This window comes from Brevibacterium aurantiacum (assembly GCF_900169065.1).
Lineage (GTDB): Bacteria > Actinomycetota > Actinomycetes > Actinomycetales > Brevibacteriaceae > Brevibacterium > Brevibacterium aurantiacum.
Genome location: NZ_FXZB01000019.1, coordinates 56,842 through 108,581 on the forward strand (window position 1 = coordinate 56,842; position 51,740 = coordinate 108,581).

Here is a 51,740-nt window from a genome sequence, read left to right on the forward strand (position 1 = left end):
GGCTCGGACTCCCACGCGGGCTCCAGGCTGCCGGGCTTGACCTGGTCGGATTCCTCGAGCGTCTTGAGCATGGTGTCGTGGGCGAAGGCCGCATCGCATTCGCCGGAGTCCAGGGACAGCAGCGAGGCGTCATGACCGCCGGTCAGGACCTGTTCCATGTCCTTCTCCATGTCGAGACCTTCATCCATGATCCCCTTCATCGGCACGAGGTAGCCCGAGGTGGAGGCCTTGTCGACGAAGCAGACCTTCTTGCCCTTGAGATCGCTCAGGCCCTTGATGTCCGAGCCCTTCTTGACGTAGGCAAGCGAGGTGTAGGCCGGATCCTTCTTCGGATCGCTCGTCGGAGCAGCCGCGGGCTCCATGTCGATGCCGGAGTCCTTGGCGATGACATAGGCGAACGGACCGAACGAGGCGGCATCGATCTGGCCGGCCCGCATTCCTTCGATCACCGCTGCATAATCGGAGGCATTCTGGAACTCGACCGTCTTGCCGGTCTCCTCCTCGAGCAGTGCGGTGACGTTTTCGAAGGTCGATTCCAACGTGGACGATGACTCGGCGGGGACTGCGGCAAAGGTGATGGTGTCGCCGTCGTCGCCGGAGGAACCGCAAGCGGCGAGCAGCGGGAGTGCGAGCGCTGCGGCCGTGAGTGAGCGGACGGTGCGGGAGCGGAAGCGTGGGAACAGGGCCATGGGCGGCCTGCCTTTCGAGTGGTCGGGGTGATCGCTTGGTTTCATTCTTCGACATCTCGAAACAACATGTCTATACAATTCGATCCTGTTCACTGATCGGACATGACAACTTCATCGGCGGTTGGGGCGAGTGGCTGCGGGTGTGGTGCCCGTCTCAGGCGGAGAGTCGTGCGTCGGTCTCAGTCGGGGAGCCGCCGAGGATGCGGTCCGCGATCCCAAACGACAGAGTCATCCCGATCCCCGAGGTGACCACGGCGACCGTCGTTCGCGCGTCAGGGCGCTCGAGGATCAGGTTCGTCTCGGTGCTGTCGGCATACTGGCCCAGCCACCGTTGGCGAACCACGGGTTCATCGATGCCGAGAATGCTGGTCGCGCGATTAAGCAGCAGATCCCCGACGCGTGCGTCGATGAATGGTTCGGGGCTGAGGTCATAGGCGTGAGAGTCGCCGATAAGCAGTCCGCCGGGGATATCGGTGACCATGAGGTTGGCGATGACGTCGACGAGCTCCGGCTCCCGCTCCGTCAGATCCTCACGCAGTGCCGATGCTCCCGGCATGGCGGCGAACCCGTCGTAGCGGGCCAGCGAGGTGCCCGTGAGCATGGCGAACCCGCTCGGGATCCGTTGCGGTCGCTCGATTAGGGACATTGCCAGGGTGCAGATTCGCACCCCGTGCGCCTCGGCGATCTCCGGGAACAGGGAGGTGAGCTGGTAGCCGGGGCAGACGACGACCTGCTCACCGTGGACATCGCCGCGGTTGGTGGACACGGTGCCGTCGCCCACCTCGGTGACGGTAGTGTTCCACGTGAATTCGACACCCTCTCCAGCCAGCCACTCAGCGAGGGCTGGGGCGGCCTCGCGTGGGTCGACGCGCATATCCAGGGGCAGGTGAGCTCCGCCGATGGCGCCCAGGCTCGGGTTCCCGATGGCCGCCGCCACCTCCTCGGCGCTGAGTATCGTTGCTTGATCCGGACCCCGGTGATCGGCGAACTCCTGGAGGACGCGCAGTTCCGGTTCGGTCATGGCAGGGATGAAGGACCCGGTCTCTGCCGCCCAGATCCCGGTGGCTGCCGCGGCCTCCAGCCAGCCGGCTCGAGATGCCGTCGCCAGATCCTGAGTGTCATCGGCCTGCCCAGTGAAGCAGGCGTGCCCGTAGTTCTGGATCGATGAGCCCACAGGGCGGGCGGAGCGGTCGATGACACGGACGCTGCGGCCCTGACGGTGTGCGCGGAATGCGGTGGCCAGGCCCAGAATTCCGGAACCTACGATGATGAGATCAGTTTTCGACATTCCCCCATCTTGGTCGCTTGTTGTCGTACGATGAACACATGTATGTACAAGTTTGGCGATTGTTCACCTGAACGTGACGTTGCGCTTCTCGGTCGACACTCCCGGTTCATTCGCCCCGAATAGGAAGGAAGAGACGCCGCCGATCGGAGAACACGACGACCTCGAGCAGCGCGGCAGCACGGCAAGCACAGCACCACGGCAGCACAGTTGGAAGCACGTGTCCCCATCCCCGACCCCGACGAGGCCAGCACACATGACTCAGCAGCGCACGCGACAGCAGTACGACGAGATTGCCCACTATCTGCGAACAGCGATTCGCGAGGGGTATTTCCAGCCTGGCGACGAACTGCCCTCGGAAGCGGAACTGACCCGGAAGTTCACCAGCTCCCGCGGCCCGGTTCGACAGGCGATGTCGACACTGCGGACCGAGGGCCTGATCTCTTCGGGACGCGGGCGCCGGACGGTCGTATTGGACAATGTGCCCACACAGTCCTTCGACGACATCATCTCCTTCTCCCAGTGGTGCCACAATGCCGACATCGTCCCAGGCCAGCGCACCCAATGGGTGACCCGCAGGCCCGCCGAGAAGTCGCTGGCCGCAAGTCTGCGGATCCCAGACGGTGACCCGGTCGTCTCCGTCTTCCGGCTCCGCCTCATGGACGATGTGCCCACCATGGTCGAGCGCCTGAACTACCCCCTGGAGTTCGGGCGCCACGTTCTCGCCTTCGACACCGACTCCGGGTCGATCTACCAGGAACTCATCGACCAGGGCGTCGACATCAGCCGAACCTCGCGAACCATCGATGCGATCGGTGCCAACGAGGACGACGCCACACTGCTCGAAGTTCCCGTCGGCACACCCCTGCTGCGAGTCCGACGCCGCGCATTCACCGGCGCGGGCGCGCTGATCGAGTCCTCTGACGACCGCTACCTTCCGTGGAAGGCCAGCTTTACGATGAACTCCACCCGGGGAAACCCCAGCTCGATGGCATTGACGTCGACCAACCTCGGCGACATCTGAGGTTCACCGCTCCGGAGTAGGCTCACAACCAACGCATCGTCAACCAACGCATCGTCTGCTGGTAGGCTCACAACCAACGCATCGTCAACCAACGCATCGTCTGCTGGAAGGAACCGATCATGGCCGAGAACAACCACGACGCCGATTCGCACGAGCACGTGGACCTCCTCGTCATCGGGTGGGGCAAGGGCGGAAAGACCCTGGCCGGGACCATGGCCAGAGCCGGCAAGCGCGTCGCCGTCGTCGAGCAGTCGGATGCCATGATCGGCGGATCCTGCATCAACATCGCCTGCATCCCCACGAAGATCTTGGTCCACGACGCGGAGAACAAACGCGATGACGACGACACTGACGAGTACTTCGCGAAGGCCGTGAAGCGCCGCGACACGTTGACCGGGGCGATGCGGAAGAAGAACTTCTCCATGCTCGACGACCTCGACTCGGTTCTCCTGGTCTCCGGTCGCGCCGAGTTCACCGGCGAACGCGAAGTCCTCGTCACCGGCGGTGACGACACCATGCAGATCACCGCGGACACCGTCGTCGTCAACACCGGCTCGCTCGCGAACATCCCACCGATCGACGGAGCGACGCTCGGCGGTCGCATCTACGACTCGGAGGCCCTGCAGCACGTCTCCCCGTTCCCCAAACGCCTGGTCGTCGTCGGCGGTGGATACATCGGACTCGAGTTCGCATCGATGTTCACTCACTTCGGCTCCCAGGTCACCGTCCTCGACCGCGGCGAGCGTCCGCTGGCCAATGAGGATGCCGACGTCGCCGAGGTGGTCGCTCAGGCTCTGGCCGATGACGGAGTCACGATCATCAACGAAGCATCCGTGACCGCTGTTGCCGATGGAACCGATCAGGCCACCGTGACCTACGAGGTCGGTGGCGAAGAGAAGCAGGTCGACGCCGAGGCTGTCCTCCTGGCCGTTGGCCGTGCGCCAACAACCGAGGGCCTGGGCCTGGGCAAGGCCGGGATCGAGACCGACAAGCGCGGCTTCATCACGGTCGACGAGCACCTGCGCACCTCGGCCGAGGGCGTCTTTGCCGTCGGCGACGTCAATGGCGGACCGATGTTCACCTACATCTCTCTCGACGACAATCGGATCCTCGCCGATCAGCTGCTCGGCGACGGCAAGCGGACGACCGCGGACCGCAGCGCAGTGCCGTACACGATGTTCCTCACCCCGCCCGTGGCACGCGTGGGGCTGAGCGAGGCCGCCGCCCGCGAGCAGGGCTATGACGTCAAGGTCGGAGCGAAGGCGATGGCCGACATCGCTGCAGCACCCAGGGCGAAGATCGAAGGTGACCCGCGCGGCATCGTGAAGTTCGTCGTCGACGGGGCAACGGACCACATCCTCGGCGCCGCACTCGTCCACGTGCACTCGCAGGAGGTCATCAACACCGTGGCCCTGGCGATGCGCCACAACGTCACCGCCACCGAGCTGCGCGACACGATCTACACCCACCCCTCGGCGACGGAGGCACTCAATGAGGTGCTCGGGGTTGTGAAGTAGGGGCGCTGCAACCAGTGGAATACTCCGCTCAGTATCAAGGTTGCTGAATAATGGCACATGCCGCAGATTCCGCCCCGTAGAGAGATTGATAGATGAGCACTTTAGTGATTGTGGGAGCAGGACCAGGGCTCGGCCTCAGCCTTGCTGAGAAGTTCGGCAAGAAGGACTTCAATGTGGCTTTGATCGCCAGGAACCAAGATCGTCTCGACACTCTCCAGGCTTCGTTGACTGACATGAATATCAAGAGCGCGGGCTTTTCTGCTGACGTGACGAACGAACAGCAGATCGCGGATGCGTTCACTCAGGTGCGGGAGACATTCGGCCAGATCGATGTGCTCGTCTACAACGCCGGGGTGATCGCGCCGGTATCTGCCGCGGAGACAACGGCCGATATCGCGAACCAGCACATGCAGGTGAATATCATCGGCGGAATCTCCAGCGCGCAGCAGGTGATTCCCGAGATGATCGAACGGAAGCAGGGAACCATCTTCTTCACCGGTGGTGGAGCTTCAGAGCTGACGGTGACCCCCATCCTGACCACTTTGAGCATCGGCAAGTCCGGACTGCGCAGTTACGCTCATTGCCTTCATGATGAGCTGCAGGATCAGGGCGTCTACGTGGGCATGCTGTCGATTGCCGGAGTGATTGAGGAAGGCACCTATTTCTCAGCCGACAACATCGCGGACGAATACCTTGATATGTACGAGAAGCAGGATGTCGCAGAGCGCTTCTACGTCGATGAATCGGAGGATTCAGACGCAGTCCTCAAAGACACGTACACCAGTGAGGGCCAAGCTTGAGCACTCGGCTCTGCTTCGTCCCTAGCTTGTGACCGTGACCGCTAATAAAGTGGGTTCATGGCGCATCCGCAGACGTTCGATGACGACGACCCGCAGCTGGCCCGCCTGCGTAAGACCGCGCTGAGCCTTCCCGAGGCGCAGGAGAAGGTCTCGCATGGGCGGCCCGCGTTCTTCACGAAGAAGATCTTCGCGCACTTCGGAGGCACGCGGAAGCTCGTCACCGGTGGAATGGAGCAGCATCCGCAAGCCCTGCTCATCTTGCCCGATCCGATGGACGCCGAGGTGCTGATGGAGCGACCCGATGCCTTCGTTCCCATGTACCTGGGTCCCACCGGTTGGATCGGCTTGGAACTCGAGACCCTCGACGAGAATGACCTCAGTGATCTGCTCACCGATTCCTACCGAAATACCGCACCTGCCGGTGTCGTCCGCAAATTGTCCGCGAAGGACTGAAATGCCCGCGAAGGACTAGGCAACCCCTCGTCCGCCAGCTGGGTACTGTGACGCAGCCGGCGAGAGGCCGGATATTCTCGGACACATGAACAACCGCATCGTCATCACCACCGACTACCTCCGCCCGGGCGACACCGTCGACACGATGCTGCGAGATCGCGGCCTCGAACCGGTCTACTCGCCGGCGGGCGGAACTCGCACGGACGAAGAGAAGCTGGCTCTGTTCGAAGGAGCCGTCGGTGCAATCGCTGCGAGTGAACCGGTCGCGCGTGACATGCTCGCGACCTCCCCAATGCTGAAGGTCATCGCCCGGGCAGGGGTGGGCTATGACAACGTCGACATCGATGCGGCGGCCGAGCTCGGCATCCGCGTGTGCAACACACCAGGGGTCAACCACCACGCCGTCGCCGAGCTGGCGCTCGCACTCATGCTCGCCTGCGCTCGCCGACTCAACACCGTGCTGGCTGGAGTGGACGACGGCGGATGGCCACGCGAGGCCGGAACCGAACTGCGGGGCAAGAGTCTCGGCGTCATCGGATACGGACCCAGCGGCAAAGCGATCGCTGCCCTCGGTGTTGCGCTGGGAATGCGAGTCCTCGTCTCCACAGCCCACCCCGACTCCGAGCAGTCATCGGGCATCGAATTCGCCGATTTCGACACGACAATCAAAGCCGCCGACTACCTGTCTCTCCACAGCAGAGCGGGCAAGGGTGACCCGATCATCGACGCCGCGAGCCTCTCTGCGATGAAGAACTCGGCGATCCTCATCAACACTGCACGCGGCTCCCTCGTCGACGAAGCTGCTCTCGTCGAAGCGCTCAAGACAGGCGAGATCGCCGGCGCCGGACTCGACGTTCTGCAACGCGAACCCATGGTCGAGGACAACCCGCTGCGAACGATGAGCAACGTCGTCATCACCTCCCACCTCGCCGGGCAGACGCTGGAGGCACGCGAACGCGCCGGGGTCGCGGCGGCTCAAGCCATCATCGATATCCTCGACGGAAAAACTCCACAGGGCACAGCCGTCTGACTAAGCTCTGGCCGGAACCACCTCGGCGGTCATAGGGTTGGGGCATGTCCCCTTCAGAGCACAGCTCAGCGATTCCGACCCTCGAACTCAACGACGGGGCCAGCATCCCGCAGAGCGGCCTCGGCACCTACGCCATGCACGACGCAGAGGGCGTCGGAGCGATCATCGCCGGCATCGACAACGGCTATCGACTCCTCGATACCGCGGTCAACTATAAGAATGAGCGCGAAGTCGGCCAGGCCGTCATCGACTCCAAGGTGGGCCGGGACGAACTCTTCATCACCAGCAAGGTCCCGGGCCGTCACCACGGCTTCGACGAAACGATCGCCAGCACCGAGGAATCCCTGGCCAGGCTCCAACTCGAGCGCCTCGACCTCCACCTCATCCACTGGCCCAACCCGAGCGTCGGCAAGTACGTCGACACCTGGCGCGGCCTCATCGAACTGCGCGAACGCGGACTGGTGACCTCGATCGGAGTCTCGAACTTCACCGAGGCGATGCTCCAGGAACTCATCGACGAAACCGGCGTGACCCCGGCGGTCAACCAGATCGAACTCCACCCCTACTTCCCGCAGAGCAAGCTCATCGAATTCCACAGATCGATCGGCGTCCAGACCGAATCCTGGTCACCGCTGTACCGCGACCAGGGTCTGTTCGACGAAGCCCCCATCGCCGAGGCTGCGGCTGCCCACGGAGTTCAGCCGGCTCAGGTGGTCCTGCGCTGGCACCTCGAGGTCGGCAGCCTGCCGATCCCGAAGTCGGCGAATCCTGAGAGGCAGCGGCTCAACGCCGATATCTTCGGCTTCAGCCTCACCTCCGCCGAGGTGGATGCCATCTCCGGTCTTGAGCGCGGTCGGATGAAGGGCCGGGACCCCCTGACCCACGAAGAGATGTGACCGGTGCTGCCGCTAGTGCGACTGTGCCGCTGAGAACACTTCGTTGAGTCCCATTCGGCTCGGGGTCGGTAGTGACCTGGCGGTCGGGGAATCCTGTGTCTCGAATGACTGGAGCAGGTAGGCGATGAGTCGTCGCGAGAGGTCGCGTGCATGCTCGGGTGGAGCCTCGCTGACGCCGCCGTTGGCGAGGAAGATCAGCATGAGGTCGCTGGGGTCGAAGTCGGGTCGGAGTTTGCCTGACTTCTGAGCACGTTCCACCAGGTCTGCGAAGACGGCTTCCGCATGCATGCGCTTCTCATCGATTCCTTGGCCCTCAGCAAATGCCGAGAGGAACGCCTCGGTGAACCCACGGTCCTCGATTTGCATCCGGCCGAGAGCTTCGACGAACGAGCAGAATCCGCGCCACGGGTCAGGGTCGGCCGCAGCCTTGGCGAAGACCGCTTCGCAATGAGTGAGTTGGGTGGCGAACACCTCGGTGATCAGGGACCGGCGGTCAGGGAAGCGTCGGAACAGGGTTGCCGCGCCCACTCCTGCTCGGCGGGCAATCGCCGTCATGGGCACATCGATACCGCGTTCGGCGAAGAGCTCCCGCGCCACCGTGAGAATGCGCGCCCTGTTGTCCGCGGCATCCGCACGCAGCTTCTGCGCGGGCACTTGAGTTTCGATCTGAGTCGTCTCGGCCATTTCTTCTCTCACTTCCGGAAAAACGGAATGCGGCGATGGGATCACTGCTTAATCTACATGTAAGTGGAAACCACCTTCCATATATTGTGGAGAGTTGACGAGCGCCGAACGGCGCAGAGAAGAGACGCAGACATGAAGATTCTGATGTTCGGCCGCGGAGTCATTTCGACACTGTACGGATGGGCCCTGGAGAAGGCAGGGAACGAGGTCGACTTCTATGTCCGCCCCGGACGTGCCGCCGACTTCGGCTCCTCGGTCGACGTGGACATCAGGGACGGCCGTGCCTCTAGTAAAGGGAAGCCGGTTCAGGAGAATTGGCCCATCACGCTGCGAGAGGACCTCGAACCGGACCACGACTACGACCTCATCATCGTCAGCGTCAACCACGACCAGCTGGACAGCGCAGTCGACTTCCTCCAACCCCGAGTTGGCGGGGCCACAATCCTCATCTTCAACAACGTCTGGGCCGACCCTGCCGCTGCCATCTCGCGGCTGCCCCGTGAGCAGGTCACGTGGGGATTCCCTGGTGGCGGAGGTGGCTTTGACGTCAGCACCCTGCACGGTGGAATCGTCAGAAGCATCTTCCTCGGCGATATCGACGGGTCGAGCCGCACCGACCGGCACCGCGTCGTCCGTGAACTCTTCACGGACGCCGAATTCTCAATCTCCGACATCGCAGACTTCCGCAGCTGGCTCTGGTTCCACTTCATCCTCGACGCCGGAATCATGGTCGGATGGCTGCGGATGGGAAGCTTCGACGCACTCGTCCGATCGCGCCCCGCACTGAAAGAAGTCGTCCGTCTCATCCGAGAGATGATCCCCGTCCTCACAGCGAAAGGCGGGACCTCACGGTTCGGCGCAGCAGCAGCAAGATTCATCCCCGCCAGCGTCATCGGTTTCGCTATGCAGAAGCTGCTGACCGGCGACAACCTGTTCACTTTCATCATGACCCAGGCCCAGAACACCGGACACAACAACTACAAGGCGCAGGCAGATTACCCTCGCGATGTCCTCGCCGACGCCCGTCGCCTCGGAGTCGCGGTTCCTCGACTGGAAGCCAACGAGCCGGCGTTCCGGTGATTTCCAGCAAATCCGCCATCGCCGAGGTGAGCCCGCCGATTGTGTGAGAATGTTCCCTGTGAGCTCGGAGCCGGAGGACCTGCATGCGCCGCAGTACCAGCGTGGCCTGAGGCACCAGCGTTCTCTGCGGGGAATCGCGGCCGCTGTCTTCGCCACGTTCGTGGCACTGGCCTCCCACATGATCGGCGGCGGCGCGCTGCCTTCAACCATGGGCGTCGTGGTGCCCTTGGTACTGTCGATGCTGGTCTGCGTTCTGCTCGCCGGTCGCAGACTTTCCTTGCCCAGACTGTCCCTGTCTGTGCTGGTCAGCCAGTCGCTCTTCCACCTGCTCTTCTCAGTCTTGGCTCCGATGACTGGGAGCCACAGTCCTGCGAACGCACTTGAGCGACATGCGATGCACCACTCGGGCCCGGAGACTATGCCCGGCTCCATTTCGCACACCATGTCCGGATCCGGCTCCGCGTCAGACGCCGGAGCCAGCATGCATACGCACGCGTCACCGGGAATGCTGCTGGCGCACCTGATCGCCGCCGTGCTTACTATCGCCATGATCTACTGGTCGGAAGCGCTGCCGGCGAAGATCGGCAGTTTCCTCCGACTCGTCATCCACGCGCTCCTGCCCACTGCGGTTCGACCGATGCCGGTTCCGAACGGACCGAAGCCCCACCTCGGCGTCGTCGAACTTCTCCCTCTCCACCTTGGCGTTCTCCGCTCTCCTGTCCTCACCAGAGGACCACCCGTGGAAGCTTTCTGACCCCACCATCTTTGACCTCAGCGTCCGCGGGAATCCGCTGGCGCGCGCTCGCCTGACCAAATTTCAGGTCCGCCGAGCGCTCTTCACAGAAAGCTTCACCATGACCACACCTTTGTCATCCCTGCCCGAAAATCGGCAGGGCCATCCGCGACCGCGCGGCACCAGTTGGCTCGGCCAACTCCTGCGCCGGCTCCACTTCTATGCCGGCATCTTCGTCGGTCCCTTCATCCTCATCGCCGCACTCAGCGGCGCCCTGTACGCGATCAGCCCGCAGATCGAAAAAGTCGTCTACGCGGATGAACTGACCACCTCGGCGACGGGCCTCGCCCTGCCGCTGGCCGACCAGGTCACGGCCGCCACGACCTACACCGGGGGAGCGGAGAGCATCAGCGCGGTGCGCCCGGCACCGAAACCCGGCGCCACGACCCGGGTGATGTTCGATGACCCGAACCTGGGCGAGAGCGAATCCCGGGCGATCTTCATCGACCCCACCACCGCCGAGGTGAAGGGGGACCTGACCGTGTACGGAACCTCGGGATCCCTGCCCTTGCGAACCTGGGTCGATCAGCTGCACGGCAGCCTCCACCTCGGCAATTTCGGGCGGTACTACAGCGAAATCGCCGCGTCTTGGCTGGGCATCATCGCGGTCGCCGGACTGTGCCTGTGGGTAATGCGCGCCCGGCGGGCAAGGAAGGCCACTGCGCTGCTGCGGCCGTCGATGAAGCACAAGGGGCTGCGCCGCACATTCTCCTGGCACGCCTCGGTGGGGGTGTGGGCCGCGATCGGGATGCTGTTCCTGTCAGCAACCGGCATCACCTGGTCCCAGCTAGGCGGAGACAATGTGACGAAGCTGCGAGCGGCACTGGATTGGTCGACGCCAGCGGTCTCGACGGAACTGGGTGGAGGCTCCGCCGAGTCCGGCGGTGGTTCGGCGGGGGAGTCGGACGTCGGCGGTCACGCTGGACATGAGGGGCACACCGGGCACGAAGGCCACGCGGGTCATGGTGGCACGGATGCGTCGGATACTTCCGGAGTCGATCCCGCGGACTTCGACATGACCCTGGCTATGGCACGCGACATCAACGTCAACACTGGCCTCGTTGAGATCCTGCCGCCGGCCGATGATGATTCGGCCTGGGTGGTCCAGGAGATCCAGCGCAGCTTCCCCACGGAGATCGATGCCCTGGCGATCGATGCCGAGACCATGGAGATCACCGATCGTGTCGACTTCTCCGACTACGGGTTTGCCTCGAAGCTGGCGCGGTGGGGCGTCGACCTGCACATGGGAACGATGTTCGGTCTGGCCAGCCAGATCGTGCTCGTCGGCCTAGCAATTGGGATCGCGTCGATGGTCGTGTGGGGCTATGTGATGTGGTGGCAGCGCCGACCGAAGCACGATCCGAGCCGGAACTTCGGCGTCACGCCTGTTCGTGGTGCGCTGGCCAACGCACATTGGTGGTCGGTGGCTGCGGTTGTGCTTTCGGCTGTGGCGATCGGGGTATTCCTGCCGATGGTGGGGATCAGTGTGCTGGGATTCCTTGTTGTTGATGGGGTGCTGGCTCTATGGGCGAGGGGGCGGCAGGCGAGGTAGTACACTCCTTGCCGGGAACACCACCCGGCAACTCCACGAGATTCTCCGCGATCCCGGCAAGATACCGCGTCCCGAGAGGCGTGAGCGAGAGGTCCTTCCGTTTCGCTCCCGTCCTCGGGGCGCTGGTATCGGCACTGGCCAGGAGCCCAGAATCCTGCAGCCGTTTGAGGGTCCTGTAAAGACCGCGCTCGGTCACGTGCCAGCCGGTGGCAGCGGTGACTTTCTCAGCAATGGCGGCGACTCCGATCGGCTGATGCTCGGCGACGATGGTCAGTGTGACCGGTGTGAGCATTGACTTCTTGTAGGTCTCGACCCAGCTGTCGACCTTATGGCTCAGCCACTCTTCGCTTTCAGTGAGCGGCTCTGTCGCGTCGTCATGCTGTGATGCCACCTCAGTCCTCCCAGCCGCGGCCGAGCACCGAACCGAGGAGGTGAATGAGCAGACCGATGCCCCAGACCGCGCTCATCACCAAGGTTGCTCCGAACCAGGAGGACCCGAGGAGTGAGTGCGCCACTGCTTGAACATCGTTGTCGCTGCCGGCGACGACTGCACGGACGACGGCGTGGGCGTTGAAGGATGTCGTCACTGCGACATAGGCGATGACATGGGCGATCACGAGTCCGAAGCGCACATGCAGCAGCTTCCGACGGTTGATCACGATCCATACCGCAATGCCGACGGCGACGACCGCGGTGAGGGCCCCAGCGAGGATTGTCACTGCACCGCCGGTCAGTGCGACGACGAACTGGATGATGATCATGGCGGCTATGAGCGTCAGGGCATAGGGCAGTAGGAGGGAACGGGCATTGGCTGTCTGTGGTGCCTGTGCTGTTGTGTCCATAATGGTACTGTACCAGTGGTTCAGTACCAAAGTGAAGAGCTGCGGAATAACTTCCGAGGTCGACTACTGGCGTACTCTGAGAACATGCCCCGCCACCTGCTCACGAGCACCCCTCCGGAGCCGCACCGGCCCGAATCCGAAATTCCCGTCGACTCGGCTCAGCCCACGAAGCAGCGCGGACCCATTCCCGCCCGCCGCTCTCTCATCGCACTCTTCGCCGTCCTTTTGGTCGCGTGGGTGGCCATCGCGGGAGTCGGTGGCCCCTACTTCGGCAAGATCTCCGAGGTCGCCACGAACGACCGGTCCTCCTTCCTGCCTGAATCGGCCGAGTCCACGAAGGCTCAGGCGCTCATCGACCAGTTCAGTGACCTCGACTATGTCCCGGCTATCGTCGTACTCGAAGACAAGGACGGGCTGAGCAAGGACAGTACGACTGAGCTCGAAGACCTGGCCGAGAGACTCGACGACGAAGGGCTGTTGGCAGCCGCCGCCTCGCCTGTCATCCCCTCCGCGGACGGTGAAGCGCTCGAGCTCATCCTCCCGGTCTCCACCGACACCACCGGCGATGACGTGGAGCAGATCCGCTCGATCATCGCCGGGACCTTCCCGATTGCCACCGCCGCCGATAGTCCCACCGGCGACGTCGACTCAGTGCCCACCTCGGCGGACGTGTATGTCACCGGTCCCGGTGGATTCTCTGCGGACCTGACCTCGGCGTTCGCGGGGATCGACGGCATTCTCCTGCTCGTCGCACTCATCGCGGTCTTCGTCATCCTCATCATCGTCTACCGTTCGCCTCTGCTGCCGGTCATCGTTCTGTTCACCTCGGTGGCGGCGCTCTCGGCCTCGATCTTCGTCATCTGGCACCTCGCGGATGCGGGAATCCTGCTCATCAACGGCCAAGTTCAGGGCATTCTGTTCATCCTGGTCGTCGGCGCCACCACTGACTACTCCCTCCTTGTGGTCGCCCGCTTCCGTGATGCGCTGCTGACCGAACGGGATCGAGTCAGAGCCGGACTGGCTGCGTTCAAGGGCGTCGTCGAGCCGATCGCGGCCTCTGGTGGGACCGTGATCGCCGGTCTTCTGGTTCTGCTGCTGACCGACCTGGCCTCGACTCGTGCGCTCGGCCCGGTGGCGGCGATCGGCATTCTGGTGGCGATGCTCGCGGCGCTGACATTCCTGCCCGCGGCTCTGATGGTCATCGGCCGGGCCGTGTTCTGGCCCTTCCGCCCGCAGGTGCGCACAACCAGCTCCGCACCAGCGAAGAAAGGTCTGTGGACTCGCATCGCCGAGGTGGTCGCTAAGCGTCCGCGCATAATCTGGATCGGTCTCGTCGTCCTCCTTGCCCTCCCGCTCATCGCGTTCCCCCAGTTCAAGGCCTCGGGCATCGCGCAGAGCGACTTCGTCCTCGGCGACTCCGAGGCCCGTGATGGCCAAGATGTGCTGTCCGAGCATTTCCCGGGCGGATCCGGCTCACCCACACAGATCGTGGTGGCGAAAGACCAGCTCGAGGATGCGGCGAAGGCGGTCGGCAGCCTCGGCGGGGTCGAATCGATGACCGTCGTCGCCGAAGAGTCACCCAGCGGGACGATCGCCATCGACGATGACGGGCAGCTGCAGGCACCGCAAGGTCAAGCACCGCAGGGCCAGGGCGCACCCGACTCGACCTCGACGCCTCCACCTTCACCCCCGGCACCTGCCGAGGTCGACGGTCAGGTTCTCCTCGAAGCGACACTGACCGACCCCGCGGACTCCCTGGCCGCAGAGTCCACGGTCACCGACATCCGCGACGCTGTCCACAAGGTCGACTCCGAGACCCTGGTGGGCGGGGAGACCGCGGTCGACCTGGACACGAACACCACCGCCGAGGCGGACCGGACCCTGGCGATTCCACTCATCCTCATCGTCATCACCATCGTCCTCATCCTCCTGCTGCGCTCTCTCGTGGCCCCGCTGCTGCTCGTGGCGCTGACGGTTCTCTCCTTCGGCACCGCTTTGGGTGTCTCCGCGCTGGTGTTCAACCACCTCATCGGCTTCCCCGGTGCCGATCCGTCGGTGCCGCTCTACGCATTCGTCTTCCTCGTCGCGTTGGGCATCGACTACAACATCTTCCTCATGTCCCGTGTCCGCGAGGAGTCGCTGCGCGTAGGCACCCGCAAGGGAGTACTGGAAGGGCTTGTGGCTACGGGCGGGGTCATCACCTCGGCGGGGATCGTGCTCGCCGCGACCTTCGCAGCGCTCGCCGTCATCCCGGTCATGTTCCTGTTCCAACTGGCGTTCATCGTCACCTTCGGCGTCCTCCTCGACGCGATCCTGGTGCGCTCGCTCGTCGTTCCAGCCCTCGTCCACGACATCGGACGAAACGTATGGTGGCCATGGCGGAAGCGGATCCCACTCGACTGATGATTGACCACTCGCGAATTGAGGCGGACAGAGCTCACGCCGCAACCGCGGAAAGCCGCGTGGAGGATTTGCCCGCAGACTGTCCGTGAGGAGAAGAGGAACCCGAAATGGCAAGCACGGAGAGCAAGGCCGACGTAGTCCGCTCGCTGAGCGCAGATCTCGCCGAAGAGCAGCAATCGCTTCGCCGAGTGCTCGCCAGCATCACAGAAGCCGAATGGTCGCGCCCCACCCCGGCGAAGAACTGGACGATCCAGGACCAGATCGCCCATCTCGCCCACTTCGACTTCGTCACCCGCCTGGCAATTTCCCAACCGGAGCGGTTCATCGACGTCCGGGGTACGATGACGGACCTCCAGACATACGTCGACCACATCGGGCCGGCGAACCTCGCGCGGACCAGCGAGGACATGCGCAGATGGTGGGCGCAGGAATCAGAGAAGCTTCACGAAGCGATCTCTGCGGCAGACCCGAATGTTCGAGTGCCATGGTTCGGACCGGCGATGAGCCTGCCGTCGAAGATCACGGCGCGGATCATGGAGACCTGGGCCCACGGCCAGGATGTTCGAGACGCACTCGAAGTCATCGCAGAGCCGTCACCACGCCTTCCCCACGTCGCACGCATCGGTGCGCTGACATTTCCGAACAGCTTCACGGCGCGAGGCCTGGACGTTCCGGATCAACCCGTCCGGGTCGTGCTCGACACCCCAGACGGGCACGAATGGACAGCAGGGCCGGAGGACGCCGAGGATGTGGTGTCCGGTCCGATCGAAGACTTCTGCGTCGTCGTCACCCAGCGGCGGCACATCGCTGACACGTCCCTGCAAACCGTCGGTGCGACGGCAGCACAGTGGATGGAGATCGCGCAGGCATTCGCCGGTCCAGCGGGCGAGGGGCGCAGACCGGGACAGTTTGCCAGGCGTGATCCACTACCGGCTGAGGATTGCGACCAAGCCAGGCCGTGACCGCCTTTGGCGGAGCCGAACTCTCACGGTTCATGCCACCCAGCCCCCACTGGATTTCCCCGCACAATGTGGAAGACTGACGGTGTCTGAGCTGGGACGCACCGCCTCGGCGGGTGTCTGATCGTGAATGCGAAAGTGGGACCGCCATGAGCAATGTGGAGACGAAACCCGACGAGGTCGTGTGCAAGACCGGCGGACTGCCCGGGCCCGACTGCGCGCAGGAGGGCCGAGCCCCGGTTGAGATCCTCACCGCACGCGACGTCCCACTGGGCGGACCACGTGCCATGGGCGTGCGCCGGACCCTGCCGCAGCGCCAACGCTCCCTCATCGGACCCTGGTGCTTCGTCGACCACTACGGCCCCGACGACGTCTCGACCTCCGGCGGTATGGACGTCGCCCCGCACCCGCACACCGGCCTGCAGACCGTGAGCTGGCTCTTCGAAGGCGCCATCGAACACATCGACTCCGGCGGCAACCAAGGTATGGTCCTGCCCGGCGAGGTCAACCTCATGACGTCTGGTCGCGGCATCTGCCACTCCGAGGTCTCGACCGAGGACACCACAGCCCTGCACGGCGTCCAACTCTGGTTGGCGCTGCCCGATTCGGTGCGCAATCGAGAGGGCAGGGACTTCGAGCACTTCGCTCCCGAGGTCACGCCCTTCGACGGCGGCGAGATGCTCGTCTTCCTCGGCGAGCTGTGGGGAACGCGCTCGCCCGTTGCCACCTATTCCCCGCTCATGGGCGCCGAGGTGCGCCTGCGTCCCGGTGCCACCATCGACCTGCCGATCAACGCGGAGTTCGAATACGGGGTCCTCGTCGACTCCGGCGACATCACCGTCGAAGACGTCGAACTGCCGACGAATGCCCTCGGCTACACCGGTGTGGGCCTGTCCGTAGTGCGCATCAGCAACCGGGCCGAGACCGACGCCCGCCTCGTCATCATCGGCGGTGAACCCTTCAACGAAGAGATCCTCATGTGGTGGAACTTCATCGGCCGCACCCACGAGGAGATCGCCCAGTACCGCGAAGAATGGCAGGCCGAGGGCGATCGTTTCGGCGCCGTCGAGGGCTATGTCGGCAAGGGAGGCCCCGGTGAGAACGCCGATGGCCTGTCCAGGCTGCCCGCGCCGAGGTTGCCCGACGTTCGCATCAAAGCGCGCAAGAATCCGCCCCCGCACGTCCAATCCTGACCCAGCACCCACCCGAACAAGGAGACGAAATAATGAGCGAAGCGCTGACTGACAAAACCGGCGAGACCGTCACCGTCGAACTCGACGAGGCCCGCGGTGCCTACGTCATCCGGGACGCCGCCGGTACGGATGCCGGCCGCGCCTTCTTCCTCACCGCCCCCGACGGGGAACGGATCTTCCACCACACCGAGGTCGACGAGGCATTCGGTGGACGCGGACTCTCGAAGGTGCTGGTGGCACAGTCGCTCAAAGCCAGCCGTGAGCAGGGCGTGACAGTGGTGCCGGTGTGCCCACTGTTCGTACGGAAACTGAGTGAAGCCGGCGATGAATACCTTGCCCAAGGCGGAAAGTTCCGTCGGGCCACCGGCGCAGACATCGATTTCGTCAAGCGGGAGGCCTGAGAGTTGTCCGGAGTCAACGTCAATCGTCCCTACATCGACAAGGTCCACCCCGAGGTCTACAAGGCCATGATCCAAGCCGCGGCAGCGTCCCGGAAGGTCGCACGTGCGGAGGGTCTCAGCGATGGGCTTCTCGAACTGGTCAATGTGCGGGTCTCCCAGATCAACGGCTGCCGCACCTGCCTGAGCATCCACGCCCCGGCAGCCCGGAAGGCAGGTGTCGAGGAGCTCAAACTTGACCTGTTGCCGACCTGGCGTGAGGCTGAGGTCTTCGACGGTCAGGAACGTGCCGCACTGCTCTTGGCCGAAACGCTGACGGTCATCGACAAGGCGGCCGATCGCAATGAGATCGCCATCGAAGCCGGCGAGTACCTCTCCGCCGAACAGATCTCGGCCGTCGAATGGACGGTGACGCTGATCAACGCCTTCAACCGAATTTCGATCGCCAGCAACCACCCGGTCGCCCGCCCTCGCAACGCGGACAGCTGAGCACAGAGCACTGAACGCGGCGGTCATCTAGGTGGCCGCCGCGTTTCTCATCGAAAGGACCACGCTGTGAGCAACCGAGTCGATTTCCGCTCCGATACCGTCACCACACCCAGTGCCGGAATGCGCAGGGCCATGGCCGACGCCGAGGTGGGCGACGCCGTCTACGACGAAGATCCGACGACCAATCGGCTCGAGTCGATGGCTGCCGAAATTCTGGGCAAAGAGGCAGGCCTCTTCTTCCCCTCGGCAACGCAGGCCAACCTCGCCGGGATCATGGCACACTGCGGGCGCGGTGACGAATACATCGTCGGCCAGACAGCACACGCCTACCGCGACGAAGGTGGGGGAGCGGCAGTGCTGGGATCGGTCCAACCGCAGCCGTTGCCCAACGAGCCCGATGGGATCATCGATCTCGATGCGATCACCTCGGCGATCAAACCCGATGATTTCCACAATCCGATCACCCGGCTGCTGACGCTGGAGAACACCTTCAACGGGCTGCCGCTGCCTGCCGACTACATCGAGGGTGCGACAGAGCTGGCGCGCAGCCACGGTCTGGCGACGCACCTCGACGGGGCACGGGTCATGAACGCAGCCGTTGCCACCGGCGCTGATCCTTCGGCGATCGCTGACCGGTTCGACTCGGTCTCGCTGTGCCTGTCGAAGGGCCTCGGCGCCCCTGTGGGTGCGCTGCTCGTCGGGTCGAAGGAACTGGTCGGGCGGGCCAAGCGCATCCGCAAGACTCTGGGCGGGGGCATGCGCCAGACTGGAGTCCTCGCCGCGGCCGGCATCTTTGCGCTCGAGCGCAATGTGGACCGCATGCGTGAAGACCACGACCGGGCGAAACGACTGGCTGAGATCTTCGCGGACTTCCCCGAGCTGGGGGCAGGCGAGGCACGCACGAACATGGTCTTCCTGTCCCCGGACGGCGTCGATATGGACGCCTTCTCCACTTTCTTCGCCGACCGTGACATCATCACCGGCAGTGCACACGGGAAGCTGCGCTGGGTCACGCACCTGGATATTGACGACGAGGCGATTGAGCGTGTCCGGCGGGCGTGCAAGGAGTTCTTCGGGCGCTGATCTCAGCGGTCAGAGCGCGGGCGCTTCAGCCTGTCTGCGGACCGTCATAGACGCGACGGCTGAACACGATGACCAGTGTCAGGGTGAGCGCTACGATGCCGGAGATCGCGAACAGCAGCGTCCAGCGATTGTCCTCGCCTAGGGATCCGCCGATTGCAGTGCCCAGTGCGCTGCCGGCGAAGAGGAATCCGGCGAAGAGTGACACCACGGTTCCGCGTGCCTGCGGCAGGACCCCGGTGGCCCAGGTCTGCAGCGAGGAATGCTGGAAGGACCAGGTCGTTCCCAGCAGAAGCGCTGCGATGATGACTGTCAGCGTCGACAGATGGATGGTGAGGAGCCCGAAGGCGATCACTGTGGCGGTACCGCCGATGGCGATGAGCCGCGGCATGCTCAGACGGTGGCTGAGGGCCTTGACCATGCGGGTGGTGATGATGACGCCGACCCCGTAAGCAGCGGTGGCAAGGCCGGCGATGGCCGCGCCGATGCCCTGTGACTGCAGGGCCGGTGCGAGCAGTGTCAGCACGCCGAGGACCACAGCACCTTCGACGAAAGCCAAGGTGATGACGATGAGAACCCACCGATGAGTAATCGCGGCTCGGATGGTCGCGAGGACTCCGCCCTGTTCTTCCCGTGGTGGTTCCGGCAGTCGGCGAAGTCCGAAGGCGCAGACGATAGCGAGGACAGCGGGGATGGCGAAGACGATTCGCCAGTCGGCGAAGTGCGCTAGTACTCCGGCCAACGCTGTGGCACTGGCGGTTCCGACGGCGATCGCTGCCATGAGATCGGTCAATGCGGGCTGCCGATGCGCCTCGGCGACTGTGTCCCCGACATAGGTCATCGAGGTGGGGACGACGGCTCCGTAGAATGCACCTGACAGGGCTCGGGCAATGACGAGGATCGTCAGATTCGGGGCAAAGGTCGCGACCATTCCCGCCACGGCTGCGGCAAGAAGTGTTGCCTTCATCAGCCGGACGCGCCCGAGGCGGTCGGAGAGCACTCCCCACACCGGCTGACTGATGCCGTACGCCAGGAAGTAGGCACTGGCGATCGTCAGCGCCTCGGCGAGAGTCGCACCGAGGTCGTGGGCGACGAGCACGACGAGGGGGCTGATGGCGAAACGATCGAAGCTGCTGACGAACGCCGCCACGGAGACGGGAAACGGGGGACGCGTCGGACCATGTGGAACAGCGGCAGCACTCACGATGGATCACTGTACTCCGGGCAGAGGAGGCCGTCGGGACTGCTCGCGTGGCGAGAAACAGCGCGAGAGCCTGCTGGTTACTGCAGGACTGCCAGCAGGTCGGCCTGGATCAGGGCACCGCGATCCAGTTGGGCCGCCATCACCTGACGAGCCGGCCGACTCTGAGGATCGGGGAACATTGCCTCCCATTCCTCGTTCAACGCAGCCCGATCACGGTAGTCGACGAGGTGGACGGTGAGTTTGAGGATGTCGTCGGTGCTGCCACCGGCCATGTCCATGACGCCGCGGACCTGGGTGAAGACATTGGCCACCTGAGCGGCCAGGTCGCTTGGCAGGTCCCCGGTCTCGGGATCTTTGCCGGTGAGCACGCCGGAGGCGAGGAACGGACCGATGCGGCTGGCGGCGGGTATCGGATTCTCGTGACTGATTCCAGGCGGATTGATGCTGACGCGTTGGGGCATTCCGTCGTTTTCTTTCCTGTTGTGCCGTCGGCCGTGATGGTTGCGGCAAAATACTGGATGGTCGGGCGAGGGATTCGGTTCAGTTGATGATCTCGGCAGTCTTGTCCTGGGCAAGCTTGGCGAGGTTGTCGCGCCAGGTCTGGAGTTCCTCTGGGGTCAGTCGCTTCCAATCGGTGACCTCACGAAGAATTCGCAAGGGTGCAGTGCTTCGGTAGGAGCGGGTGGGGTTTCCCGGGAACTTCTTGTCGGTGACGTTGGGGTCGTTCTCAAACTCCCCGGTCGGCTCAACCTCGTAGACATGAGGGGTCTCATTGAGGGCGACGAGCTCCGCGGCGAGTCCGGCGCCATCGGGCAGGGCAGTGAAATAGATGTGGTTCATGACGACCTCGGGGTGGTAGTTCGAATTGAACCCCGCTGTCAGGAGATCACCGGCCTCCAGCTGCGCCTTGGTGCCATGGAAGAACGGTCCATTGTCGAGTGCGTCAGTCATGGGTCGAATATACAGACGGAATCTGCCAACGGAGCCCAGGCCCAAACGATAGAATGAACTCAAGCAGGCATCTCCGACATTGCTGCAGGGTGGCTTCCCGGGTACTGAGACCAGACCGTGGGAATCTCACAAATCGGCCATACTCACCTGAGCGAACGACGTCCGTGCGAACGACGCCAGTGCCGTCGTCGACGAACACACGTGAAGGAGCCCCACCCCGCCTATGTCCGCCGAGATCACACCGCAGACGAAGGGCGCCACCACCTCGGCGCCGGCAACATTGACCGGACGACTGCGGCTGATTGGACCGGGCATCGTCCTGGCCCTGGCCAGCGTCGGAGCCTCGGACATGATCACGACGATGAATTCCGGGGCCGAGTACGGGCTCGCACTCATCTGGGTCTTCACCGTCGGCATCATCCTCAAGTTCGTGCTCTCCGAAGCGGTCTCCCGGCTCCAGATGAGCGGTGACCGCTCTCTGCTGTCGCACCTGACCTCATTCGGCGGTCGACTCTTTCCGACGTTGTTTCTCATCGCCGAACTGCTCGTCGGCCTCTTCTTCGGCGCCGGGGTCATCGCCGTGACGACGAACATTCTGCAGGCGCTCTTCCCCGTCCTGCCGTTCTGGCCGACCGCTGTCGTCGTCCTGCTCTCGGCTGCGATCCTCGTCGGCATCGGACGCTATGGGCTGGTGGAGAAGGCGATGATCGGGTTCGGCGTCATCATGTTCTTCGGCATCCTCGCCCTCGCGATCTCCGTGTTCCAAGGGCAGGAAGCGCAAGCCGTGGCCGTCGAGACCATCGCCCCGACCTTCCCGAACGGGTCGATCATCACCGTCATGTCACTCATCGGCGGCGTCGGCGGGGCCACTGGAATACTGGCCTACTCATTCTGGATCCGCGAGAAGTCCTGGCGCGACGCCGAATGGAAGCCCGTCGTGCGCATCGATCTCTTCATCAGCTACGCGCTGGTGTTCGTCTTCGCCGTGGGCATGAGTGCCGTTGGCGCCTTCATCCTCTATGGCCAGGGCTTCACCATCGCGGACAACGACTCGCTGTTCGCCATCGCCGACAGCCTGGTCTCACGCATCGGCGAAGTAGGACGAATCCTCTTCCTCATCAGCTTCCTCGCCGTCGTCTACACCAGCGTGCTCGGCGGATTCTCCGGCATCGCCTACGTCACTGCCGACTGCATACGGGTGCTGCGACGCTACCCGCACCAGGACAAGCTCGAACACGAGATGTCGGCGAAGTCCGTCGAATTCCGCGCAGCAATCGTCTACCTCTCCATCGCGACTCTGGTCATCATGGGCCTGGGCAAACCGGTCACCCTGGTCCTCATCTACGCCGCGATCAGCGCCTTCATCCTGCCCGTGCTCGCGATCGCGCTCCTCGTCATCCTCAACCGTTCATCGGTGCCGGCGGCGCTGCGGAACAAGGGGGTGTCGAATGTGCTGCTGACGATCTGCTTCCTGCTGTTCGGCTTCCTCGCCGTCCTCCAGGTCAAGGAGTCGGTGATGGGGCTACTGGGCTGAGGCGAGGCTGGGAAACCCAACCCGACAATTGGCGGGTGAAGGATCGGTAATCGCGTTGTCGTGGCGGTAGCGGCACCGAGTCGGAGTCTGCATACTTAGAGACATGACACGACGACGGTCACGATTCGACGCGGAACTTGCCGCGAGTCTGTCCGTCGTCGGTGGGGTCTTCCCGCCGACCATCACCCCGTCTCTCATCGATTTCATGCGCATCTCCTATGCGTCCGAGCCTCTCGCGGAGACTCTCAAGGGGCGCAGTGTCGAACATTCAGAACATCAGGTGATCGGACACCATGGCGAGGCGATCACCGTGTCGGTCTTCAGGCGCGCGGGTGACACGGGGCGCCGCCCCACGATCGTCTACGCCCATTCCGGTGGACTGATGTTCGGTGACCGCTTCAGCGCACTCGGACTCAACCTCGACTGGGTCGAGCGCATCGGGGCCATCCTCATCAGTCCCGAATACCGCCTCGCCCCCGAATTCCAGGATCCCTACGCCCGTGAGGACATGTACGCCAGCCTGGAGTGGACGGCTGAGAATGCCGAGCGTCTCGGGGTTGACCTCGACCGACTCATCGTCGCCGGCGCCAGTGCCGGTGGGGGACTGGCCGCAGGGATGGCGCTCGCCGCCCGCGACCGCGGGGGTCCGAAGCTGCGCGGTCAGCTGCTCATCTACCCGATGCTCGATGATCGCGGGATCACCGCCTCGACCAACCAATTCGACGGCATCGGTGTCTGGGACCGGGTGAGCAACGAGACCGGCTGGCAGGCGATGCTCGGCGATGACTATCGCACAGAAGCCGTCTTGCCCTACATCGCGCCCTCACGCGCCCACGATCTCTCCGACCTGCCGCCGGCCTACATTGACGTCGGTTCGGCAGAGATCTTCCGCGACGAAGCCGTTGCCTACGCCTCGGCGCTGTGGAACGACGGCAGTGAGGCGGAGCTGCACGTCTGGCCCGGAGGCTTCCACGCCTTCGACATCTTCGCCGCCCATACACACCTTGCGCAAGGAATGATCAGTACCCGAATGGCCTGGATCGAGAAGGTCCTGGCCGACTGACCGAAAGGCACAACCATGTCCCAGAACCGAGCTGTCAATGATGCCGTTGCTCGTGTGGCCTCAGAGAAGGTCGAGAGCGGCGGGGTCCCCGGCGTCGTCGCCGGAGTCACCACCGACAAGGAGACGATCAGTCTCACCTCCGCAGGAGTCCGCTCGCTTAACGATCCGCAGCCGATGACCACCGATTCGGTGTTCATGATCTTCTCCACGACTAAGGCGCTGACCGGCACGGTGGCTCTGCAGCTGGTGGAGTCGGGCGACCTCGACCTCGACGCACCGGCCCGCGAATATGCCCCCGGCCTGGCCGATGTGCAGGTCATCGAGGGCTTCGACGTCGATGGCTCCCCGATTCTGCGGGCTCCGGCAAGCGAACCGACGACCAAGCAGCTGCTGCTGCACACGGCGGGATTCGGCTACGACTTCTTCAACGAGAAGTATGAGCGCCTTGCCCGTGAGCAGGGCCAGCCGAGCATCGTCAGCAGCACCAAGCAGGCCCTGCAGACGCCGCTGCTCTTCGACCCAGGCACCCAATGGGAGTACGGATCGAACATGGACTGGGTCGGTCAGGTCATCGAAGGCATCACCGGAACCACCCTGGGTCAGGCGATGCAGACTCGGGTCCTCGACCCGCTGGGGATGAAGGACAGCAGCTTCCGGACATCGGCGTCGATGCGGCAGCGGCAGGCGACGATGCACCAGCGCACCGACGGTCAGCTGGCCGCCACCGACTTCATGCTGCCCGAGCCGGAGGTGGAGATGGGAGGTCACGGCCTCTTCTCGACCGTCGACGACTACCTCACGTTCATCAGGATGTGGCTCAATGACGGTCAGGCAGACGATGGCACCGTCGTTCTACGCCCCGAAACGGTGGACCTGGCCACCAAGAACCACCTCGGCGATCTCAAAGTGAAGATGCTGCCCGGTGTCATCCCGAGTCTGTCCAACGATGCGGAGTTCTTCCCCGGCATGCCGAAGTCGTGGGGGTACACGTTCATGATCAACGAGGAGGACGCGCCGACCGGGCGTCCGGCAGGAGCCGTAGCCTGGGCGGGACTTGCCAACCTCTTCTACTGGATCGATCGGGAGAACAACATCGGCGGCTACTGGGCGACGCAGATCTTCCCCTTCGCGGACCCGGCATCGGTCGGGGGCTACCTCGAGATGGAGACAGCGGTCTACGATGCTCTGAAGGGCTGATTCGCATCGCGGTGCGAATCGACTCCGCGATGAGACGAACACCCGCAAGGAGGCGATGACGTGCAGGAACTGTTGGGTCGCATAGCCAACCTGGACCCCCAGGCGAGTCTTGGCCTGCGCGTCATCGCCTGCTTCGACGAACTCATGGTCGGCGAGGTCAATTCCCGTGCCCTCGCCGCGGCCGCCGCGGCCCTTGCCGGCTGCCCGGCAGGGTTTCGCGACGGCGACAGGAGCAGACAGCTGCGCATCGATCCGTCAGGGAGCCCGGGCACGGGTGCCCGCCCCGCCGAGGTGAGCGCACTGGTCCTGCCGGATGCCTCCGAGGTCTGGCTCGAGAGAGAGGGGCAAGCCCTGCCGAACGACGACCTCATCCTCGAACGGTTCGGCCTGGCCATCGGGGTGAGGTTCGGATTCGAACGACAGCAGCTGGAGACTCCGCGGGACGTGGCGCTCGCATTGGACACCACCGCGCCCACCGAGGAGCGGGTTGCCGCGGCGGTTCGGCTCGGACTCGTGGCCGGACACGGGTACCGGGTGCTCGTCGCTCCGTTGTTTGCCGTCTTCGACAGACGTCCCGCCGGTCCCACCGATGTCGTCGCCAGCGAGTACGGCGCCCTGCAGGTCCTCATCGTCGCCGACCAAGCTGAGAACATCGCCGTGACACCGGCTGGCCTTGGCCCCGTCGGCTTGATCGGCGACCTGCCCCGTTCGCTGCGCGCCGCCGTGGTGGCACTGCGTCTCAGCCGTCCTCCCGAGGAGGGCCTCGTGCGTGCGGAGAACTTCGGCGGCCTCGTCGAACTGCTCGCCGAATCGCCCGACGCTGTCGACCCCGATGCCGCCCGCATCGACGAGATCATGGAAGCACCCTGGGCGGAGTCGACGGTGCGTGTTGTCCTCGAGGCACCGACGATCAGGCAGGCGGCCAGAGACCTCGGTCTCCATCACAGCACCGTGCAGGGCAGAGTCGAGCAGCTCGCTCGCTGCCTCGGCTACGACCCGCTCACCGGGTACAACAGAACCCGGTTGGGCATCAGCGTGCTCAGGTGGCGGCTGCGCAACTCCCACGTCCTCGAACTTCCCGGGCCTGTGGGCTGAAGGCTGGCACTACTCCCTCCCGGAGCTGATCCACGTCGGATTGTTGACGATGTTACGGCTGCCCTCGACCAATGACCGGATGGAATCGAGCTGAGTCATGTCATCGGCGTCGAGACGCAGATCCACGGCCCCAAGGTTCTCCAGCGCACGCTCGGGTTTGCGCGAGCCGGGAATCGGAACGGCGGAGACTCCCATCTGGGCGGCGCGGTGGAGGAGCCAGGCCAGTGCGACCTGAGCGTTGGTGGCGTCGTGACGTCGAGCCACCTCGGCGACGATCTCGACGATCTTCTGATTGGCATCCCACGCCTCGCCCATGCGGGAAGTGCCGCCGCGGAAGTCGCCGGCGACCTGCTCCTTGGTCAGGGTACCGGTGAGGAAGCCCCGGCCCAGGGGACTGTAGGGCACGAACCCCACACCCAGCTCGGCGCAGGCAGGCACGACACGGCCCTCGACGTCGCGTGACCACAGGCTCCATTCGGACTGAAGTGCGGCGATCGGGTGGACGGCGTGTGCCCGACGCAGCTCCTCGGAGGTGACCTCCGAGAGGCCGATGTGGCGGATCTTGCCCGCCTCGATGAGCTCGGCCATGGCACCGACGGTCTCCTCGATCGGCATATCGGGATCTGGCCGATGGTGGTAGTAGAGATCGATCGTCTCCACGCCGAGGCGGGCCAACGAAGCATCGCAGGCTGAGCGAGCATATTCCGGGCGTCCATCGGTGCGCTTAGCCGTGGCATCCGTCCCGTCCCTGGGAGCGGTGATTCCGAACTTCGTGGCAAGCTGCACCTCGTCGCGGCGCTTGGCCAGGAACGGTGCGAGCATCTCTTCGTTCGTTCCGGCCGGTCTGGAAGCTCCTTCGCGGGGTTTGCCGTAGACATCGGAGGTGTCGAGGAAGGTGATGCCGGCGTCGACGGCCGCACCCAGCGTGGCCCGTGCCGCTTCATCGGTGGTGCCGCCGTAGACGTGGGACAGGGCCATGCAGCCGAAGCCGATGGGGGAGACGATGAGGTCGCCGAGGCGGGTGGTTGTCATGATGGTTCTCCTTCTGAGCCGGTGGAGCGTGATGGTGCGGATGCCGGTGGGGTGTTGTCGCCGGCGGTGCCCGCGTATTTGGCGATCTTGTACTCCGTGGTGGTCAGGGCCAATTCCAGTTCGTGGATCTGGGTGAGAATGTGTTCGCGTTGGTCGACCATGATCTGCAGACGCTGCGGTGTCGTTGCCGTCCCGGCCCGGACCAGTTCGACATAGCGCTCGAGCTGGCTGATGCCCACGCCGGAGGTGCGCATGCGGACGAGGAAGTCCAGGCGTTCGACGGTCTTCGCATCATAGGTCCGACGACCCGACTTCGGCCGTGCCACGTCGAGCAGGCTATTATCTGACGAATAATGCATTATTCGCTGTGCATGGGAACCCAGAGGTATCGCGGAGCCGATGGTGCCGGAATTTCGAATCGCGTTGTCGCACCGACACCAGTTGTGGAGCTGTGTGAGTCCGAGAATTGCGGAGAGTGTTGAGCCGACTACACGGCGATTATGCGTCCTTTCCCTCATTTGCTTGAGACGCACGCAAGTCTCGTCTTGGCGTTCATCCCACTTCGGCGCGCAGGCCCTGTCCCGAATATGAATCGAGCACCAGCTCGGAATCAAAGACCAAGAATTGACCGTCGACCAGCAGGTGAGTGACCCCCTTCGACGGACGGGTACTGTCGATATAGGTCGCCTGATCACGTAACGTTGCAGGGTCAATGACGACAACGTCGGCATCATCTCCGACTCCGATTCGGCCCTTCTTGCGCATAGCGGGGACCGTGTTCTCGAGCACCTGCGCAGGGAGCAGGCTGCACCGTCGGAAGGCTTCAGACCACGTCCACGCCTCGTGATCGATGACCATCATTCGCAGGGACCGAGCATATGTGCCCGCCGTGCGAGGATGGGTCCTGCCGCCGGGAGGCAACGGCCACTGACGGGTGTCCGTGGAACCATCGGGCCAAGTCACATGCATTGCATCGGACGCGACGATGCTATCGGGAAACGCCAGTGACCTCGCCAGCAGGTCCCGATCTGCATCGTTGTCTTCATCGAGGTATTCGACGATGCATGCGGCTCCTGGATCCGCCTCTCGAACATGACGCAGATGAGCTTCATCGCGGATGCGCTCTCCCGTGGTGACCAGAATGATATTGCTAGGAGTCAGCTCCCAGGCTGGCAGCCTCTCCGGCGCCAGAAAGGCCGCTCCGATCCCGGTGCTGCCGGCCCCATATGGATAGGCCTCGACGCTGACCTTCGCCCCGCCTTCCTGTGCACGGTCGATGGTGGACAGTACTCGATCGATGTGCCGGCGTGAGGTGCTGTTGACGTGGCAGTGGTGCACCTGACCGCCGAACTCCATTGCGGCCCTGGCCGCCTCCTCGGTGCCGTCGATTGGAGTCGTCGGGTCCGATTCGGTGATCTCCCGCACGTGGGTGAACGTTGGTGTCCCGGCCCTGGCCGCCAGTTCGTTCACTGCCAGATACTCGCGCGGATCGGTGCGGGGAGCGTACCCCTGCAGAATCCCGATGCCCAGAGCCCCGGCTTCCAATTCCGACTCCAGGAGTCCCAGCCACCGAGTGAGCTGAGCGGGACTTGAGTCGGCTTGCCAATGAGGATCAGCGAGCATGGACAGGCCGCTGACTAGATCCGCGTCGAAGTGCAGATTGGACAGCACCGCAGCTCGCGCCATACCCCACGATGCGGAGAACCCATAGTGCAGGGGGCGCCCCTCCTCCGCGGCTTGTGTATAGGCGCGTTCCACGGGGAGCAAACCGGCCTCGAGTTCGAGTGCAGTCGTCACACCGTCCATGGCCTGCAGGCGCTGTCCGGCAATGGAATTCACGTGGGAGTGGAGATCGATGAAGCCCGGGCCGATGATGAGACCGGTGGCATCGACGACCTCTGCGTCAACATGATGCAGACCAGTCCCCACCTCGGCGATGCGACCGTTCCTGATGAGCACATCGGTGTTCTCATCGACTTTACTGGCGGGGTCGATGTACCGTCCGCCGGTGAAGATGATCGTCGGTTTCATGCGCCGGCCTCCGTGGAGTGTTCTTCGGCTGGCTTCTCTGATGTTCCATTTCCCGGCGCAGCGCTGTCGACCCGCGGCAGGCAGCGGATACCCACGTAGGCGACCTCTCGGCCACCGACGTTGGCAAAGGCCAAGGGTGACCATGCACTGAGGCCATCGGGCCGACCAAAGACAAATGTGTCGGACTCGGAAGGATACAGATTCATCGTCTGCGGTGGGCTGTCATTACCTTCGCCGAGTGAGCTGCCGATTCGTGCCTGGTAGGTACCGTCTTCGGTTTTCATCACCGTGAGCGTGGTGCTGGCATCGGCATAGTCGCCGAGGTGGTTCTCGGCAATTGTGAATGTGGGCGGGATCAACCGGGGGCGGTTTGCCGGTGGAGCGTCGATCCCTGCGAACGTGCGGGCGAAGGCTCCGTAGACTTCGGGCGCGGCGTGCGGTGCGACTCCGCCGTTGCAGAAGACGACGAACACGAGACCGGCCTCCGGCAGGACCTGGAACCAGGCGTTGTTGCCGATGGTCGTACCGCCATGCCACTGCAGCTTCTGGCCTTCCCACTCATCAAGCATCCATCCCAGCCCCCACTGAGGTGCGGTGCTGGCGGCTTGATCGATGAGAGAGTGCTGGGGCTCGGCCATAAGCGAAGCGGAGGCTTCGCTGAGGATCGGCACCCCAGTGCTCGTCTGTCCCGAACGCAGGATTGCGGCACCGAAACTGAGCAGATCGTCTGCGCTGCAAGTGACAAGTCCGGCGGGACCCATGGATCGAGTGATCTGTGAGACTGGTGCAGGAGCCCAAGTGCGGGTGCCCGGCACCACGACATGTCCATGCTGATGTCGGTGGGAGATGATGTCTTCGGCCAGGGTGAACATATGCTCAATGCCCAACCGCTGACAGATCCTGATGTCCAAGGCTTGATCCCACGTCACCTCGTCGATGACCTCGATGATGCGGCCGGCGATGACAAAGCCGGAATTGCAGTAGGAGAATCCGTCGCCCGGGCTGAACAGGGACTTCGCCTCGGACAGTGTGGCGATGTATTTCTCCACGCAGTCGTTTCCGCGGCCAGTGTCGGTGAAGAGGTCGCCGTCGATGCCCGAGGTGTGCGTGAGCAGATGAGCAACGGTGAGTTCGGCGGGATCTAGGTCGGCCAACCTCAGGTCGGGGAGGATCTCAGAGACGGGGGTGTCCAACTCCAGCTTCCCCTCGTCCACGAGCTGCATGATCATCGTCGACGTCAGCAGTTTGGTGATCGATCCGATCTGACACAGCGTCGACCGATCGGTCTCTACGCCCGTGCGCAGATTCGAGACCCCGGTGGCTGCGACGAACCGCTGCTCCGTATCGCTGGTGGGATCGACGTGCAGAACGCCTGCCACGATCCCCGGCACCTGGTGCCTGCGAGCGACATCGGCGAGGATTCCCTCCCACCGGGTGGGATCGAAGATCTGTGGATCGAGTCGGGCTGTCATGTGGTGCTCCTTTGCATTGCCATCAGATTGCAGTTGTGTCGAGCGTCGTCTCATTCGACCAAGGTGATGCCGTTGACGTTCGTCCAGCCTTGGCCCAGTGAGTTCTTCACGCCTTGGCCGAAGGTGATATCCGGTCGCACAGCAAAGGGAACATAATCCGCAGACTGGTACATCGAGGCCTCTGCCTTCTCCCAGCTGCCGCAGGCCTCTTTGCCGCTGAGTTTCGATGCTTCCTTCACTTCTTCGTCGAATTGTGGGTTGGAGATGCCGGCGTAGTTGGATCCTTTGGGCGGTGCTTGACCGGAGACGAAGGTCGCGAGCACATTGGGCACCGAGTAGTTCGAGGCCAACCAGATCACATCAAAGTCCTCGGCGGCGCCGGGCGAATTGATCTTCTCGAGGAAGGCACCTGCATCCGTACCGTGGTGCTTCACTCCGACGCCGATCTTCGACCACTGCTCGGCCATGAGTTCGGCTGTCGACGAGGTTTCGGGCCAACGCGTGTACCACCCGAAATCGAGAGTCAGCGGCTTCCCGTCCTTGCTGCGCTTGCCGTCTGACCCCTTCTTCCAGCCGGCCGCATCGAGTCGTGATTCAGCATCGGCGATATCGGACTTCGGCAGATTCGTGGTTGCCGCATCATAGGTGCAGATCGTCGGTTTGAGCACTGCCAGTCGTTCGGCGCGTTTGCCCTGGCCGGCCGTTTGGACCTGCATGAGCGCGTCGAGGTCGAGAGCCTCGGTGAGGGCGATGCGCACGTTCTCATCGGCTGTCGGCGCACTCTTGGCTTGACTGTAGGCGAATCCGCCGGTGATGAGGTCGTCTTGGTAGAACGGTTGGAGGGTGGAGGCCACACGTTCCTCATCGGGACCCTGTACCGCGGCGATATTCAGTTCGCCGGACATGAGCTGGTTGGCGCGAGTGCTCGGATTGTCGACGATGCTGATCTCGACTTCTTTGGGCACGCCGGGTGTCTTTCCTGTCGGAGTACCTTCGGGACCCCAGTTGTAATCATCTCGACGTTCGAAGGTGTAGTGATCTCCGGGAACCGCCTGCTTGAGCGAGTACATGCCGGTGCCGTTCGTGGCGGTCTCCACACTCTTCGGATCATCCAAGGCACTTTGACAGTAGATCGGTTGGATTCCCATCTGGGGCAGCAGGAAGGAATTGGGAGATTTCGTCGTGACGGTCACGGTCCGTGCGTCCTCGTCCTCTTTCACAGTCGCATCGGCTGGGACGACGAGGCCCTTGAAGCTGGATGAGTTCTTGGGATCGAGGATCCACCGGTAATTGTTCGCCACGGTCTCGGCCGTCAATTGTGACCCGTCCTCGCAAGTGATTCCCTCGCGAATGGTGAAGCTCAGCGATGTCGGAGTCTCTTCCCACTTCTCCGCCAGCCATCCCTGGGGTTCGCCATCATCATCGAAGTAGACAGGGGACTCGTAGGCCCAGGGATAGACATAGCTGAGAGTCGCCGAGGTATTGACGTGTCGGAACAGATTGCCAGGATCCTCATTGACGGCAACCTTGAGAGTGCCGTCGATGACGGGGTCTCCTTCACCGTTTGAGGCTCCGCTTCCACCACCTCCACCGCAGGCGGTGAGAGTGAGTGCACAGAGTCCGGCAACGGCGGCGAGCAAACGTTTCTTCATGATGTCCTCTTCATTGAGTGAGTTTTCGAACCGAGCGAAGATCAGCAACCGCAGCAGCAGCGAGGTCGGCGATGGCGTCGTCGAATCTGGGATTGATCGACAGGGACGAAGGGGTGCGGAGGAAGACAGCCACGGCGTATCTGTCGCCTTCGGTGAACTCGACGACCCCGGACTCATTGCGGATGAAAGGCAGGGTTCCGGTCTTTCCGCTCACGGACACCTCGTCGCCGAATCCCCGGCGCAGACGGTGCGGCCACACCTGCAGCCCCAGGATCCGCCTGGCCTCTGTGCAGGCGGCAGCGGGTATGCCCACCTCGTTCCACAGCGCGGCGAGCAGCGCCGTCGTCTCGGCTGGAGTTGAACGGTTCGTTCGATCCGGATCTAGGGTTCGAGTCTCCGACCATGCCTCGCTGGCACCTTGTGCATCGTAGGCCACCGGCGGGTCCAGGGACGCCAGATCGGCAGCCGCTGTGTCGAAGAGATATTGGCAGTCTCCTTCGAGCACGGTGGAAGTCAGTCCAAGCTCTCGCATCCGTGCATTGATGGAGGTGCGGCCGAGGATGTTCATGACGACGTCGGTGGCGCGATTGTCCGAGACGGTCATCATCGACAGGCAGAGGTCTCGGAACGACACTGACACCGAATCGGTGAAGACCGCCAGTCCGGTCCCACCCTGCACAGGAAAATCGTCCGGAGTCAGGCTGATCCGATAATCGCCCGGGATGCTGCCAGTGCTCATTCGGATGCAGGCTTCGACGAGCACCGGGAGCTTGAACACGCTAGCGGAGACCACGGGCTCTGCTTCTCTGGCTCCGACTCCGGAGCCTTCATGCGAGCTGTGGACCTGATCAAGGTCGCGGGCATGGACAAAAGAGGTGATGCCCAGCTCATCTTCGAGTCGTCCGATCACTGTGTCGAGGATCATATCCTCATCTTCCTCAAAGGCACCGGGGGTCGGCTTCGGAGTTCAGGACAAAGATGCGATACCTGTTTCGTCCAAGTCGACAGGGCCCTCGGCGTCTGGAGTAGGCGACGAGGCGGTTTTGTCGTTCCCGACAATCGCAGACACGAACCCTGCTCCGATCCGCCGATGTGCGCGGCCACGTGCACACGAAATGCTGGGAGCAAAGTTTCCTACGGTGAAAGGACACAGTATGAATCGTCTGGCTCCTCCACGGTCCGTCGTGCTCGAGGCCGAATTCATGGCAGATGCGCGATGTGCGGAGCTTGGCCTCGATATCCAGGAGGTCCGCGATCCTCAGGATCTGCGAACAGTCGTGGAGATCTTTTCCCGGATCTGGAAGACACCGGGAGCACCGATCATCGACCATTCGGCGCTTACCGCCATGTCGCATGCCGGCAACCCGGTGTTCCTGGCCCGCCTAGGTGCCGAGGCGGTCGGAGCCGCCGTGGGTTTCTGCGGTCCGGCCAGATCTCCGTTCCACTCCCACATCGTCGGCTTTCTCCCAGGCTCTGCAGGACGTGGGTTCGGGCATGCGATCAAGCTGCGGCAGCGAGCGTGGTGTCTGGAGAAAGGAATCGTGGAGATGACCTGGACCTATGACCCTTTGGTGTGTCGCAACGCCTACTTCAATATCGGACGCCTCGGAGCGATCCCGGTCGAATACCTCCAGAATTTCTACGGCCAGATGACGGACTCGATCAACGCCGGAGAACTCTCGGACCGAATGCTCATCCTCTGGGATCTCACCTGCGATCCCACCGCGCCGACGTTTGAGACTGACGCAGGCATCACCTCGGCGATCGAGGACAGGGGAGGGACACCGTCTCTCTACGTCCCGCCCACAGTCGGAGTCGACGCCGTGAGCATCGCCGTTCCGTGGGACATCGAGGCACTGCGGCAGGAAGACCCGGTCCGGGCACATGCGTGGCGCCTGGTCACCCGGGACGCCTTCACCGATCTGCTCGGCAACAACTGGCGAGTCGTCGGATTCTCCCGCCACAGTCCCCACCACGGTCAGTATGTGCTGCGCCGCCCGTGACCATCAACCGCTCACCAATATTGAGAGAGGACCCTTATGAAACTGAGAACTCTGCGTATCCACCACCTTGAGCTGCCCTTGGTCTCACCGTTCACCACCTCCTTTATGACCCAAACCCATAAACGTTGCTTCCTCATCGAAGCGCAGGTCGAGACCGAGGATGGACGCTCCGTCACAGGGTGGGGCGAGAACGTGGCCCTGGACCGACCCTTCTATTCCGCAGAGCACCTTGACGGCGCCGCCGAGGTGGTCATGCGTTGGCTGGCACCGGTGCTCGCCGAGAGAGAAGACCTCAATCCAGAACGAGTGTCGAGCCTGTTGTCCCATGTCATCGGTCAGCCCATGGCGAAGGCCTCGATGGAGATGGCGATCCTCGACGCCGCTTTGAGATCGCAGGGTCGATCGTTCCACGACTATCTCGGAGCTGTGCGGACTACGGTCCCGTCCGGCGTCTCCATCGGCATCCAGGAGTCGACCGTCGAAACCGTGCGAGTGATCGGCAGATACGTCGACGAAGGCTATGCACGGATCAAACTGAAGATTCAACCGGGCGCGGATATCGCTCCGGTGGCGGCTGTGCGAAAGGAGTTCGGCGATGATCTCCTTTTCCAGGTTGATGCGAATGCCGCATACACACTGGCCGATGCCACCACATTGGCCAAACTCGATGATTACGGACTCCTCCTCATCGAACAGCCCTTGGGTGAAGCCGATCTGAGGCAGCACTCCTTGCTGAGATCAACTCTTCGCACACCCATCTGCCTCGATGAATCCATTGACTCCCCGGAAGCTGCGGCGGATGCCATCGCCTTCGGTGCTGTCGACATCATCAACATCAAACCCGGCCGTGTAGGCGGATATCTCGCCGCCCGCAAGATCCACGATCTCGCCGTGGCCAACGGCATCGCAGTGTGGTGCGGTGGCATGCTGGAGACCGGACTGGGACGCGCCGCGAATGCTGCGCTCGCCGCCCTCGACGGGTTCACTCTGCCGGGTGATATCTCCGGCTCGGACCGCTTCTTCGCCGAAGACATCACAACCACTACGATCAGAATGCACGACGGCATCGTCGATGTGCCCCGCGGGCCGGGCATGGGCATAGAGGTCGATAGGGCGAAGGTCGAGAGATACCGGACGCGTCTGCAGGAGGTGCCTCTGCCATGAAGGCCCCCGACCTCGATACTCTCAACCGGATCACCGATCCGCAGGCCGCGCGAATCCTGCTCGGAGGCGATGGCGTGCTCATCGTCGCCGCACGGCACCCGGTGGAAGGGCCAAGCGTATCGGAACTGCGCGTCGTGCCCCTGACCAGCGTGGGACCTGCCCGGTCGTTGACATCCGGGCACAATGACACCGCGCCCGCACTGTCTCCAGATGGGACGATGGTCGCATTCCTCAGAGCGAACGCCGGCAGCTCCGATCTCTGCCTGGTCCCGGTAAGCGGCGGTGAGGTCACCATTCACACCACTGGACTGGCGGCGCTCGGCACCCCTGTGTTCTCTCCGGACGGGACCACGATAGCGCTGCCCTGCCTTGTCGACGAGGAACCAACGGAGCCTCGGGCTGCGCTGGTGGTCGATGGCGAACCTGCTCATAAGATCGATGGTCTGGGATGGATCGGAACGGCACGCAGCCGAATCCGGCTCATCCCAGTCGGCGGTGGAGACAGCACGGACATCCTCACCGATGGCAACAGCACTGACCCGAAGTGGTCACCGGATGGACGCATGCTGGCATTCGTGCGCACCCGCGCCACCGCCTCAGCGCGAGTGCCGGCGCAGGAGATAGGCCTCGTCGACACCGATGCTGTGACCAGAAGCCTGCGTTTCCCCTGGGCCGCGCGCAGCCTGAGTGGGCCACTGGTGTGGACGCCCGAGAGCACCGCCGTGATCGCGATCGGTCAGATGGTTCCGGGTATCGAACTGCCCAGGCTGACCCGGCTTGATCTGGACACCTCAAGGATCACGGTGCTCACCGATGACCTTGATCTCGGGGTGATGGGCGGTGGGTCCGGATACCCCGGGGGTGCTCCAGTCTTCGGTGAGGACGCTCGTCTCTATTTCTGCGTGCGTGAAAGGGGGCGCAGCATACTGGTGTCGATCGACCTCGACGCACCGCGGGGCGCTGGCGGGGGAGTGGAGGTTCTCCACCACCCAATCTCCGAGACCGCGGTCATCAGCGGCCTCGATGTGGTGGGTGCCGTTGCCGTGATGCGAGTCTCTGATGCTGATCGACCGGGTGAGATCATGGCGCTCGACGTCGAATCGGGTGAGGTGCGCGAGCTGACGCATTTCTGGGACGAGGACATTCCCGACGCCGCTTTCATCCGGCCGAGGAGTTTGAGATTTTCCATCTCCGATGGCTTCGAGGTCCACGGATGGCTGTTGCGTGCCGAGTCGACGGAAGGGCCAGCGCCCACGCTGCTCGACATTCATGGTGGCCCGCACAATGCCTGGACCGGAGTCGCTGACATCGCACATATCTACCATCAGGTGCTGGCAGCGGAGGGGTGGAACATCCTCACTCTCAATCCACGGGCCTCCGATGGCTACGGTTCCCGGTTCCTGAAAGCTACCCGAGGCGCATGGGGCGAGGCCGATGAGAAGGACTTCCTCGAACCGCTCGACGCCTTGATCGAAGAGGGCCTCGTCGACTCGGATCGGGTTGCCGTCACCGGATACAGCTACGGCGGTTACATGACCTGTTGGCTGACATCGAAGCATCCTGAACGCTTCACTGCGGCCGTTCCTGGAGGGCTCATCTGCGATCTGGACATGTTCGCAGCCACCAGCGATATGGGGCCGCACCTGTGCGAGGTTGAGTTCGGGTCGCAGGCCTTCGACCATCTCTCGCCGATCCACCACGTGGACCGGGTCGCTATGCCCACACTCATTCTGCATGGTCAGGACGATCAGCGCTGTCCCGTCGACCAAGCGGAGCTGTGGTATTCGAGAATACGCGGCAATAGAGTAGAGACCAGGCTCGTCGTCTACCCGCAGGGCTCTCACGTGTTCATCCTCAACGGACCTGTGACGCATCGCCTTGACTACAACCAGCGGGTCATCGATTGGGTGAGGACACACACTCTTTCCGCCTGATCAGCGCATTGCAGCCTGAACGTAATATCTGGGGCCCCGGGCGGCTGCAATGTCTTCCGGAATCGTCAGAGTGAGGGGACGGCGGCGATGAGTTCGCGCGTGTATTCCTGCTTCGGAGACTCCATGATGTCGAGGGTTTCGCCCACTTCAACCAGTTGCCCTCCTCTCATCACCGCAACTCGTTCGCAGACTGCACGAACGACAGCCAGATTGTGGCTGATGAAGAGCAGCGAGAACCCGATTTCCTGCTGCAGCTCCCGCAGCAGGTTGAGCACCGTGCCCTGGACCGAGACATCGAGCGCCGAGGTGATCTCGTCAGCCAGGATGACTTCGGGTCTGGCTGCGATGGACCGGGCCACCGCCACCCGCTGCCGCTGACCACCCGAGAGTTCAGTCGGCATGCTGGCGGCGCGATCGGCCGGCAGAGACACAGATTTGAGAAGTTCGCTCACCCGGGCGGCACGCGACCGTGCTGACGGGCGAGGTTCCTCCTCTCTGCGATGAGCCGCGACGATTGCCTCGTCGAGGGATTCGCCAATCGTCCGGCGAGGATCGAAGCAGGATTGAGGATCCTGGAAGACCATCTGAATGCGTCTGCGTTCCCTCACCGCTGTCCCTGTAGCGTTCGAGATCACAGTGTCGCCGAGGCGGATACGTCCTGCTGCTGGTTCAGTCAGACCGACAGCGGCTCTGGCCAAGGTTGATTTGCCGGATCCTGATTCCCCGACGAGGCCGAGGACCTCCCCGGGGGCCAGGCGCAGACTGACCGAATCGACGGCTGTGAATGTCTTTGGTCCACGACCGTAGCTGATGCTCACGGAATCGAAACTCAGTGCTCGAGTCATCTTGTCTCTTTCTCGAAGATGGGCGCAGATGCGTCGAGAGTCTCCGGCCTTGAACTGGCGGTCGACGAGCAGCCCTGGCCGGGAGCAGGCTCCGCATCGGACGGTGACTGCGCAGCCGCCTCGGCGAGGAAATCCGTGCCGTCGGGAATCGACGGCAGCGGCACATCACGGGGTGTCGCCATGGTGGGAACCGTGGCCAGCAGAGCCCGGGTATAAGGGTGCTCTGCGTAACCTGCACGCAGATCCTCCGCGGAGATGTTCTCCACTAGGTGGCCCTGGTACATGACGAGGACACGCGTGCACAGCGATGTGACGACGGCGATGTCGTGGGAGACGAAGACGATCGATGTCCCCACCTCTGCATTGATCTGACGCAGGAGGGTGAGAATCTCCGCTTGAACCGTGACATCGAGGGCCGTGGTCGGCTCATCGGCAAGGATGAGGGAAGGAGACCCCATGAGTCCGGCAGCGATCATTGCGCGCTGACGCATTCCGCCGGAGAACTCGTGCGGGTACTGGCCGTAACGACGGCGGGCCTCGGGGATGCGCACATCTTCCAGGCGCTCGATCGCGCGATCACGTGCCTGGGCACGACTCAGTCCCAAGTGCAGGAGGCCGGTTTCAGCAACCTGGCCACCGACGTGGAGGGCGGGATTGAGCGACGCCATGGGGTCCTGGAACACCATGGCCAGCTTCTCACCGAAATGGCGGTCTAACCGGGAGGGGGTACCATCGGCACTGATCGTGAGGTCCTCCCCGTCGAAATGGGCGGAATCGGCACTCGCATGCAGCGGGGACTCGATGAGCCCTGCCAGCGACATGAGCGTCAGGCTCTTGCCGGAACCGGACTCACCGACGATGCCGACGATCTCGCCCCGGCCAATGTCGAAGGACACACCTTTGACGAGGTCGTTCGGCTCACCACGGTGCCCAGATGCGCTGACTCGCAGATTGCGCACGGAGTACACCGCGTCCTCCAAATGCGCGAGCATGGAGGAGGACGGAGCTTTGAGAGCTGCCTCCCGCGCCTTCTGCCGCCGGCGGAACTTGGCGATGACCGAACCGCGGGCCCCGGTGCCCAGCACGGCACCCAGCACCTCGCCGAGGAGCACAAAGGTGAGCCCCGCAAGGATGATCGCTATTCCCGGCACCAGAGCTGCCGCGGGGTTCACGAAGATCCGGCTCATGCCTTCGCTGAGCATCCGCCCCCAGTCGTAGAGAGGCACCTGGATGCCGAGGCCCAGAAACGACAGACCGGCGAACGCGACCAGTGCATTGCCTGCGGTGACCGCGGCATTGACGATGAGCGGGTCACGGACGTTGGGCAGGACATGACGCAGCACAGTCTTCCAGACCGGCACTCCGAGGACATGGGCCGCGGAGATGAAATCACGGCCCCACACCGAGGCACCGAGGTTGTGAGTGAGCCGACCATACGAGGGGACCATGGCAATGGCGATCGCCAGGGTCGCGGCGAGCCCGCTTTGGCCCAGAATCACCGAGAAGGAGATGGCCAGCAGAAGTCCGGGGAAGGCCACACCGATATTGATGCCCGCGACGATCCACTGACCGATTCGGCCTCCGAGGATGAGAGGCAGCAGCCCGACGACGATTCCGACGCTGACACCGACCGCGGTGGCTGCCAGTGCCATGGACACGGAGAGGCGGGCGGCGACGAGCGTGCGCAGGAGGATATCGCGGCCGCTGCCGTCGGTGCCGAACGGATGCTCCGGACTCGCACCGGTGGCGATTTTGGAGGTGTCGGTGGTGGCGGCCGAGGCTCCCCAGATCACAGGTCCGAAGACGACGAGGAACAAGAGCGTCGCGCACGCCAGGAGGGCGAGCATTCCCAATGGTGTGCGCATGGAAGCGAGTAGTCTGCGGGATGTGGTCATGCTGTGTCCAATGTGGTTCGGGGATCAAGGAGGATTAGAGCGATATCGACGACCAGGTTGATGAGCAGAACGACGAGACCGTAGAAGATGACGATTGCCTGGATGAGCGGATAGTCCTTGCCCTGGATGGAATCGACGATGACGCCACCGAGCCCCGGCCAGGCGAAGATGCTTTCGACCAGCACGGTTCCGGCGATCATTCCGCCCAGGAGCAGGCCGGAGATTGTCAGGGTCGAGGTCAGTAGATTGGGCAGCACATGTTTGCCGTACAGACGGATCGACGGCATTCGTTTCGAGCGCGCGGTGCGGATGTAGTCCTGCCGCAGAACTGTCAGGCTCTCGGCCCGGACGATCCTGGTCAGTGCCGCTGTCGGGCCGATCGCTAGTGCGATGACCGGCAGCACATAGGAGGCAGGCCCGGTACGCCCGGCCACAGGTAAGAGATCGATGCTCACGGCGAAGAGGTAGACGAGGATGATGCCGGCCAGGAACTCCGGAATTACTGCGACGACAGCGGTGACGGAGGTGAATCCGACCTCGGTTCCGTGCCGCTTGCCGGAACGGGTGAGGGCACCGAACATGAGCCCGAGGCAGACTGCCACGACCAGTGCTATCGCCACGGCGATGAAGGCGAGCTCAAGCGTTGCCGGTGCCCTCCCCGTGATGACGTCGATGACTGGAATGCGGAGGCTGATCGAGTCTCCGAGGTCCCCAGAGAAGAGACCTCTCCAGAACACCAGATACTGGACGATCAGGGGTTTGTTGAGGCCGAGCTCGATCCTTCTGGCCTCTACCGCTTCGGGAGGAGCGGCTTCCCCCGCCGAGGCTCGGGCCGGGTCGCCGGGTATCAGTTGAACGAGCAGGAAAGAGATCGTGACCAGGACGAACAGGGAGATGAGGATGTATCCGAATCTCCGCAGCAGATACGTCGTCATCGGATGCCCGATGAGAGCTGATGCCCGTGTGGGTGCGGCTTGGCTGGGGGCTGATTGCACGGTCAAAGGTGATTGTCCTGTCACTCCAACCTCCTCGTTAAGTTGGTGAGTACCTCCAGACATGAGTATTCCAAGGTGATGACCGCCACCACCTCGTCGGATCCCCCAGCGATCCAATGGGGGAATTGTCCAAGTGACCAACAGGGGAAGAATATGCCTGACCAACGGCGAAAGAATACGTCGGAGGGCCTCAGGGTCTCCCGCCGTCAGATGTAACGGGCCGCTGGTGGGCAGGGTGGCGATCGCCGCACATCGTGGCTGGCAACGGCGATGAAACTGACAGAGACTACCGTTAAGATGAATCGATGGTGCCTGATCTACCTACGCAATCGCGTCACACCCGGTCGTCGCCGGAGGCTCTGTCTCCGCGTTCGCCTTTGCCACGACTGTCGTCACAGTTGACACTCGAACGAATCCTCGACGATCTTGGTTCGACTCTGCTCAATCCGCTGACCACTGTCACTGATCCGCATCAGGCAGTGACTGGAGTGGTCGCCTTTGACCCCCACGATGATCAGATCATTCCTGCCGGGGCCATCGTCTTGGGTATCGGACTGGCTGATGCCGCTGGTATCCAGCGATGTTTGGGAAGCATGGCCGCAGCAGGTGCTCATGTGCTTATCGTGCGAGGACCGGGAGACCTGTTGGAGACACTCTCCCAGGCCGCTCACGGTCACGGAATCTGCGTGTTCACCCTGGTATCAGGAGCTTCCTGGACGCAGTTGAGCAATCTCATCAATTCCCTGCTCGTCGATCCGCGCGGGGTCGATGACACTGAGACCATCGATGGGCTTCCCGGCGGGGACCTCTTCGCCGTGGCGAATGCGATCGGCTCGCTGCTGGGAGCTCCGATCACTATCGAGGATCGCAATTCCCGGGTTCTCGCCTTCTCCACGGGGCAGGATGCCGCGGACGGCCCACGCATCGAAACGATCCTCGACCGGCAAGTGCCCGATGAATACACGCGCAGACTGCAATCTGCTGGATTTTTCACCAAACTGTATTCTTCGGTCGATCCAGTGTCGATCAGGCTCGATGTTGACGGAGTTGAGATCAAGAACCGTGTGGCGATCGCCGTCCGTGCCGGTGGAGAGATTCTCGGCTCGGTCTGGGCAGCACTACCGAATGAGATCGACGAGGAAGGAGCGCAGATCTTCAGGGACATGGCCAAGATCGCGGCTTTGCACATGCTCAGGCTTCGCGCAGGCGACGGACTAGATCGACGGCTGCGGGCCGATCTCCTCGCCACCGCACTCGAGGGCGGGGACGGTGCCGAATATGCGATCCGAAAGCTGGGTGTCGAATCGTCTCCGATCGCGGTCTTCGCAATTGGCGTCGATCCGGAAGTGACTTCGCAACTGGACGAAGCCATCGAGACCCAGAGAATTGCCGACGCAATCAACGTCTACTTGGCAGCTGTGCGCCCCCAGGCCAGCGCGGCGCGCCTGGGCGGCACCATCTTCGGGATACTTCCGGTCCGTGACGTTGTCGCTGGGGAGGACCAGACGCAGAGATTCGTCAGCGACCTCGTGGCTCGAGCTGGAACGCGGGTCAGGGTCTGCGGCGGGATCGGACCGATCGTCACGGATTCGCGGGACTTGCTCAGTGCGAGAGAGGGCGCGCGTCGAGCACTTCGTGTTTGCTTGGACCGCAGAGACCGCAATGACTCCGTGGCTATGCTTTCCCAGGTCTACGTCGATTCGTTGCTGCTGGACCTGAGCGACCAGGTGTCGATGCGCCGGGACCAGTTGTCGGGGCCGGTACACAGACTGCATGACTATGATCTGAGAAATCACACTGATTTCGTGCTCACGCTCGACACCTGGCTGACCTGTATGGGAGACGTCAGCAAAGCAGCCGATCTCCTCCACATTCATGCGAACACACTGCGCTATCGTCTACGGCGTCTGGCAGAGATCACCGATCTGGATCTTGACGACCCAGATGCGCGATTCGCCGCGCAACTGCTGCTCCGCATCGATCCGGAGCTGACTTCGGAATATGCGGAGACAAACGCAGGTTAACGAGCGACCGCGAAGCGCGAGTTGCCTCACATGGCAGTGCCCGCAGCAAGCTTGGCTCTCTTCGCAGGAGGTCGCTCAGTCCGCGTCGAAGTCGAAGGGATCGGCGATCGGCTCGTCTGTGGTCGACTCGGCCAGGCGCAGGAAGCCGTTCGTGATGTGATCGCCGAGGTGATCCGCCGCGGCGTCCGGGTCGAGCCGCTTCACAGCATCGACGATGGCCTGATGCTCGCTGTGCACCTCGTTGAGGCGATCCGAGGAGTCGAGGGTGAGATCCCAAGGGAAGGCCCGCCACCTGGTTGCGATGTCATCGCGCAGGGCCGGCAGTCCGCAGCGATCGTAGAAGAAGAAGTGGAACTCCTCATTGCGGGTGTTGCGCGCCATGGCATCGCCCTCTTCGCTGGCAGTGTCCAGGGCGTCGAGGAGTCTCTCCGCCTGGCGCAGCTCGTGCCGCGAAATGCGTGTCGTGGCACGGGCGATGGCGAAGGTCTCGGTCAGCTTGCGGGTGATGAAGAGGGATCTGAGTCGGTCGACGTCAACGCCTGCCACACGCACACCGCGGTGCGCCTCGGAGGACACGAGCCCCTCGGACTCGAGGATGCGCAAGGCTTCGCGGACCGGGGTGATCGAGGCACTGAACCACTCGGCAACCTGGTCCTGTCGCAGGCGTTCGCCGCGTTCGAGTTCTCGGCCGAGGATCTTTCGGCGCAGGCCGAGGACGATCATGTCCCGCTTCGTCGAAGCCGATTCCAGGTCCATCCACTGCCCTCCAGCGTTCTGCTCATATCGCGATCCCTAGCGCTGCTCCCGTCGGCAGCTCTCGCTTATGTTCCCCGAGTGTATCTCGATCAGCATATTTCATCCCCAATAATGCATTGTCATTAAGAAGATGTATTATTCAGGTGTCAGCTCGTGAAATCTCGTTGTGGAGGCCTCTTGCACACTGAACTTCCGTTGTCCGGGATCACCGTCATCAGTTGTGAGCAAGCCGTTGCGGCTCCGTTCGCCTCACGGCAGCTCGCGGATCTGGGTGCTCGTGTGATCAAGATCGAACGCCCCGGAACCGGAGACTTCGCACGCGGCTACGACACCACCGTCAACGGCATGTCGAGCCACTTCGTGTGGATCAACCGCAACAAGGAGAGCCTGATCCTCGACCTCAAGCAGGCCCAGGGCAAGGCAATCCTCAAGGATCTCGTCGCCGAGGCCGATGTCTTCATCCAGAACTTCGCCCCCGGCGCCGCCGAACGCCTCGGCTTCGGTGCCGAAGAGCTGCGTGGCATCAACGACCGTCTCATCTATGCTTCGATCTCCGGATACGGACCGGACGGGCCCTACAAGGACGCCAAGGCATACGATGCACTTGTGCAGGCCGAAGCAGGTTTGGTCTCCGTGACCGGGACCGAGGACCACCCCGCAAAGACGGGAATCTCAACGGCGGACATCTCCGCCGGCATGTACACCTATTCCGGAATCCTCACTGCCCTGTTCAATCGGGAGCGCACCGGTGAGGGCACCACACTGCAGATCAACCTCTTCGACTCCCTCGTCGAATGGATGGGCTACCCCCTCTACTTCACCAAAGGCAGCGGCACCCGCCCGACCAGGGCCGGCACCTCGCACGCCGCCATTGCCCCCTATGGTGCATTCACCTGCGGCGACGGAACCCAGATCATGCTCGCGATCCAGAACGAACGCGAGTGGGAGCGCTTCGCGACCCAGGTCCTCGACCGCCCGGACATGGTTGCTGACGAACGCTTCGACCGGGCCGCCCACCGCTACGCCCACCGCGACGAACTGCAGACCATCATCGAAGCGGTCTTCGCTGACCTCACCGGTGAGCAGTGCGACGGCCTCCTCGAAACCGCAAGTGTTGCCCACTCACGGCAGCGGGATATGACCGAGATCGCCGATCACCCGCAGCTGGTCGAACGTGACCGGTGGCAGGAGGTCGGATCCCCGGTGGGACCGATCCAGATGCTCGTGCCCCCGGTTGAGATGTCCGGGGTCGAACCCCGGATGGACCCGATCCCGGGCGTGGGCGAGCATTCGGCCGACATCCTCGGCGGTCTTGGATTCAGCCCTGAGAAGGTCGCCGAACTTCAGAGCGAAGGAGTCATCTGAGCCATGACAGCACAGTCCGATTCCACAGCGGCACCGTCGAACACCGCTCTGCCTGACAGCGGCCCCAGCTTCGACTACACGCCGCTCCTGCCCACCGCCGGACAGGGACCAGCCATGCGCCGCCTCGACATCGACGGAGTCGAGCAGGTGCACGCCGAGGTGGCCGGAACCGAGCAGACGTTCCTCACCGTTGCGTCATCGACGCTCTCCGACTTGGCCGAGATCGCGTTCAAGGAAGTCTCGCACTACCTGCGCACCGACCACCTGGCGAGCCTGCGGGCCATCATCGACGATCCGGAGGCCAGCGCCAACGACGTCTTCGTTGCCCTCGACCTGCTCAAGAACGCCGCGGTCTCCGCCGGAGAGATCCTGCCCATGTGCCAGGACACCGGCACCGCGATCATCTCCGCCAAGCGCGGACCCAATGTGCTCACCGACGGCGACGACGCGAAGCACCTCTCGGCCGGCATCCACCGCGCCTATGAGGAGCTCAATCTCCGCTATTCGCAGCTGGCACCACTGAGCCTGTTCGAGGAGAAGAACACGGGCACAAACCTGCCCGCCCAGATCGAAGTGAGCCTCAGCCCGGACGATGACTACGAGCTGCTGTTCATGGCCAAGGGCGGGGGCAGCGCGAACAAGTCCTTCCTCTACCAGGAGACGAAGGCCGTGCTCAACGAGGAGTCGATGCTCGACTTCCTCGCGGAGAAGATCTCGACGCTGGGCACCGCAGCCTGCCCGCCCTACCACCTCGCCGTGGTCATCGGCGGGCCCTCGGCCGAGTTCACGCTCAAGACCGCAAAGCTCGCCAGCGCCCACTACCTCGACGACCTCCCCACCACAGGTGACGAATCCGGCCACGGATTCCGGGACACCGACTTCGAGGCCACGGTCTTCGAACTCACCCAGACCCTCGGCTTCGGCGCCCAGTTCGGCGGGAAGTACTTCTGCCACGACGTGCGCGTCGTCCGCCTGCCGCGCCACAACGGTTCACTGCCGATCGCCATTGCCGTCAGCTGCTCGGCCGACCGGCAGATCATCGCGCGGATCACTGCCGAGGGAGTCTTCATCGAAGAACTCGAACACGATCCGGCTCGGTTCCTGCCCGCGATGGGACGGGTCGATGAGATCGAATCCGGCAACGTCACCGCCGTCGACCTCGACCGGCCGATGCCCGAGCTCCAGTCCCAGCTGAGCCAATTGGAAGTCGGCGACAGGCTCTCACTTTCGGGCACGATGATCGTCGCCCGAGACATCGTCCACGCCAACCTGCGCCAGCGACTGGCTGAGGGTGGTCAGCTGCCCGACTACTTCAAGGACCACCCGATCTACTATGCGGGACCGGCCAAGACTCCCGAAGGAATGCCCTCGGGATCGTTTGGACCGACCACCGCTTCACGGATGGACACCTATGTGCGTCAGTTCCAGGAAGCCGGCGGGTCGATGATCATGCTCGCCAAGGGCAACCGCTCGGCTCAGGTCAAGAACTCCTGCGCGGAATTCGGTGGCTTCTACTTAGGCTCCATCGGCGGACCCGCGGCACGTCTGGCCCAGGACTGCATCACCGAAGTCGAGGTCCTCGACATGGAAGACCTCGGTATGGAAGCGGTATGGCGCATCAAGGTCGAGGACTTCCCCGCCTTCATCATCACCGACGACAAGGGCCACGACTTCTTCGACACCACCGGATCCGACACCACAATCAGTCTCGGACGAACCAGAACGGCCAAGGACGGCGCCCAGCTGGACTGAACCGGCCACGGACCACCACGAACACGGCCACGTCGGGTTACCTCGGCGAGGCAGGCAATCACAACTTCAGCAGCAGAGGAAGAGGAATTCGCAATGGCAGTCAGCAGCGAAGAGCAGATGATGATCGACACGGTCGCCGAGTTCATCGACCACGACGTCAAACCCCACGTTAACCGGGTTGAGCACGCCGACGAATACCCGCAAGCGTGGATCCAGACCATGAAGGACATGGGCATCTACGGCCTTGCGATCGACGAACCCTGGGGCATGGGCAAGGTCTCGACCGAGGCGTATGCGCTGATCACGCAGGAGCTGGCCCGCGGGTGGATGTCCCTGGCCGGTGCCATGGGCGGGCACACCGTCGTGGCCAAACTCATCGCCGAATACGGCACGAGCGAGCAGAAGGACAAGTACCTGCCGCGCATGGCCACCGGTGAACTGCGCGCGACTATGGCCCTGACCGAACCCGGCGGCGGCTCCGATCTGCAGGCCATGCGCACCTCGGCGGCCAAGGACGGCGAGGACTACGTCATCAACGGGTCGAAGACCTGGATCACCAATGCCCGCAAGTCCGATCTCATCGCACTGCTAGTCAAGACCGACCCCGCAGCTGAACCGCGTCACAAGGGCATCTCGATCATCCTTGTCGAGAAGGGAGAGGGTTTCACCATCTCCCAGGATCTCTCGAAACTCGGCTATAAGGGCGTCGAAACCTGCGAACTCGCGTTCGAGAACCTGCGTCAGCCGCAGGCCCAGCTGCTCGGTGCGGTCGAGGGCGTGGGCTTCAAGCAGATGATGAAGGGCCTGGAGATCGGCCGCATCCAGGTCGCCTCGCGTTCGTTGGGCGTCGCGCAGGCGGCACTCAATGATGCGGTGAAGTACTCGCAGGAGCGCGAATCCATGGGCAAGCCAATTTGGCGTCACCAGGCCGTGGGCAACCAGCTGGCGAAGATGGCCACGAAGCTCGAGGCCGCCCGGCAGCTCGTCCTCCACGCGGCTCGCACCTATGACTCGGGTGAGCGCGTGGATATGGAGGCCGGCATGGCCAAGTACTACGCCTCAGAGATGGCCGCCGAGGTGGCCCTTGACGCCATCCGTGTCCATGGCGGTTACGGATACTCCACCGAATACGACGTCGAACGCTACTACCGTGACGCCCCACTGATGATCGTCGGCGAAGGCACGAACGAGATCCAGTTGAACGTCATCGCTAAGCAGCTCATCGGCCGAAACAAGGCCTGAGAGAGGGAGAACCATGACTCATAAACCCAGGCCGAGGCCGAACACCCCGCACTTCATGACCGAGGAAAGGGAAGGCATCCAGGCTCTCGCCCGCGAGTTCGCCCACGACGTCGTCCTGCCCCTCGCGAATGAGCTTGATCCTGTCGAGGGGCAGTTCCCTGACTGGTTCATCAAACAAATGGCCGACATGGGGTTCTTCGGCATCCTCATCCCCGAGGAATATGGGGGTCTTGGACTCGGGGTCTTCGAGTACTGCCTCGTGGCCGAGGAACTCTCCAGAGCTTGGATGTCCGTTGGCGGCCTGCTGGCTCGTGGCAACGGGATGGGCGGCAACTTCTCTCCCGAACAGGAAGCCAGGCTACTTCCGAAGGTCGCCACCGGCGAATACCTCGGCGCTTACTCCCTGTCCGAGGCCGAAGCCGGTTCCGATGTGGCCAACATTCGCTGCAAGGCCACTCGTGCTGAAGATGGCGGCTGGGTCATCAACGGCACGAAGATGTGGTGCACATTCGCCGATCAGGCGGATTACATCATTCTCTTCGCTCGTACTTCCACTGACGAAGAGAAGCGGCATCGTGGGATCTCGGCGTTCCTTGTCGAGAAGGAACGTGGTTCCTTCCCTGAGGGTATGTCGGGGACTGCGGTGAAGAAGATCGGCTACTTCGGATGGAAGACCTGGGATCTGGCCTTCGATGACTTCCACCTGCCCGCCGAAGCCCTGCTGGGTGAGGAAGACCGTGGGTTCTATCAGGCTGTGTCTGGTCTCGAGGTGGGTCGAGCCCACACAGCTGCGAGATCGATCGGTCTGGCGCAGGCCGCGCTCGAGGACTCGATCGCGTATTTGAAACAGCGTGAACAGTTCGGACACCCTCTCGCTGATTTCCAGCATCTGCGGTTCAAGGTTGCCGACATGGCTGCCCAGATCGAGGCGTGCCGGGCTCTGATGTATCACGTGTGCACCGAAATCGACTCCGGTCGCCGGTGCGACAAGGAAGCCGCGATGGTCAAGTATCTGGCTGCGGAGATGGCGGAGAAGGTCACTTCTGAGGCTGTGCAGATCCATGGTGGTGCCGGGTACACGAAGGACTTCGCGGTGGAGCGTCACTGGCGTGATGCCCGGTTGACGAAGATCTTCGAGGGCTCGTCTGAGATCCAGATGCGCATCATCTCCGATGAACTGTTAGGACGTTGACATGACTGAGATCAATCTGCAGGACTGGGCCGGCCGATCCAGCACCGAAGAAGACATTGCCTCTCCGACCAGCGCTGCCCGCTTGGCCACGTTGCTCGAACAGGACGTAACGTCGTCGACCGAGCCAGCGACGCTGTTCCCAGTGGGACACTGGTTGCACTTCGCCGAAGACGACGTTCCGATGAGCGAGCTGGGAACAGACGGTCACGTGAAGCTCGGCGGATTCATGCCACCGGTCGGACTGCCTCGGCGCATGTGGGCCGGCAGCAAGCTGCAGTTCCATGCACCGATTCTCGCCGGGCAGAAGCTGTCACGGACGACGACCATCGAATCGATTACGGAGAAGACAGGCGGCAGCGGATCCCTCTGCTTCGTCGTGCTGCGCCACGAGGTCTCCGCCGATGGAAACCTCGCGACAACGGATCGGCACACGATCGTCTACCGGGAAGCCACCTCGGCGCCCGAAGGATCCTCCGCCGCACCTGCCCGGGCAGATTCACCTGCACCCGAAGGGTGGGACTGGGTGCGCTCGGTGCGACCCAACGAGGTTACGCTCTTCCGCTACTCAGCTCTGACATTCAACTCCCACCGCATCCACTACGACCACCCGTATGTGACTGGCGTCGAAGGGTATCCGGGACTCGTCACCCACGGACCGCTGACGGCCACGCTTCTGCTGGATGCGTTCATGAGGAATCACCCCGAGGCGACCGTCGCCACGTACGACTTCCGCGCGAAGTCACCCCTGTTCGCGAACGAGCAGATCCACCTCGTCGGTCGCAGCACCGGAGCGAACACTCATGAACTCGAAGCCATCGGACCTGATGGTCAGACCGCGATCGCGGCAACAGTGACGACCACGGAAAGCTGAGGAGCACCCATGTCTGAGACACGACCGGCACCACTGACCGGATTGAAAGTCGTCGAGATCTCTGCCTTCGTCGCAGCACCCCTGGGTGCTATGACCCTGGCACAACTGGGTGCCGACGTCATCCGCATCGACCCGATCGGCGGCAACATCGACGCCAACCGCTGGCCGATCAGCGATGACGGGACGTCGATCTATTGGGCGAGCCTGAACAAGGGCAAACGCTCGGTCACCCTGGATCTGAAGTCCGAAGAGGGACAGAAGATCGCGACCGACCTCATCGCCGAGGCGGGCACCCTGGTGACGAACCTGCCCGCTCGCGGATGGCTGAGCTACGACAATCTCGTCCAGCACCGTGAAGATCTGGTCATGCTGCGTCTCAATGGGTCCCATGATGGGAAGCCGGCCGTGGACTACACGATCAATGCGGCCAGCGGGTTCCCGATCATCACCGGCGATGACGAGCGTCCGGTCAACAATGCCATCCCGGCGTGGGACGTCATCGCCGGCCTGTACATTGCCAATGGCATTACTGCCGCTGAGCTCGATCGTCGGACCTCGGGCAAGGGGCAGGAGATCAACCTCGCCCTGTCCGATGCGATGCTCGCAACCGTTGGCAACCTCGGATACATCGCCGAGGTGCAGTCGACCGGTAAGACTCGTGGACCGCTGGGCAATGGCCTTTATGGCGCCTACGGGCAGTCGTTCAAGACCTCGGATGAACGCGAGATCATGGTTGCTGTCATCTCGAACAAGCACTGGCGCGGACTGGGCAAGGCGACTGGGCTGTCCGAGAAGCTTGAGATGATCGGGCCCATGCTCGACGTTGATCTCACGACCGAAGGCGGTCGGTTCGAAGCTCGCGAGGCCATCGATGCAGTGCTGCGGCCATGGTTCGCAGCCCACACGGTGGCCGAGGCGGCTACTGCTCTGAGTGGTGCCGGGGTGCTGCAGGGAGAGTTCCAGACATTCGAGGAGCTCGTCAACAACGACCCGTGGTGTTCGTTGGAGAATCCGCTGTTCGGCGAGATCGAGCAGCCAGGTGTGGGCCGCGTGATGGCTCCGCGGGTGCCGTTGCAGTTCGGCGGGTCGCCGGTGGCTGATGCTGTTCCTGCGCCGACTCTGGGTGGGGATACGGAGGGAGTGTTGGCTGAGTTGGTGGAGACGAGCTCCGAAAACTGGCTCTTCGCAAACGAGAGTGTATACCGATGAATTTCAAACAGAGCGAGTCGCTACCCGGATAGACGTCGAGGTCTTCCGATGATGGAAGTTCTCACACTGCCCATCCGAAAGACCTCGACGTGGAC

47 protein-coding genes (1 of these 47 running past the window's edge) are annotated in these 51,740 nt (G+C 63.1%); 29 read left to right on the plus strand and 18 right to left on the minus strand.

Annotation, left to right across the window (positions count from 1 at the left end; all coding sequences use genetic code 11):
• Window positions 1-689 carry the 5' portion of a phosphate/phosphite/phosphonate ABC transporter substrate-binding protein gene (locus BAUR9175_RS13745; RefSeq protein ID WP_009882144.1) on the minus strand. Its footprint begins 253 nt before the window's first position, so the window shows 689 of its 942 coding nt (coding positions 1-689); its start codon is at window positions 687-689; its stop codon lies off the left edge, out of view.
• Window positions 690-843: 154 nt separating this feature from the next.
• Window positions 844-1,977, minus strand: coding sequence for a TIGR03364 family FAD-dependent oxidoreductase (locus BAUR9175_RS13750; protein ID WP_096145748.1), 1,134 nt, complete (start codon window positions 1,975-1,977; stop codon window positions 844-846).
• Between the two features lie 253 nt (window positions 1,978-2,230).
• Between BAUR9175_RS13750 and BAUR9175_RS13755 the strand changes: the two genes are divergently transcribed.
• The 6 genes from BAUR9175_RS13755 (at window position 2,231) to BAUR9175_RS13780 (ending at window position 7,694) form a co-directional block, all read left to right on the plus strand.
• Complete coding sequence (locus BAUR9175_RS13755) at window positions 2,231-2,998, plus strand: GntR family transcriptional regulator (protein ID WP_069599245.1); 768 nt, start codon at window positions 2,231-2,233, stop codon at window positions 2,996-2,998.
• A gap of 119 nt (window positions 2,999-3,117) precedes the next feature.
• A complete protein-coding gene (locus BAUR9175_RS13760) occupies window positions 3,118-4,515 on the plus strand; it encodes an FAD-dependent oxidoreductase (protein WP_101584061.1) in 1,398 nt (465 codons plus the stop codon).
• Between the two features lie 92 nt (window positions 4,516-4,607).
• A complete protein-coding gene (locus BAUR9175_RS13765; RefSeq protein WP_029416699.1) occupies window positions 4,608-5,315 on the plus strand; it encodes an SDR family NAD(P)-dependent oxidoreductase in 708 nt (235 codons plus the stop codon).
• Between the two features lie 57 nt (window positions 5,316-5,372).
• Window positions 5,373-5,768, plus strand: a complete 396-nt coding sequence (locus BAUR9175_RS13770; protein ID WP_101584063.1) for an MmcQ/YjbR family DNA-binding protein — start codon at window positions 5,373-5,375, stop codon at window positions 5,766-5,768.
• Window positions 5,769-5,853: 85 nt separating this feature from the next.
• The gene (locus tag BAUR9175_RS13775; RefSeq protein WP_101584065.1) at window positions 5,854-6,798 is read left to right on the plus strand and encodes an NAD(P)-dependent oxidoreductase; all 945 of its coding nucleotides are present in this window, start codon (window positions 5,854-5,856) and stop codon (window positions 6,796-6,798) included.
• Between the two features lie 44 nt (window positions 6,799-6,842).
• Entirely contained in the window at window positions 6,843-7,694 is an 852-nt protein-coding gene (locus BAUR9175_RS13780) for an aldo/keto reductase (protein ID WP_101584066.1), read from the plus strand.
• Between the two features lie 12 nt (window positions 7,695-7,706).
• Here the strand turns inward: BAUR9175_RS13780 and BAUR9175_RS13785 are convergent, their stop codons facing one another.
• A complete protein-coding gene (locus tag BAUR9175_RS13785) occupies window positions 7,707-8,378 on the minus strand; it encodes a TetR/AcrR family transcriptional regulator (protein WP_101584068.1) in 672 nt (223 codons plus the stop codon).
• 132 nt (window positions 8,379-8,510) lie between these two features.
• Here BAUR9175_RS13785 and BAUR9175_RS13790 point away from each other — a divergent pair, with 132 nt between their 5' ends.
• From BAUR9175_RS13790 to BAUR9175_RS13800, 3 genes are all read left to right on the plus strand, one after another.
• Entirely contained in the window at window positions 8,511-9,458 is a 948-nt protein-coding gene (locus tag BAUR9175_RS13790; protein ID WP_101584070.1) for a ketopantoate reductase family protein, read from the plus strand.
• Between the two features lie 49 nt (window positions 9,459-9,507).
• Window positions 9,508-10,212: a hypothetical protein gene (locus BAUR9175_RS13795; RefSeq protein WP_257944335.1), complete on the plus strand. Its 705-nt coding sequence runs from the start codon at window positions 9,508-9,510 to the stop codon at window positions 10,210-10,212.
• Between the two features lie 100 nt (window positions 10,213-10,312).
• Window positions 10,313-11,803 carry a PepSY-associated TM helix domain-containing protein gene (locus BAUR9175_RS13800; RefSeq protein ID WP_101584071.1) on the plus strand — a complete coding sequence of 497 codons (1,491 nt, stop codon included), beginning with the start codon at window positions 10,313-10,315 and terminating at the stop codon, window positions 11,801-11,803.
• Here BAUR9175_RS13800 and BAUR9175_RS13805 read toward each other — a convergent pair.
• Entirely contained in the window at window positions 11,733-12,194 is a 462-nt protein-coding gene (locus BAUR9175_RS13805) for a PadR family transcriptional regulator (protein WP_236850601.1), read from the minus strand. The genes BAUR9175_RS13800 and BAUR9175_RS13805 overlap by 71 nt on opposite strands.
• 1 nt (window position 12,195) lies before the next feature.
• Window positions 12,196-12,645, minus strand: coding sequence for a hypothetical protein (locus BAUR9175_RS13810; protein WP_101584073.1), 450 nt, complete (start codon window positions 12,643-12,645; stop codon window positions 12,196-12,198).
• Between the two features lie 84 nt (window positions 12,646-12,729).
• Between BAUR9175_RS13810 and BAUR9175_RS13815 the strand changes: the two genes are divergently transcribed.
• The 6 genes from BAUR9175_RS13815 (at window position 12,730) to ltaE (ending at window position 19,170) form a co-directional block, all read left to right on the plus strand.
• A complete protein-coding gene (locus tag BAUR9175_RS13815) occupies window positions 12,730-15,048 on the plus strand; it encodes an MMPL family transporter (protein ID WP_101584077.1) in 2,319 nt (772 codons plus the stop codon).
• Window positions 15,049-15,155: 107 nt separating this feature from the next.
• On the plus strand, window positions 15,156-16,010 hold the full coding sequence (locus tag BAUR9175_RS13820; protein ID WP_101584079.1) for a TIGR03084 family metal-binding protein: 855 nt from the start codon (window positions 15,156-15,158) through the stop codon (window positions 16,008-16,010).
• Window positions 16,011-16,156: 146 nt separating this feature from the next.
• On the plus strand, window positions 16,157-17,200 hold the full coding sequence (locus tag BAUR9175_RS13825; protein WP_101584081.1) for a pirin family protein: 1,044 nt from the start codon (window positions 16,157-16,159) through the stop codon (window positions 17,198-17,200).
• Between the two features lie 32 nt (window positions 17,201-17,232).
• Window positions 17,233-17,601, plus strand: coding sequence for a GNAT family N-acetyltransferase (locus tag BAUR9175_RS13830; protein ID WP_101584082.1), 369 nt, complete (start codon window positions 17,233-17,235; stop codon window positions 17,599-17,601).
• Window positions 17,602-17,604: 3 nt separating this feature from the next.
• The gene (locus BAUR9175_RS13835; protein ID WP_096177633.1) at window positions 17,605-18,087 is read left to right on the plus strand and encodes a carboxymuconolactone decarboxylase family protein; all 483 of its coding nucleotides are present in this window, start codon (window positions 17,605-17,607) and stop codon (window positions 18,085-18,087) included.
• Between the two features lie 66 nt (window positions 18,088-18,153).
• The gene (gene ltaE, locus BAUR9175_RS13840) at window positions 18,154-19,170 is read left to right on the plus strand and encodes a low-specificity L-threonine aldolase (RefSeq protein ID WP_009882170.1); all 1,017 of its coding nucleotides are present in this window, start codon (window positions 18,154-18,156) and stop codon (window positions 19,168-19,170) included.
• 25 nt (window positions 19,171-19,195) lie between these two features.
• Here ltaE and BAUR9175_RS13845 read toward each other — a convergent pair whose 3' ends face one another.
• The 3 genes from BAUR9175_RS13845 to arr form a co-directional block, all read right to left on the minus strand.
• The gene (locus BAUR9175_RS13845) at window positions 19,196-20,371 is read right to left on the minus strand and encodes an MFS transporter (RefSeq protein WP_257944336.1); all 1,176 of its coding nucleotides are present in this window, start codon (window positions 20,369-20,371) and stop codon (window positions 19,196-19,198) included.
• 77 nt (window positions 20,372-20,448) lie between these two features.
• Window positions 20,449-20,832: a RidA family protein gene (locus BAUR9175_RS13850; protein ID WP_096157990.1), complete on the minus strand. Its 384-nt coding sequence runs from the start codon at window positions 20,830-20,832 to the stop codon at window positions 20,449-20,451.
• A gap of 79 nt (window positions 20,833-20,911) precedes the next feature.
• Window positions 20,912-21,322, minus strand: a complete 411-nt coding sequence (arr, locus tag BAUR9175_RS13855; RefSeq protein WP_092104702.1) for an NAD(+)--rifampin ADP-ribosyltransferase — start codon at window positions 21,320-21,322, stop codon at window positions 20,912-20,914.
• 223 nt (window positions 21,323-21,545) lie between these two features.
• On the opposite strand from arr, the gene BAUR9175_RS13860 reads away from it, so the two are divergent.
• The 4 genes from BAUR9175_RS13860 (at window position 21,546) to BAUR9175_RS13875 (ending at window position 26,211) form a co-directional block, all read left to right on the plus strand.
• Window positions 21,546-22,856: an Nramp family divalent metal transporter gene (locus tag BAUR9175_RS13860; RefSeq protein WP_101584085.1), complete on the plus strand. Its 1,311-nt coding sequence runs from the start codon at window positions 21,546-21,548 to the stop codon at window positions 22,854-22,856.
• A 103-nt stretch (window positions 22,857-22,959) separates the two neighbouring features.
• Window positions 22,960-23,919 carry an alpha/beta hydrolase fold domain-containing protein gene (locus BAUR9175_RS13865; protein WP_009882177.1) on the plus strand — a complete coding sequence of 320 codons (960 nt, stop codon included), beginning with the start codon at window positions 22,960-22,962 and terminating at the stop codon, window positions 23,917-23,919.
• A gap of 15 nt (window positions 23,920-23,934) precedes the next feature.
• Entirely contained in the window at window positions 23,935-25,116 is a 1,182-nt protein-coding gene (gene acmB / locus BAUR9175_RS13870) for a methyl acetate hydrolase AcmB (protein ID WP_009882178.1), read from the plus strand.
• A gap of 60 nt (window positions 25,117-25,176) precedes the next feature.
• Window positions 25,177-26,211 carry a helix-turn-helix domain-containing protein gene (locus BAUR9175_RS13875; protein WP_101584087.1) on the plus strand — a complete coding sequence of 345 codons (1,035 nt, stop codon included), beginning with the start codon at window positions 25,177-25,179 and terminating at the stop codon, window positions 26,209-26,211.
• 9 nt (window positions 26,212-26,220) lie between these two features.
• Here BAUR9175_RS13875 and BAUR9175_RS13880 read toward each other — a convergent pair whose 3' ends face one another.
• The 6 genes from BAUR9175_RS13880 to BAUR9175_RS13905 all read right to left on the minus strand — a co-directional run bounded on the left by BAUR9175_RS13880 (window position 26,221) and on the right by BAUR9175_RS13905 (window position 33,323).
• The gene (locus BAUR9175_RS13880; RefSeq protein ID WP_101584088.1) at window positions 26,221-27,243 is read right to left on the minus strand and encodes an aldo/keto reductase; all 1,023 of its coding nucleotides are present in this window, start codon (window positions 27,241-27,243) and stop codon (window positions 26,221-26,223) included.
• On the minus strand, window positions 27,240-27,569 hold the full coding sequence (locus BAUR9175_RS13885; RefSeq protein ID WP_141322665.1) for a MerR family transcriptional regulator: 330 nt from the start codon (window positions 27,567-27,569) through the stop codon (window positions 27,240-27,242). Before BAUR9175_RS13885 ends, BAUR9175_RS13880 begins: the two co-directional genes overlap by 4 nt.
• 226 nt (window positions 27,570-27,795) lie before the next feature.
• Entirely contained in the window at window positions 27,796-29,274 is a 1,479-nt protein-coding gene (locus BAUR9175_RS13890) for an amidohydrolase family protein (protein ID WP_101584092.1), read from the minus strand.
• On the minus strand, window positions 29,271-30,746 hold the full coding sequence (locus tag BAUR9175_RS13895) for a serine hydrolase domain-containing protein (protein WP_180959250.1): 1,476 nt from the start codon (window positions 30,744-30,746) through the stop codon (window positions 29,271-29,273). Before BAUR9175_RS13895 ends, BAUR9175_RS13890 begins: the two co-directional genes overlap by 4 nt.
• 50 nt (window positions 30,747-30,796) lie before the next feature.
• Window positions 30,797-32,398, minus strand: a complete 1,602-nt coding sequence (locus BAUR9175_RS13900; RefSeq protein WP_180959251.1) for an ABC transporter substrate-binding protein — start codon at window positions 32,396-32,398, stop codon at window positions 30,797-30,799.
• Between the two features lie 10 nt (window positions 32,399-32,408).
• Window positions 32,409-33,323: a serine hydrolase gene (locus BAUR9175_RS13905; RefSeq protein WP_101584097.1), complete on the minus strand. Its 915-nt coding sequence runs from the start codon at window positions 33,321-33,323 to the stop codon at window positions 32,409-32,411.
• A 229-nt stretch (window positions 33,324-33,552) separates the two neighbouring features.
• On the opposite strand from BAUR9175_RS13905, the gene BAUR9175_RS13910 reads away from it, so the two are divergent.
• Genes BAUR9175_RS13910 through BAUR9175_RS13920 form a run of 3 tightly spaced genes read left to right on the plus strand, consistent with a single transcriptional unit; the run spans window position 33,553 to window position 37,499 of the window.
• Window positions 33,553-34,401, plus strand: a complete 849-nt coding sequence (locus BAUR9175_RS13910; protein WP_101584098.1) for a GNAT family N-acetyltransferase — start codon at window positions 33,553-33,555, stop codon at window positions 34,399-34,401.
• 36 nt (window positions 34,402-34,437) lie between these two features.
• On the plus strand, window positions 34,438-35,565 hold the full coding sequence (gene menC, locus BAUR9175_RS13915; protein WP_101584100.1) for an o-succinylbenzoate synthase: 1,128 nt from the start codon (window positions 34,438-34,440) through the stop codon (window positions 35,563-35,565).
• Complete coding sequence (locus BAUR9175_RS13920; RefSeq protein WP_101584102.1) at window positions 35,562-37,499, plus strand: S9 family peptidase; 1,938 nt, start codon at window positions 35,562-35,564, stop codon at window positions 37,497-37,499. Before menC ends, BAUR9175_RS13920 begins: the two co-directional genes overlap by 4 nt.
• A 65-nt stretch (window positions 37,500-37,564) precedes the next feature.
• Here the strand turns inward: BAUR9175_RS13920 and BAUR9175_RS13925 are convergent, their stop codons facing one another.
• Genes BAUR9175_RS13925 through BAUR9175_RS13935 form a run of 3 tightly spaced genes read right to left on the minus strand, consistent with a single transcriptional unit; the run spans window position 37,565 to window position 41,234 of the window.
• Window positions 37,565-38,344 carry an ABC transporter ATP-binding protein gene (locus BAUR9175_RS13925; protein ID WP_101584103.1) on the minus strand — a complete coding sequence of 260 codons (780 nt, stop codon included), beginning with the start codon at window positions 38,342-38,344 and terminating at the stop codon, window positions 37,565-37,567.
• Entirely contained in the window at window positions 38,341-40,209 is a 1,869-nt protein-coding gene (locus BAUR9175_RS13930) for a dipeptide/oligopeptide/nickel ABC transporter permease/ATP-binding protein (RefSeq protein ID WP_180959252.1), read from the minus strand. The genes BAUR9175_RS13925 and BAUR9175_RS13930 overlap by 4 nt, the downstream gene beginning before the upstream one ends.
• 26 nt (window positions 40,210-40,235) lie before the next feature.
• Complete coding sequence (locus BAUR9175_RS13935; RefSeq protein ID WP_257944337.1) at window positions 40,236-41,234, minus strand: ABC transporter permease; 999 nt, start codon at window positions 41,232-41,234, stop codon at window positions 40,236-40,238.
• Between the two features lie 398 nt (window positions 41,235-41,632).
• Here BAUR9175_RS13935 and BAUR9175_RS13940 point away from each other — a divergent pair, with 398 nt between their 5' ends.
• A complete protein-coding gene (locus BAUR9175_RS13940; protein WP_180959253.1) occupies window positions 41,633-43,258 on the plus strand; it encodes a PucR family transcriptional regulator in 1,626 nt (541 codons plus the stop codon).
• A gap of 75 nt (window positions 43,259-43,333) precedes the next feature.
• On the opposite strand, the gene BAUR9175_RS13945 is transcribed toward BAUR9175_RS13940, so the two are convergent.
• The gene (locus tag BAUR9175_RS13945) at window positions 43,334-44,014 is read right to left on the minus strand and encodes a GntR family transcriptional regulator (RefSeq protein ID WP_101584110.1); all 681 of its coding nucleotides are present in this window, start codon (window positions 44,012-44,014) and stop codon (window positions 43,334-43,336) included.
• Window positions 44,015-44,191: 177 nt separating this feature from the next.
• On the opposite strand from BAUR9175_RS13945, the gene BAUR9175_RS13950 reads away from it, so the two are divergent.
• The 6 genes from BAUR9175_RS13950 (at window position 44,192) to BAUR9175_RS13975 (ending at window position 51,645) form a co-directional block, all read left to right on the plus strand.
• The gene (locus tag BAUR9175_RS13950) at window positions 44,192-45,379 is read left to right on the plus strand and encodes a CaiB/BaiF CoA transferase family protein (protein ID WP_101584112.1); all 1,188 of its coding nucleotides are present in this window, start codon (window positions 44,192-44,194) and stop codon (window positions 45,377-45,379) included.
• Between the two features lie 3 nt (window positions 45,380-45,382).
• On the plus strand, window positions 45,383-47,131 hold the full coding sequence (locus BAUR9175_RS13955) for a FumA C-terminus/TtdB family hydratase beta subunit (protein WP_101584114.1): 1,749 nt from the start codon (window positions 45,383-45,385) through the stop codon (window positions 47,129-47,131).
• Between the two features lie 93 nt (window positions 47,132-47,224).
• Window positions 47,225-48,373, plus strand: a complete 1,149-nt coding sequence (locus BAUR9175_RS13960; RefSeq protein WP_101584116.1) for an acyl-CoA dehydrogenase family protein — start codon at window positions 47,225-47,227, stop codon at window positions 48,371-48,373.
• A 13-nt stretch (window positions 48,374-48,386) separates the two neighbouring features.
• Entirely contained in the window at window positions 48,387-49,565 is a 1,179-nt protein-coding gene (locus BAUR9175_RS13965) for an acyl-CoA dehydrogenase family protein (RefSeq protein WP_101584118.1), read from the plus strand.
• Between the two features lies 1 nt (window position 49,566).
• Window positions 49,567-50,436 carry an HTD2 family dehydratase gene (locus tag BAUR9175_RS13970; RefSeq protein ID WP_101584119.1) on the plus strand — a complete coding sequence of 290 codons (870 nt, stop codon included), beginning with the start codon at window positions 49,567-49,569 and terminating at the stop codon, window positions 50,434-50,436.
• 9 nt (window positions 50,437-50,445) lie between these two features.
• Window positions 50,446-51,645: a CoA transferase gene (locus BAUR9175_RS13975; protein WP_101584121.1), complete on the plus strand. Its 1,200-nt coding sequence runs from the start codon at window positions 50,446-50,448 to the stop codon at window positions 51,643-51,645.
• The last annotated feature ends 95 nt before the right edge of the window (window positions 51,646-51,740 follow it).

Bases quoted from the DNA above. Each gene is read 5' to 3' on its own strand.
- BAUR9175_RS13975 (WP_101584121.1), top strand. From the start codon at position 50,446: ATGTCTGAGACACGACCGGCACCACTGACCGGATTGAAAGTCGTCGAG.
- arr (WP_092104702.1), bottom strand. From the start codon at position 21,322: ATGACTGACGCACTCGACAATGGACCGTTCTTCCATGGCACCAAGGCG.
- BAUR9175_RS13800 (WP_101584071.1), top strand. From the start codon at position 10,313: ATGACCACACCTTTGTCATCCCTGCCCGAAAATCGGCAGGGCCATCCG.
- BAUR9175_RS13890 (WP_101584092.1), bottom strand. From the start codon at position 29,274: ATGAAACCGACGATCATCTTCACCGGCGGACGGTACATCGACCCCGCC.
- BAUR9175_RS13795 (WP_257944335.1), top strand. From the start codon at position 9,508: ATGTTCCCTGTGAGCTCGGAGCCGGAGGACCTGCATGCGCCGCAGTAC.
- BAUR9175_RS13775 (WP_101584065.1), top strand. From the start codon at position 5,854: ATGAACAACCGCATCGTCATCACCACCGACTACCTCCGCCCGGGCGAC.
- BAUR9175_RS13895 (WP_180959250.1), bottom strand. From the start codon at position 30,746: ATGACAGCCCGACTCGATCCACAGATCTTCGATCCCACCCGGTGGGAG.
- BAUR9175_RS13865 (WP_009882177.1), top strand. From the start codon at position 22,960: ATGACACGACGACGGTCACGATTCGACGCGGAACTTGCCGCGAGTCTG.
- BAUR9175_RS13900 (WP_180959251.1), bottom strand. From the start codon at position 32,398: ATGAAGAAACGTTTGCTCGCCGCCGTTGCCGGACTCTGTGCACTCACT.
- acmB (WP_009882178.1), top strand. From the start codon at position 23,935: ATGTCCCAGAACCGAGCTGTCAATGATGCCGTTGCTCGTGTGGCCTCA.
- BAUR9175_RS13815 (WP_101584077.1), top strand. From the start codon at position 12,730: ATGCCCCGCCACCTGCTCACGAGCACCCCTCCGGAGCCGCACCGGCCC.
- BAUR9175_RS13925 (WP_101584103.1), bottom strand. From the start codon at position 38,344: ATGACTCGAGCACTGAGTTTCGATTCCGTGAGCATCAGCTACGGTCGT.
- BAUR9175_RS13860 (WP_101584085.1), top strand. From the start codon at position 21,546: ATGTCCGCCGAGATCACACCGCAGACGAAGGGCGCCACCACCTCGGCG.
- BAUR9175_RS13760 (WP_101584061.1), top strand. From the start codon at position 3,118: ATGGCCGAGAACAACCACGACGCCGATTCGCACGAGCACGTGGACCTC.
- BAUR9175_RS13755 (WP_069599245.1), top strand. From the start codon at position 2,231: ATGACTCAGCAGCGCACGCGACAGCAGTACGACGAGATTGCCCACTAT.
- BAUR9175_RS13850 (WP_096157990.1), bottom strand. From the start codon at position 20,832: ATGCCCCAACGCGTCAGCATCAATCCGCCTGGAATCAGTCACGAGAAT.
- BAUR9175_RS13945 (WP_101584110.1), bottom strand. From the start codon at position 44,014: ATGGACCTGGAATCGGCTTCGACGAAGCGGGACATGATCGTCCTCGGC.
- BAUR9175_RS13930 (WP_180959252.1), bottom strand. From the start codon at position 40,209: ATGCGCACACCATTGGGAATGCTCGCCCTCCTGGCGTGCGCGACGCTC.
- BAUR9175_RS13830 (WP_101584082.1), top strand. From the start codon at position 17,233: ATGAGCGAAGCGCTGACTGACAAAACCGGCGAGACCGTCACCGTCGAA.
- BAUR9175_RS13880 (WP_101584088.1), bottom strand. From the start codon at position 27,243: ATGACAACCACCCGCCTCGGCGACCTCATCGTCTCCCCCATCGGCTTC.
- BAUR9175_RS13965 (WP_101584118.1), top strand. From the start codon at position 48,387: ATGACTCATAAACCCAGGCCGAGGCCGAACACCCCGCACTTCATGACC.
- BAUR9175_RS13790 (WP_101584070.1), top strand. From the start codon at position 8,511: ATGAAGATTCTGATGTTCGGCCGCGGAGTCATTTCGACACTGTACGGA.
- BAUR9175_RS13780 (WP_101584066.1), top strand. From the start codon at position 6,843: ATGTCCCCTTCAGAGCACAGCTCAGCGATTCCGACCCTCGAACTCAAC.
- BAUR9175_RS13960 (WP_101584116.1), top strand. From the start codon at position 47,225: ATGGCAGTCAGCAGCGAAGAGCAGATGATGATCGACACGGTCGCCGAG.
- BAUR9175_RS13970 (WP_101584119.1), top strand. From the start codon at position 49,567: ATGACTGAGATCAATCTGCAGGACTGGGCCGGCCGATCCAGCACCGAA.
- BAUR9175_RS13955 (WP_101584114.1), top strand. From the start codon at position 45,383: ATGACAGCACAGTCCGATTCCACAGCGGCACCGTCGAACACCGCTCTG.
- BAUR9175_RS13770 (WP_101584063.1), top strand. From the start codon at position 5,373: ATGGCGCATCCGCAGACGTTCGATGACGACGACCCGCAGCTGGCCCGC.
- BAUR9175_RS13820 (WP_101584079.1), top strand. From the start codon at position 15,156: ATGGCAAGCACGGAGAGCAAGGCCGACGTAGTCCGCTCGCTGAGCGCA.
- BAUR9175_RS13905 (WP_101584097.1), bottom strand. From the start codon at position 33,323: ATGATCCTCGACACAGTGATCGGACGACTCGAAGATGAGCTGGGCATC.
- BAUR9175_RS13785 (WP_101584068.1), bottom strand. From the start codon at position 8,378: ATGGCCGAGACGACTCAGATCGAAACTCAAGTGCCCGCGCAGAAGCTG.
- BAUR9175_RS13920 (WP_101584102.1), top strand. From the start codon at position 35,562: ATGAAGGCCCCCGACCTCGATACTCTCAACCGGATCACCGATCCGCAG.
- BAUR9175_RS13910 (WP_101584098.1), top strand. From the start codon at position 33,553: ATGAATCGTCTGGCTCCTCCACGGTCCGTCGTGCTCGAGGCCGAATTC.
- BAUR9175_RS13765 (WP_029416699.1), top strand. From the start codon at position 4,608: ATGAGCACTTTAGTGATTGTGGGAGCAGGACCAGGGCTCGGCCTCAGC.
- BAUR9175_RS13825 (WP_101584081.1), top strand. From the start codon at position 16,157: ATGAGCAATGTGGAGACGAAACCCGACGAGGTCGTGTGCAAGACCGGC.
- BAUR9175_RS13810 (WP_101584073.1), bottom strand. From the start codon at position 12,645: ATGGACACAACAGCACAGGCACCACAGACAGCCAATGCCCGTTCCCTC.
- menC (WP_101584100.1), top strand. From the start codon at position 34,438: ATGAAACTGAGAACTCTGCGTATCCACCACCTTGAGCTGCCCTTGGTC.
- BAUR9175_RS13750 (WP_096145748.1), bottom strand. From the start codon at position 1,977: ATGTCGAAAACTGATCTCATCATCGTAGGTTCCGGAATTCTGGGCCTG.